We start from the raw sequence: 54986 nt of genomic DNA, 5'->3' as shown, positions 1-54986 counted from the left end.
CGCCTCGGCACCGCGCCCGCCCACCTGCTCAGCGGCGTGCCCGCGCACGTCGACGGCCTGCTCCTGGGCATCGCGGAACGCGCGGGCGCGCGCCTGGTCAACGGCGACCGGATGTGGCACTACACCGAGGGCATCGCCAACTGGAACCCCGTGTGGTCCGCCCACGGCATCCGCATCCTGCCAGGACCCTCCGCGCTGTGGCTCGACGCCACCGGGCAGCGGCTGCCGGTGCCGTTCTTCCCCGGCTTCGACACGCTCGGCACCCTGGAGCACATCCTGCGCACCGGCCACGACCACACCTGGTTCGTCCTCACCCGCAGAATCGTGGAGAAGGAGTTCGCGCTCTCCGGCTCGGAGCAGAACCCGGACCTGACCGGCCGCAGCGTCCGCGACGTGCTCGGCCGGGTCCGCGCGGGCACCCCCGGGCCCGTGCAGGCGTTCCTCGACCACGGCCCCGACTTCGTCGTGGAACGGCGCCTCGACGACCTCGTCCGCGGGATGAACGCCCTCACCGGGCGCGGTCTCGTCGACGCCGGCACGCTGCGCCGGCAGATCGAGGCGCGGGACCGCGACCTCGGCCACCGCTTCGGCAAGGACCTCCAGCTCGCAGCGATCCGCAGGGCCCGCGGCTACCTCGGCGACCGCCTGATCCGGGTGGCGGCCCCGCACCGCCTCCTCGACCCGGCGGCCGGGCCGCTGATCGCCGTCCGGCTGCACGTCCTGACCCGCAAGACGCTGGGCGGCCTCCAGACGGACCTGTCCGGGCGGGTCCTGGCGGCGGACGGGCAGCCCCTGCCGGGTCTCTACGCGGCGGGTGAGGCCGCGGGCTTCGGCGGCGGCGGCATGCACGGCTACCGCTCGCTCGAAGGCACGTTCCTCGGCGGCTGCCTCTTCAGCGGCAGGGCCGCGGGCCGGGCCGCCGCCCGCGCCCTGTGACGGGCGGCCGGGCGGGCGCGGGCGGCGGGGTCAGCGCGGCAGCAGCGGGCCGAGCGGGCCGAGGTCGATGTTGAGGTCCTCGGGTTCGAAGCCGTAGCGCCCGCGCAGCTCGTCCATGCGCTCCGAGAGCAGCATGAGCGTCAGCCCGATCCGTTCCTCCTGCTCCTCGGTCAGGTCGCCCACGTCGACCCGGCGCAGCGCCTGGCGTTCCATCAGCTGGCGCAGCAGCTCGATGATGGTCAGGATCAGCTTCATCAGGTCGCGTTCCACCGAGTCGCGGTCCAGCTCGATCCGAGCCTCGCGTCCCTCCATGTGTCCTCTCCCCTCACCAGGGCGCGGGCCGTGCGGTGCCGCGCCGGGTCAGGCGCCGGCGGTGTCCCTGTGCTCCGTGCCGTGCGTGGTGTGCGTGTCGTGCGTTTCCCGCGGGCCGGGCGCGAGGGCGGGGGCGGTCCCGCCCGCCGTCGCCGCCACCGGCTCGCCGCCCTGGGCGTCGTCGGCGAGCGAGGCGACGGAGGCGATCATCGCCCGCAGGTCGATGCGCACCAGGTCCACGTCGGCGATCCGCAGCGTCAGGTGCCCCGCCAGCACCACGCCGCCCGCGAGCAGCCGGTCGAGCAGGTCGACCAGCGCGATCTCGCGCGAGGCCAGTTCGTCGCTCACCCGGCGCGCTCCGGCTCGCGCTCCGGCGCGAGGTCCGTCACCTGCGCGAACGAGTACGGAGCCCACGGCCCCGTCAGGTTGAGCCGGGGACCGCCCAGTTCACCGGCCAGCCGCCCCGCCAGCTCGCAGAACTCCTCCTCCCGCTCGCGCGGCACCAGGTAGGCGCCGTTGAGCAGGTTGCGCCCTGACTCCCCGGAGAGCCGCGCGTCCTGGGGCGGGTGCAGGCGGGACAGTTCCGCGACCTCGTCGAGCCGTTCGTGCACCGCGCGGGCCGCCGCCTCGGCCCGCTGCCACGCCTCCTCGTCCGTCCGGCGCCGCCTGGCCCGCTGCCGCAGGTAGTCGCGGCCGGTGGCGGGCGCCGCCTCGGTGCGTTCCGGGGCGTCGGCGAACACCTTCACGCCCCACTCGGCGCGGCCGTCCAGGCGCTCGATGGCGTCGAGGAACCGCTCCCGGTTCCCCGCGAGCAGCCGCCGCACCCCGGCCTCGTCCCGGCAGACGGTGGCCAGCCGGAGCGGCAGCACGCAGCCGGGCGCGGCCGTCAGCGCGTCGATCACCCGCTGGTGGCCGCGGGCCGTGGCCTCCAGCCACGCCAGGTCCTCCAGGCGCTGCCGCAGCGGCTCCTCGTCGAAGTCGGCGGCGGCCACGGGACTGGCCACCGCGGTCAGCCCGTCCTGTGCCAGGGTGCGCAGCGGCGCGTCGGCCACGCCGCGCAGGTCTTCGGGCAGCGCCGCCGGGTCCCCGGCCGGGGTGACCGCGTACACGTACCACAGGGGTGCCTGGCCGGTCATGAGGTCTCCTCCTTCCTGCGGGACTCCAGGGCCGCCACGCGGTCGCGCAGCCGCTCGATCTCCTCCGCGGGCTCCCGCGTGCGGGCGCCGGAGGACAGCGAGGGGTCCTGCTCCCACCAGTCGATGCCCATCTCCTTGGCCTTGTCGACGGAGGCGACCAGCAGGCGGATCTTGATCGTGAGCAGTTCGATGTCGAGCAGGTTCACCTGGATGTCCCCGGCGATCACCACGCCCTTGTCCAGAACCCGCTCCAGGATGTCCGCGAGGTTCGCGCTGCCGCCCCCGCCGATCTCCGACAGGCTGCTGCCGCCGCCGTAGGCGCCGCGCGGTGCCGGGGAGGTCATGACCGCGCTTCCCTTTCGGTCTCCTCCTCGGCCGCCTCCGCCTCGTCCGCGATCTCGTCGTCCGCGGAGTCGCGGCGGCCCTTGGCACCGCGTTCGCCGTGCTCCTCGCGCTCGTCGTGCTCGTCCCGCTCGTCGCGCTCATCCGCGACCGCCTCGTCGTGGCCGACCACGACCTCGCCGCGCTCGATCTCGCCGCGCCACTCGCCGGTGGCCTCGCCGCGCAGCATCACGAACCGGCGAAAGTTCTTCAGGTCAAGGCGCGCGCGCCGGCCCTGGGCGCGCCACAGCGCGCCGGTCCGCTCCATCAGGCCCTTCGGGTAGTACTCGATGACCAGCAGGACCCGGGTCAGCGTGTCACCGAGCCGGTGGAAGGTGACGACGCCCTTCGTGGTGCCCTTGCCGCCCTCCGAGGTCCAGGCGATCCGCTCGTCCGGCACCTGCTCGGTGATGTGCGCCTGCCAACTGCGCTTGGCGAACGCCACCTTGGCCCGCCAGTTCGTGGTGGTGTCGTCCACCTGGTCGACGCCCTGCACGCCCTTGGCGAAGTCGCCGAAGTCCTGGAACTGCGTCCACTGGTCGTACGCCTCGCGCACCGGCACGCCGACGTCGATGTCCTCGATGACCGTCAGGAACTTGCCCTTGCCCGCGCTGTCCTTGCTCTCGCTCCGCGGCAGGGACAGGTTCGGCTTGTGCACCTTGGACGCGACCTTGTCCTTCACGCCGACCGCGCCCGAGGCGACCTTCTCCTTCACGCCGACGGCGCCGGACGAGACCTTGTCCTTGACCCCGGCGGCGCCCGCCTCCACGACGGAGCGCAGCGGGCTCTTGCCCTCGGCGGTCTTCTTGCCCGTGGCCATCGCCAGTTTCACTGTCCCCATGCTCCTGCCCTCGGCTATGTCGGTGAGTTTGGCCGTCGCCCGGCCGAGGCCGCGGCTCGTCGCCACGAGCAGCCGCTCGGCCTGGGCCGTCGCGAAGGCCGCGGCTTCCTGCTTCACTCGGTCCCCCGGGGTGCTCGCGGCGTCAGTCATCCTGCTTCCCGCCTCCGGAGGAACGCTTGGCCGCGGACCGGCCGGCCGGGGCCTTGGCAGCGGTCTTGCGCGCCGAGCCGCCCGCCGACTTGGCCGAGCCGCCCGCGGACTTGGCGGCTCCACCGGCCGACTTGGCCGTCCCGCCCGCCGACGTGGCGGCCTTCCCCGCGGTCCCCGCCGCCGACTTCCCGGCCCCGCCTGCCTTGTCCGCCGCCTTGCCGCCGTTCTCGGCGGCCCGCGACGCGGCGTCGTTCAGCCGCTCCTGCACCGCCTCGGTGCGGTCATGCAGCCCGTCGGCGAGCGAGTCCAGCGGCCCGGCGACCAGCGAACGCGCGGTGCCCCGCAGCTGGTTGCCCGCCTCAAGCAGTCTCGGATTGGAGAAGTCGACCTTCCTGGCCACCGCGACCGAGCCGAGCGCGAGCGCCAGTTTCGCCTTCTTCGTGCGGCCGAGCACGTAACCCGTGGTCACGGCGAGGCCGATCACCATTCTGTTCGTCAACGTGTCATCCAATCGTGAGTGGGGTGGAGACGGTCGAGGAGTTCGTCCTCCCGCCGGTCGAACTCCTCCTCGTCGATCGCGCCACTGATCAAGTCCTCTTCGAGGGCCGCCAGTTCGCGCTGCACCACCGCCGGGTCGTAATACGTGCGCTCCGCCTCGGCGACGACCTGCCCCAGCACCCAGCCCGCGCCGCGCGTCGGGGCGAGCGGGAGCAGCAGGACCTCGCGGAGCAGCCCGAACGCCATCAGGCCGCCTCGGCCGGTTCCATCCGCACGAAGCTGTACGGGGGCAGCGGGCCGCTGACCCGCAGGTCGAGCTGCGGGCTCTCCTCGCGCAGCCGGTCGACGGCCGCGAGGAACCCGGCGGCCTCATCGCGCCCCACCAGGTAGGAGACGTTCACCACCCGGCCGGTGCCGTCGGGCCCGGGGCGGCTGTCGCCCGCGTGCGGCCTCAGTGCCTCCTCGACGGCGCGCGCGTCGCTCTCCTCCCGCTCGCGCACCGCGTCGGCCACCAGCTCCCCGAGCCGCAGCCGGTCCTGGTAAGCGGCGCCGCCGGACCTCGTGGCCTCGTTCAGCCGCCGGATCTCCGGGCTCTCCGCGACGACCCGCCGCAGGATCACGTCCTCGTGGTGCGCGGCCTTGACGTTGTACTCGACGCGGTCGGCCACGCTGTCGAGCTGCTGGTGGTGCAGCGCCGCGTGCTCGGTCAGCGCGGCGCGGACCGCCGCGTCGTCCGCCGACACGCTGCCGAAGCGCAGCGGCAGCACCGCGCCGCCGGCCGACACCACGGTCAGGACCCGCTGGTGGGCGAACAGGTCGCGCCGCTTGGGGCGCAGCCCCGGCGGGCAGTCGCTCGCGATGGCCACCAGGCCGCCGGCGCGCAGCGCGCGCACCGGGCGCGGCGGGTCGCCCACGCCGGTCAGCCCGTCGGGGAGGAGGCGCGGGGACCCGGCCCGCGCGATGCCGTACACGTAGGTGCTCATTCCGCGTCCTTCTCACGCCGGGAGGACGTCGAACGCCGGGCGCGGCGCGGCTCCTTCTCGGCCTCCTCGTCGTCGGTGCCGTCCCGGCCCTGCCGGAACGCGTCCGAGATCGTCTCCGCCGCGCCGGCGAGCGCGCCCTTCGTCTTGCCGCGCGCGCCGGACTCCATCATTCCGCCCACGAGCTCCGGAACACCGGGGTCCTTCTTCGGCCCGGCCTCCAGGTCGAGCCGGTTGCACGCCTCGGCGAACCGCAGGTAGGTGTCGACACTGGCGACCACCACCCGGACGTCGACCTTCAGGATCTCGATGCCGACGAGTGAGACGCGGACGAACGCGTCGATCACCAGACCGCGGTCGAGGATGAGTTCGAGCACGTCGTAGAGGGTGCCGGAGCCGCCGCCCGAACTCGTCCTGGGCGCCGCCGGCTGCGTGGTCGCGACTGCTGTGGTCATGATTCCGGTCTCCTGCCCGGCCTTTCACTGGCCTGGTCGTCCGTCGGTGGCGTCGGCCGGCCCGTCCCGGGCCCCGCCGCCACTAGCCGTCCGACCGCCCTCGTTCGTAACGCCGTATGCGCCGGTAGCCCGTGACCTCGCCGTCCGGCCCCACGGTGACTTCGTAGGTGGCCATCAGGCTCATGGTCTCCGGCACGCGGGCCAGTTCGAGAACCTCCGCGTCGAGCACCCAGCCGTCCCCCGACTTCTCCAGCCGGGTGACCGCCTCGGGGCGCAGGCCCGTCAGTTCGGCGAACTCCGCGCCCGCCGCGCGCATGACGTCGAGAACCGGACGAGGTCGGTCGTCGTCCTGTCTCTGTGCTTCCGTGTTTTTCTCTGCCATGGCTCTTGTCGGGTTCCTTCGCACGCGGCTGCCAAACGTGCGTTCTTCGCGGGCCCGGCCGCACGGCGGCGGCGCCCGGGGCGCGCGGCGCGTCGCCGCGGCAGGGGAACGGGGCCGGGCGGCGGCCCTGTTCGCGCTGGTCAGCGGGCAGTCGGGGGGCGCGCGCGGCCGGCGGCAAGGGCGGTGACGGGCCGGGAAGCGGAGGGCGGGAAGCGCCCGGCAGCGTGTCCCGCCGGCCGGCGGAAGGCGGTTGACGACGGCGGGGCCCGCCCGCCGAGAATTGCGTTGCGGCCCGCGGCCCCCGTTCGTAGCGTCGCCGCATGACCGAGGACTGGCTGCGCCACAACCGCGAGAACTGGGACGACCGGGTCGGCGTGCACGCCGCGAGCGACTTCTACGACCTGCCGGGCTTCCGGGCGGGCGAGGACCACCTGCGGCCGTTCGAGCCGGAGGAACTGGGTGACGTCTCAGGGCGCCGCCTGCTGCACCTCCAGTGCCACATGGGCCAGGACACGCTGTGCTGGGCGCGGCGCGGCGCCCGGGTCACCGGGCTCGACTTCTCCGCGCAGGCGGTGCGCACGGCCACCGGGCTCGCGGCCGACACCGGACTCGCGGACCGCGCCAGGTTCGTCGTCTCGGACGTCTACGACGCCGTCGCCGCGCTCGGCGGGGAGCGCTTCGACATCGTCTACACCGGCCTCGGCGCGCTGGCGTGGCTGCCCGACCTGCCGCGCTGGGCCGGCGTCGTCGCCGCGCTGCTGGCCGACGGCGGCACGCTGTACCTGGTGGAGTTCCACCCGTTCACCGAACTCCTCGCCGACGACGGGGCCTCGGTGGTCCGCGACTACTTCGAGCGCCAGGGCCAGGTCTACGACCACCCGTACACCTACACGGACGGGCCGCCGCTGACGCGGACCACGCAGGTGCAGTGGCACCACCCGCTGGGCGAGATCGTCAGCGCGCTCGCCGGGGCGGGCCTGCGCGTCGACTTCCTGCACGAGCACGCCACCACGACGTGGGCGCGCTTCCCCGCCCTCGAACGGGTCTCCGCCCGTGAGTACCGGTACCGGGCGGGCGAGCCGCGCGTGCCGCTGCTGTTCTCGCTGCGCGCGACCCGCCCCGCCTGACCGGCGCGGGGAGTGGCCCGGGGCCCGCCGCTCAGTCGCGAGCGGCGGGCGTCCCGTTGCCGCCTGCCCCGTTGGTGCCCGGGCCCGCGCCCGGCTCCGGGCCGACCTGCACGTCGACGCCGTTCGAACCGGGACCGATCCGCAGCTCGAAGTCGCCGTTGTACTTCTCGTGGCCGGCGATCACGGCCATCTCCACGGCCTCCTCGCCGCGCTCGCCCCGCAGGATGAGCGGGTCGCGCCGCAGGTCGCGCATCAGCGCCGCGCACAGGCCGACCATCACCAGGGTGAACGGCACGGCCGCGAGGATCGTCAGGTTCTGCAAGCCGTCGAGCGCTGTCTCGCCGTCCTCGCTGATCAGCAGCATGATGGCGGCGACGGCCCCGGTCAGGACGCCCCAGAAGACGACCAGGACGCGACCGGGTTCGAGCGCGCCGCGCTGGGAGAGCGTGCCCATGACGATGGACGCCGCGTCGGCGCCGGACACGAAGAAGATGCCGACGAGGACCATCACGAGGAGCGCGGTGACGCCGGCGAGCGGGTACTCGTTCAGCACGGCGAACAGCTGCCCCTCGGGGGTGGCCTCGGCCGTGATGTTCGCGCCGTTCTCCTCCTCGCGCATGCCGGTGCCGCCGAGGATGGCGAACCACAGCAGGCTCACCGTGCTCGGCACCAGGATCACACCGCCGACGAACTGCCTGACGGTGCGCCCCCGGCTGATGCGGGCGATGAACATGCCGACGAACGGCGTCCAGGAGATCCACCACGCCCAGTAGAAGACCGTCCAGCCCGACAGCCACTCCGCGATGCCCTCGCCGCCGCTCGCCTCGGTCCGCGCGGCCATGTCCGGCAGGTCGGAGAGGAACGTGCCGAGCGAGGTCGGGATCAGGTCGAGGATCAGCACCGTGGGGCCGACGACGAACAGGAACAGGGCGAGCACCGCGGCCAGCACCATGTTGATGTTGGAGAGCCACTGGATGCCCTTGGCGATGCCGGAGACGGCCGACAGCACGAAGGCCGTGGTCAGCACGGCGATGATGAGGACCAGCATGCCCGTGCCCACGCTGGACATCCAGTCCAGCTCCTCGATGCCGCTGCCGATCTGGAGGGCGCCGAGGCCGAGGGAGGCGGCCGAGCCGAAGAGGGTGGCGATGATGGCCAGGATGTCGATGGCCTTGCCGACGGCGCCGTTCGCGTGCCGCTCGCCGATGAGCGGCGTGAACACCGCGCTGATCGTCTGCCGCCGCTTGCGCCGGAACGTGCTGTAGGCGATGGCCATGCCGACCACCGCGTAGATCGCCCACGGGTGCAGCGTCCAGTGGAACAGCGAGGTCGCCAGGGCCGTGGCCATCGAGTCGCCGCTGTCCGCGGGCGCGGCGCCGGGCGGCGGGCTCACGTAGTGGCTCAGCGGCTCGTTGACACCGAAGAACATCAGGCCGATGCCCATCCCGGCGCTGAACATCATGGCGATCCAGGACACGGTCCTGAACTCCGGCTCCTCACCCTCCTTGCCCAGGGTGATCCGGCCGTACTTGCTGACGGCCAGCCACAGGGCGAAGACGACGAAACCCGAGGCCGCCAGGACGAACGCCCACCCGGCGTTGTGGATGACGCTGCTGAGCATGTCGCCCGAGACGTCGGCCAGCGATTCGGAGGACGAGGCGCCCCACAGCACGAACGCGAGCGTCACCGCGGCGGCGACCCCGAAGACGACCGGGTCCGTGTGCGGGCCGAGCAACGTTCGTCTCCGACCGCCCAGGACGGTCTCGCCTCTCTTGTCGCCTGGCACCCGTATCAATCCTTCCGTTCAACAACTGTCAGGAGGGCAGCCCGATACGGGGCCGCCCTGCGCATGCGCGGGCGGCTACCCGGTTTCGTCCCGAGCATGCGTACTTTTCTCGCACCTGGCAGCAGCGACACCTGCGGTGAATGGATGGAGTCACACGGTAGTCGCAAGGGTGGGCAAAACGCCCGGCGCCGCGCGTGGAAACGGAAGCGCGCGTTCAATAAATGAAGCCGAATCGTGATGTGTCACGGAGTGGACACGGGGGCGGCGGTCTGCGCGAGACCGGCCGCGAGGCGGCGCAGCAACGCCGCCAGCAACTCGTCGTCCCCGCTGCCCGGCAGCGCCGCCCACGCCGCGCGCGCCCGCCCGTCCAGCTCCTCCCACCGCGCGGTGCCGCGCGGCGTGAGCGCGGCGAGCACGCGCCGCCGGTCCATCGGGTCGACGCGCCGGTGCACCAGCCCGTCGTCGACGAGCTGGTCCATCAGCCGGGTCAGGGTGGGCGGCGGCAGCAGCACGCGGTCGGCGATGGCCGTCATGCCGTGCCCCTCGCCGTCGGCCAGCAGCGACATCACGCGCCAGGCGTCGACGGAGCAGCCGGCCTCGTCCAGGACCTGCCGCAGCCGCCGCACGGCCAGCCGCTCCGCCCGGGTCAGCAGGGCCACCAGTTCAACAGACATCGCCCCTCAGCCCCTCACCTTCCACGCCCGGTGGGCCCCACCCATGGTACGAACCCCCACCGCCGGTCACGGCCGCGGCCGTTGCGCCGGCCCCGGCGACGTGGAGGGCGGCGCGGCGCGCGCGGCATCATGGGGCGGTGACACCCGTCGACCGCCCCCGGCCGCTGAGTGCCTCGGACGACGTGCTCGGGGTGGCGCTCGTCGTGCCCCGGCAGGGCCCCGCGGGGATCTTCGGGCCCGCGTGCGAGCTGTGCGCGCGGCTCGCGGCCGACGAGGTCAACGCGGCCGGCGGCGTGCTCGGTCGCGAACTGCGGCTGGTGACCGTGGACGGCGGGGCGCCGCCGCGGCTGGTCGCCGACGAGGTCGCGGCGCTCGTGGCGGCGGGCATCGTGCGGGGGGTGACCGGCTGGCACATCTCGTCCGTGCGCCAGGCGCTCGCGCCGCGCATCGCGCGGCGGGTGCCCTATGTGTATACGGCGTTGTACGAGGGCGGCGAGGACACCGCGGGCGTCTACCTCACCAGCGAGACGCCCGAGGGGCAGCTGCGGCCGGCGATGCGGCTGCTCGCCGCGGAGCGGCGGGTGCGCCGCTGGTACGTGGTCGGCAACGACTACATCTGGCCCCGGCGCACCGCGCGCGCCGCGCACGCCTACGCGCGCGAGAGCGGGGGCCGGATCTGCGGCGAGAGCTATCTGCCGCTTGGCACCGAGGACTTCGCCGCCGCCCTGCGCGGCGTCGAGCGGCAGGCCGCGGACGCCGTGCTGATGCTGCTCGTCGGCAGTGACGCCGTGCGGTTCAACCGGGCGTTCGCCGCCGCGGGCCTCGACGGGGCCTGCCTGCGGCTGAGCACCCTGATGGACGAGAACATGCTGCTGGCCAGCGGCCCCGACGCCACGCGCGGGCTCAGCGCGACCGCCGGGTTCTTCGGTGCCCTCGCCACCGCCGACACCCTCGACTTCCACGGGCGCTGGGCCGCCAGGTTCGGCCTCGGGGCGCCGGCGCCCAGCGCGCTGGGGGAGTCCTGCTACGAGGGCGTGCTGCTGCTCGCGGCGCTCCTCAACCGCGCGGGGTCCTGGTCGGTGCCCGCGATCGAGGGCGCGGTCGGCGAGGTCGCGTGGGAGGGGGCGCGCGGACTGCTGCGGCTCACCGGCCGGCATGCCAGGCAGCGCATCTACCTCGCGGAGGCCGACGGCCTCGACTTCGCCGTCACCGCCGACCTCGACGGCTGGAGCGGGCCGCCCGAACGCCCGTGATACTTCCGAACGGAAGTATTAATGGCCGTGAAATCCCCGGGAAACAGGCGGCTTTGAAGCTGTGGCGTGCCCACGCCGGGCACCGCGGCCCGGCTCCCCACCCCCCGCAGTCCCGTCCCGCAAGGGGACAAGGAGGACGGACATGCCCAGATCCCGGGGATCCCGCCGCCTGAGAACCGCGCTCGCCCTGTTCGCCGCCGTCCTGCTGACGGCCTGCGGCGCGCGGACCGGCGAGTACACCCCGACCGGCTCCGCCGCCGAGGTCGACACCTCGGGCGACACCGTCAAGGTCGGCCTGCTCAACTCACTCTCCGGAACCATGGCGATCAGCGAGGTCACCGTCCGCGACGCGCTGATGCTCGCCATCGACGAGATCAACGCCGAGGGCGGCGTGCTCGGCAAGCAGATCGAGCCGGTCAGCGAGGACGGCGCGTCCGACTGGCCGACGTTCGCGGAGAAGTCCGAGAAGCTGATCCAGCAGGACGGGGTGGCCGCCGTGTTCGGCTGCTGGACCTCGGCCAGCCGCAAGGCCGTCCTGCCCGTCTTCGAGCGCCACGACGCGCTCCTCTTCTACCCCGTGCAGTACGAGGGCCTTGAGCAGTCGCCGAACATCTTCTACACCGGCGCCACCACCAACCAGCAGATCGTTCCCGCCCTCGACTACCTGCGCGAGGTGGAGGACGTCCAGTCGCTCTACCTGGTCGGCAGCGACTACGTGTTCCCGCGCATCGCCAACCGCGTCATCAGGGCCTACGCCGAGGAGCACGGCATCGAGATCCTCGGTGAGGACTACGCGCCGCTGGGCGCCACCGAGTTCGCCACGATCGCCAACAAGGTCGAGGCGGCGGGCGCCGACGCGGTGTTCAACACCCTCAACGGCGACAGCAACGTCTCCTTCTTCCGCGAGTACCGGGCGTTCGGGCTCACCGCGGAGACGATGCCGGTGCTGTCGGTGTCCATCGCCGAGGAAGAAGTGCGCGGCATCGGAGCCGAGACGCTGGAGGGGCAACTGACGTCCTGGAACTACTACCAGACCACCGAGGGCGCCACCAACGAGCGCTTCGTCGCGGCCTACCAGGAACGCTACGGGTCCGACCGGCCCACATCCGACCCCATGGAGGCCGCCTACACCTCCGTGCACCTGTGGGCCGCGATGGTCGAGAAGGCCGGGTCGTTCGACGTCGCCGACGTCAGGGCCGCCGCCGACGGCATCACGTTCGACGCGCCCGAGGGCACCGTCACCGTCGACGGCGCGACGCAGCACATCCACAAGACCAACCGCATCGGCCGCATCGGCGCCGACGGGCTGATCACGGAGGTGTGGCGCTCGGAGGAGCCCATCCGCCCCGACCCCTTCCTGCGCGCCTACGACTGGGCACGCGGCCTCTCGGCGGGTGAGGCGCCGTGACCGTCATCCTCAGCCAGTCCTTCACGGGCATCAGCATCGGCGCGGTCCTGCTGCTCATCGCGCTCGGCCTGTCGCTGACGTTCGGGCAGATGGGCGTGATCAACATGGCCCACGGCGAGTTCATCATGGCCGGCGCCTACACCGTCTACCTGCTCCAGGGCCCCATCTCCTCGGCCGGCGTCTCGCTGCTGCTCGCCCTGCCGGTGGCGTTCCTCGTGGCCGGCGCCATGGGCGCGCTGCTCGAATGGCTCCTCATCCGGCGGCTGTACGCGAGGCCGCTGGACACCCTGCTGGTCACCTGGGGCATCTCGCTGATGCTCCAGCAACTGGCCCGCGACCTGTTCGGGGCGCCCAACGTCCACGCCGAGGCGCCCGGCTGGCTCTCAGGACGGATCACCCTGTTCGGCGGCGACGACCCGCTGACCCTGCCGCACGCACGGCTGTTCATCCTGGCCCTGGCGCTGTCCGCCGTGGTCGTGCTGACCCTCGTCCTGCGCCGCACCCCGCTGGGCCGCCGCATCAGGGCGGTCGTGCAGCACCGCGACCTCGCCGAGGCGTCCGGGATCGCCACCGCGCGCGTGGACCGGATCACGTTCTTCATCGGCTCGGGCCTCGCCGGGCTGGCCGGCGTCGCCCTCACCCTCGTCGGCCCGATCGGCCCGACGATGGGCACCAACGTGATCATCGACGCGTTCCTCGTCATCGTCGTCGGCGGCATCGGGCAGTTGCGCGGCGCGGTCGTCGCGGCGTTCGCGCTCGGGGTCCTCCAGGCGGTCATGGAGTACTCCACGACCGTCAGCGTCGCCCGCGTGACCGTGCTGATCGCCATCGTCGCGTTCCTGCAATGGCGCCCCCAAGGCATCCACACCCTGCGCACCCGGAGCCTGGCATGACCGACCTCCTCACGCGCCGGCGGGCCCTGATCGGCTACGCCGCCGCCGCGGTGCTGCTGTTCGCGCTCGCGCCGCTCGTCCTCTCCGACTTCCGCCTCGGGCAGTTCTCCCGCTACCTGTGCTTCGCCATCGTCGCCGTGGGCATCTCCCTGGCCTGGGGCCGCGGCGGCATGCTCGTCCTCGGCCAGGGGCTGTTCTTCGGGCTCGGCGGCTACGCCATGGCCATGCACATGAAGCTCGCCGACGCGGGCGACGGCGGCCTGCCCGACTTCATGCTGCTGTACGGAACGGCCGAGGCGCTGCCGTGGTGGTGGGAGCCGTTCCGCTCGCCCGTCGTGGCGCTGGCCGCCGTGCTGCTGCTGCCGATGGGACTGGCCGCGGTCATCGGCTGGTTCGTCTTCAGACGCCGGGTGCGCGGCGCCTACTTCGCCATCCTCAGCCAGGCGCTGGCGGCGGCGTTCGCGATCCTGCTCATCGGCCAGCAGACCACCACGGGCGGCGCCAACGGCCTGACCGACTTCCAGGGGTTCTTCGGCTACTCGCTGCTCGACCCCGCCAACCGGCGCACGGTGTACTTCGTGATCGCCGGCACGCTGCTCGCGCTGATGCTGCTGACCCGGCAGCTGTTCCGCAGCCGCTACGGCGAACTCCTCGTCGCCGTGCGGGACTCCGAGGAACGCGTCCGGTTCCTCGGCTACGACCCCGCCCTGGTCAAACTGGCCGCCTACGTGCTCTCGGCCGGGATGGCGGGCATCGCGGGCGCCCTGTTCGTGCCCGCCGTCGGCATCATCTCCCCGGCGCTGATCGGCATCGTGCCGTCCATCCAGTTCGTCATCGGCGCCGCCATCGGCGGGCGCGCCAGCATCGCGGGCGCCGTCATCGGCGCCGTCGCGGTCGCCTGGGCCCAGACCACCCTGTCCGAGGAGTTCCCCTCCGCCTGGACCTACTTCCAGGGCGGCCTGTTCGTCCTGGTGATCGCCTTCCTGCCGGGCGGCATCGCCTCCCTGTGGCACCTCGCCGCCCGGCGCCGCCCCCGTACCGAGACGGTGATGGCCGCATGACCGCGACTGCCCTGAAGGACCTGGAGATCACCGACCTGCGGGTCTCGTTCGACGGCTTCACGGCCGTGGACGGGGCCGCCCTGCGCGTCGGCCCGGGCGACCTGCGCTTCCTCATCGGGCCCAACGGCGCGGGCAAGACGACCCTCGTGGACGCCGTCACCGGCCTGGCCAAGGCCACGGGCACGGTCCGCTTCGGCCCGCACGACCTGCTCGGCCGCCCCGTGCACCGCATCGCGCGCCTGGGCATCGGGCGCACGTTCCAGACCGCGACCGTCTTCGAGAACCTGAGCGTGCTGGCGAACCTCGACATCGCCGCCGGCGCGGCACGGCGCCCGCACACCCTGCTGCGCCGCCGCCGCGGCGTTCCCGAGGAGATCGAGCACGCGCTGGAGACCACGGGCCTCGCCGCCGCACGCGACCGGCAGGCCGGGGTCCTCTCGCACGGCCAGAAGCAGTGGCTGGAAATCGGCATGCTGCTCGTGCAGAACGTGCAACTCCTGCTGCTGGATGAGCCGGTGGCCGGCATGAGCCACGAGGAACGCGAGCAGACCGGCCAGTTGCTGCGCCGGATCGGACAGGACCGCACGATCGTCGTCATCGAGCACGACATGGACTTCGTGCGCACGTTCGCGACGAGTGTCACCGTGCTGCACGCCGGGCGGGTGCTGAGCGAGGGCACCGTCGCGCAGGTGCGGGCCGACCCGCGCGTGCAGGAGGTCTACCTCGGGGAAACGGGCGCCCCCGTGGGCGCGGACAGGGAGGCGTGATGCTCGCGATCACCGGCCTGGTGGCCGGCTACGGCCGCACCACCGTGCTGCACGGCGTCGACCTGGCCGTGCCGGCCGACGGCGTCGCCACCGTTCTCGGCCACAACGGCGCGGGCAAGTCCACGCTGCTGCGCGCCGCGCTCGGCCTGATCCGGCCGCGCGCCGGCACCGTCACCCTCGACGGCGAGGACGTCACGAAGCTCCCGGCGCACCGGCGGGTGCGGCGCGGCATGGCCTATGTGCCGCAGGGGCAGCAGAGCTTCCCGCAGCTGACCGCGATGGAGAACCTGCGCCTGGTCGCCGACGGCCGCAAGGACGGCAGGGCGGCGCTGGACGAGGCGCTGGACCTGTTCCCCGCGCTGCGCACCGCGGGCGGCAGGGGAGCGGGGCTGCTCTCGGGCGGGCAGCGCCAGCAACTGGCCATCGCCAGGGCCCTGATCACCCGCCCGCGGCTGCTGCTGCTCGACGAGCCGACCGAGGGCATCCAGCCCTCTGTGGTCGCCGGGATCCAGCGGACGATCATGGAACTGAGCCGGCGCGGCGGCCTCTCGGTGCTGCTCGTGGAGCAGCACGTGGGGTTCGCGCTGCGGGCCGCGGAGCGGTACTACGTGCTGGAGGCCGGCCGGGTCACCTCGTCGGGCAGCGGCGACGAGCACGCGGAGGCCGCCGTCCGGCAGGCGCTGAGCGTGTGAGGCGGGCCGCGCCGGGTGCGACGCGGCGGAACGGCGGGCGGCCGAAGGCCGTTCAGTCCCGGTCCGCCGCGTCCGGCAGCGGCGTCAGCACGCGGGTGCCGGTCTGGAGGTAGATCACCGAGCTGCGGAACCCCACCACCTCCCTGCGGGCGCTGAACCGGTCCATCAGGAAGGCGTGCAGCCGTTCGATGTCGGGAACGGCCACGTGCACCACGAAGTCGTCGTCCCCCGAGACGACGAACACCGACAGCACTTCCGGCAGGTGCGTCAGATAGGTCTGGAATCCGCTGATCACCTCCCGGCTCAGCGGGCGCAGCCGCGCGAACACGAGGGCCTGGAGCGACCGGCCGAGCGCGCGCGGCTCGACCGCCGCGTGGTAGCCGGTGATCACCCCCCGGGCGCGCAGCCCGCGCACCCGCTCCAGGCAGGTGGAGGGCGCGATCCCGACCAGCCGGGCCAACTCCCGGTTGGTCAGCCGTGCGTCGCGCTGGAGATGCGTCAGGATCGCCGAATCTATGCCGTCCACGGCCGCCATTGTGCACCCGGGACCGAACGACGTTCGGCGCGGTCCCCGAACGGCCGTTCCGCGGGCTACGTTCAGGAACGCCCTTACGGTGCGAGAGGAGCACATCACCGCGATGACGACTGTGCCCGACCACTACGACCACCTGCTCGCCGAGCACTACACCTGGATGCTGGGCGGTGACGTCCGGGCGCTGGCCGACGCCCAGCGGGAGTTCCTGACGCGCCTGGGGGTCGGCGCCCCAGGCGCGGACGCCCTGGCCGTCGACCTCGGCTGCGGCCCGGGGCACACCGCGCTGGCCCTGGCCGACCTGGGCTTCGACCCGGTGCTCGCCGTCGACCTCAGCCGGCCGCTGCTCGACGAGCTGGCCGCGCACACCGCGGAACGGCCCGCCGTGCGGCCGGTGCGGGCCGACCTGCGGAGCGCGCTGCCCGAGCTGGTGCGGCCCGGCTCGGCCGAACTCGTGGTCTGCCTGGGCGACACCCTCACCCACCTGCCGACGCGCGGTGACGTGGCCGCCCTGCTCAACCAGGTGGCCGACGCCCTCGCCCCCGGCGGCACCGCCGTGCTGGCCTACCGCGACCTGACCGTGCCGCTCACCGGGACCGACCGCTTCCTGCCGGTGCGGGCGACGGCGGACCGGATCATGACCTGCTTCCTCGAATACCCGGCGGACTACGACGGCTACACGGTGCTCGTGCACGACCTGATCCACACCAGGCCGGGCCCCGGCGGCGACTGGAGCCTGCGGAGCGGCAGTTACCGCAAGCTGCGGCTGGCCCACGCCTGGGTGCTCGACCAGTGCCGCGGCTCCGGGCTGCGGGTGGTCGCCGAGCGCGCCGAGCCGGGCGGCATGCACACCGCCGTGCTCCGCAGGCCCGGATGAGGGCCGGGGCCGACGAGATCGACGGGGCCGTGGCCGGGCCGGGCGGGCGACCGGCGCGCGGCGCCGGTCAGTCGCCCGCGGGGCAGACCACCTCGTCGCGCGGCACGTAGTGGGTGCGGAACGTCTCGCGCCCCGTCTCGCGCCCGTCCTCGACGAACACCCGGTCCACCTCGACGTCGAAGCCCTCCAGCGGCGGCTGCGGCACGCACTCCTCGCCCTCGCCCTCGCGGCGCTCCGGCTGGGTGACGTTCTCGCGCGGGCCGGTCTCGGACCTGACCTCGTCGTACCGCTTGGTCCCGAGGAACGTCACGGTCACCGAGCTGTCGGTGGCGCTCGCCAGGATGTACAGGGCGTTCCCCGAGTCGTTGAGGAAGCGCAGGTCGAGGCTGCCCCAGGCGACGGTCGCCTCCCGGCCCTCGGGGTAGCGCTCGATGTAGAACGAATGGGCGCCGTACTCCACCGGGTCGACCCCGGCGAAGAAGATCGCGTTGAACATGGTGGTCGCCACCGCCGAGACGCCGCCGCCCTGGGCGCGCTCGTAGCGGTCGTTCATGATGATGACGCCCTCGACGAAGCCGTTCTCCTCGGTGCGTTCGCCGACCGTGTCGTTGAAACTCCAGGTCTCGCCCGCGGGCACGAGGGAGCCGTTGATGAGTTCCGCGGCGCGGCCGATGTTGGTCGTGCGGTAGGCGGCGGGCTCGAAGTCGACCGTGAACGAGGACATCTCCTCGACGATGCCGAGGTCGCGGTAGTTGTCCGCGCTCAGTCGCGGTTCGACCGTCTCGGTCGCCAGCGTTCCGGTGCGCGCGGCCGTGCCCTGCCCGGTGAGCAGCGGCAGCACGACGTCCCCCAGGCCGTCGGTGACGATCCGGCGGCCGTCGGAGCCGCCCTCCGCCACCACCTGCCCGCCGCTGAGGCGCAGCGTCGCGTCGGTGGGCTCGTCGGCGGCCTCGGCGAACGGCCCTGCCAGCCGTTCGTCGCCCGCGAGCCCCGCGCCGTCCAGCGAAGGGGACAGGCGGCCCGAGTCGTCGGCGGTCATCGCGAGGTGGTCGCCGGTGACCTCGGGCGGTATCGCGATCGTGGCGTCGCCCGCGGTGAGCAGCACGGGCGCGGACATGGCCGGGTCGGCGAACTCCTCGACCGCGCGCGCCACCTCGTCCGCGTCCGTGGCCGGCTCCGCGGCCGTGACGGGGAGCCGCAGCGGCTCGTCGGCCGCCTCAGGATCCGGCAGGAAACCGTCGCGCAGCAGCCCGAGCGAGGCGTCGATGTCGAGGGCCACACCCGGGCGCGGCTCGGTCACCACGACCTCGCCGTCCTCGAAGGCGACGGCGCCCTCCCGCACGGTGGTGTCGGACTCCTCGGCGAGCGCGGTGAGCGCGGCGCGGCCCGCCGCCTCGTCCTGCCGCACCACCGGTTCGAGCGACCCGCCCCCGGAGCCGAGCAGGCGGCCGAGCAGTCCTGGCCGTGCCGCGCGGTCCACGGTCGCGGCGGCGTCGAAGCTGAGCCCCGCCGCGGCCGGGTCCAGCTCGCGGGTCCGCCCCTCGGCCGCCCCTCCGGACTCGTCCGCGGCGATCAGGACCTCGACGGGTGCGGCGGCGTCCGCGGCCAGCTCGCGTTCAAGGCGCTCGCGCGCGGCCTCGGGGGACAGCCCGCCGATGTCGACGCCGCGCACGCTGGTGCCCGAGGCTATGTCCCCGCCGAGCGCGAGGGAGCCGGCCAGGTACAGGCCGCCCATGCCGAGCGCGATGCCGCCGCCGAGCAGGACCTGGCGCGGCACGCGGGACCGGAGCGGCAGGCGCCGCGGGCCGGGAACGCGGGGCGGCCGGGGCGGTGGCGGAGGTATGAAGGCCACGGAACTCCCTCGGGGCGTCGCACGGGGCGGCGGGACGCGAGGAAGCCTAGCAACGGGCGTCAGCCGGCAGGAACGGCACGGTACCCGGAAGCGCCCCAGGCGGGCATACCGCGCCACCTGCCGGAAAGCGGCTGCCGGGAGGCGGGAGGAGCGGGTGCGCGGGACGGCGGCGGACGGGGGCGTGCGCCCGGCGGGCGCGCGGGGGTGCCAGGGTCAGGGGCGTATCTCGGCCCAGACCGTACAGCCCGTCGCGCGGTCCGGGGCGATGACGCCCCACCGGGCCGCGAGCGCGTCGAGCAGCAGCAGGCCGCGCCCGTGCTCCGCGTCGGCGTCGGCGGGGTGCGGGGCGCGCTTGGCCAGTCCTGGGCCCTGGTCGGTGACCTCGATGAGCAGGCGCAGCGCCCCGGTGGCCTCGATCCTGCACCGCACCACGTCACTGTCCGTGTGCACAATGGCATTGGTGAACAGTTCGGAAATGACCAGTTCCGCCGTGTCCTTGATCGTGTCGGGCAGTCCCCAGTGCCCGACGCGCAGGGCGATCCTGCTGCGCGCCGCGGCCACGGAGGCGGCGAGCGCGGGCAGTTCGAAACGTTCGCCGCGCCGGGTGGAGTGCGGCGGCGCCGAAGCGGGAAGCGGTCGGGGGAGCGGCAGCGGTGTCGTGCCGTGAAGTGGGGACACGGTGCTGGTCGCCTTCCGTGGTACCGAAGCCATCGTGAGCCGGGTCACCCGACAACTATGCGCACCCGTACGCGCATTGCGCAAGCGGAGTTCTGCGATTTGCAGAAAGCGAAGCGACGTCTGTCGATGCCACTACCGGGTGTGGCAAACTTCTTCCGTACCAACGCGGCCGTATGTGCGGCCGTATGTACGGCGGATCGAAGTCGGCGCTGGGAGGCGACGTGGCAGAGGCGCGGTCGGGACCGACCGTGGGGCAGATCGTCCTCGGGCTGCGCCTGCGCGACCTGCGGGAGCGGGCCGGGTGCTCGTTCGGTGACGCGGCTGCCGCCCTGAGCGTGAACACCACGACCGTGCGGCGCATGGAGAAGGCCGAGGTCGGTCTCAAGCCGCTGTACGTCAAGGCGCTGCTGGAGCGGTACGACGTGCCCGCGGCCGAGGCCGAATCGTTCCTTCACCTGGTGGAGGAGGCGAACAGGCCCGGCTGGTGGCACCGCTTCCGCGACGTGCTGCCCGACTGGTTCAGCCTCTACGTGAGCCTTGAGGGCGAGGCCAGCCTGATCCGCGCCTACGAGCCGCACTGCGTTCCCGGCCTGTTGCAGACCGAGGACTACGCGCGCGTGCTGCTGCGCACCGGTTTCCCGAACGCCCCGCAGAAGGAGATCGAGCGCCGGGTCGCGCTGCGCATGGAGCGCCAGGAATTGCTCTCCCGCCAACGGGCCCCCTTGCTGTGGGCCGTGGTCGAGGAGCAGGTTCTGCGCCGGCGTGTCGGAGAGCCATCCGTCATGCGCGGGCAGATCGACCGGCTGATCGAGGCGACGGCGCTGCCGAACGTCACGCTTCAGATCATGCCGTTCAGTGCCGGTCCGCATCCCGGCATGTTCGGGCCGTTCCAGCTGTTCCGGTTCGAGATCCCGGAACTGCCCGACATCATCTACGCCGAGAGCCTGACCGGCGCGGTCTACCACGACGAGAGACCCGACACCGTCGCGTACCTCGAAGTGCTCGACCGCTTGGGTGCGCAAGCCGCACCGGTTCACGACACCGAGGCGATTCTCGGTGCGATTCGCAAGGAGCTCTGACCGCATGAGTGACCACAAGCGTCAACCGCCTGCCTCGACGGGGCATATATACAACGGCATGCCCGCCGGTGAGCTGGGGACCGAAGGCTGGCGCAAGCCGTGGAGCGGCCCGAACGGCGGCAACTGCGTGGAGGCGCTGAAGCTGGCCGACGGCCGGGTCGCCCTGCGGCAGTCCACCGACCCGGAGGGCCCGGCGCTGATCTACACGGTGCACGAGATCGAGACGTTCATCAGCGGAGCCAAGCGGGGAGAAGCGGACTTCCTGTTCGCCTGACCGGCGGGGCCGCGCCACCGGCAGGACCGGGGCGGGCGAGCCCTCCACAGCAGTCAATGGCCGCGGAGCAGCGCAGGAGCGCAGCTCGGCGGCCTTTTCGGTACTGCGGGCCGTGATGGTTTAAGCTTCAACTGTAAGTCCGTACCGCAGGAAGGCCAGTCATGAGCAGCGCCGTCAAGCTTGCCGTCATCTACTACTCGTCGACCGGAACGAGTGCCGCCATCGCCAAGGAGATCGCCGACACCGCGGAGAAGGCCGGCGCCGAGGTGCGGCTGCTCAAGGCCGCCGAGCTGGCCCCGGCCGAGGCCATCGCCTCCAACGAGGCGTGGGCCGCGCACGCGGAGGCCAGCGCCGCGGTGCCGGTGGCCACCCCTGACGACGTGGACTGGGCGGACGCCGTGATCTTCGGCACACCGACCCGGTTCGGCAACGTGTCCTCGCAGCTGAAGCAGTTCCTCGACCAGCTCGGCGGGCTGTGGAGCCAGGGCCGCCTCGCGGACAAGGTCTACAGCGGCTTCGTCACCACGGCCACCCGGCACGGCGGGCAGGAGTCCACGCTGCTCGCCCTCTACAACTCCGTGCACCACTTCGGCGGCATCCTCGTCGCCCCCGGTTACACGGACCCGGCCAAGTTCGCCGACGGCAACCCCTACGGCACCTCGCACGTCGACGCCCAGGGCAGCAACCCGGTGGCCGACGAGACGTTCACCGCCGCCCGCGTGCAGGCCGCCCGCGTGGTGAAGGTCGCCGCCGCGCTGAAGGCCGGCGCCGCGGCCTGAGCCCGCCTGCCAGGCAGCGCCCGCGGGGCCGCCCGCGGGCGCTGCTAAGGTAATAGACATGGCACGAGGTATCTGGTCGCAGAAGGTCCGATCCGCCCGCTGACGGCGGCGCCTTCCCCCTTCTGAATTCGCGCTCGCCGTTCCGGTCCCCGCCGGGCGGCCACTTTCCGCTGCCCGGCCCCACTGCGAGCCGCGGAGCATGCGTTGCACACCACCCCGACCTCACCCGCCATGTCCCTGCCCGTCGCCGCGGGCGGCAGCGCGCACGTGCGCGCCGAGAACGTCACCGTCACCCGCGGGTCCCGGCAGATCCTGAAGGATGTCTCGGTCACCGTCTCCGCCCGGTCCAGGATCGCCGTCGTCGGAGAGAACGGCCGCGGCAAGACCACCCTGCTGCACGTGCTCGCCGGCCTCATCGGGCCCGACGAGGGCACCGTGCACCGGGCCGGCACCCTGGGCCTGGCCCGCCAGGAGCTGACCGCGCGGGCCGGCGAGACCGTCGGCACCCTGACGTCCGAGGCGCTGGCCGCCTCGCTCGCGGCCCTCGCCGCGCTCGACGAGGCGACCCTCGCCATGACCGCGGGCGCGGAAGGCGCCGACGACCGCTACGCCGCGGCGCTCGACGCCGCCACCCGGCTCGATGCGTGGGACGCCGAGCGCCGCGTCGATGTCGCGCTCGAAGCCCTGGGCGCCTGCACCGACCGCGACCGCCCCCTCGCCGAACTCTCGGTCGGGCAGCGCTACCGGGTCCGGCTGGCGTGCCTCCTCGGCGCGCGGCACGACGTGCTGCTGCTCGACGAGCCGACCAACCACCTCGACGCCGGCGGCCTCGACTTCCTGACCCGCAGGCTGCGGGAGCACCCGGGCGGCCTCGCCGTCGTCAGCCACGACCGCGCGCTGCTGCGCGATGTCGCGAACCGGTACCTCGACCTCGACCCGACCCGCGACGGCACACCGCGTCTCCACGCGGGCGGCTACGACGCCTGGCAGGACGCGAGGCGCAGGGAGCGCGAGCGCTGGGAGCAGGAGCACGAGGAGCAGCAGGCCGAGCAGCGGCGGCTGAAGGAGGCGGTGTCGCGGGCCCGCGACCGGCTGTCCACCGGGTGGCGGCCCGACAAGGGAACGGGCAAGCACCAGCGGCAGTCCCGCGCGCCCGGCGTCGTGCAGGCCCTGAAGCGGCAGCAGGACGCGCTGGAGGCGCACCGCGTCGACGTGCCCGCGCCGCCGCCCGCGCTGCGCTGGCCGGAACCGGGCATCAGGCCGGGCGCGCCGCAGCTGCGGGCGCGCGGGGTCGCGTTCTCCGGGCGGCTGGCGGGGCCGGTCGACCTCGCCCTCGACGCCGGTGACCGGCTGCTGGTCACGGGGCCCAACGGCGCGGGCAAGTCCACGCTGCTCGCGGTCCTGGCCGGCGCGCTCGCCCCCACGGCGGGGGAGGTCAGGGCGGCGGAGGGCGCGCGCGTCGTCCTGGTGTCCCAGGAGACCGCGGACCGGGACCCCGGTCTTGCCGCCCGCGAGGTGCACGCCCGGCACGTGGGGCGCCTGGTGGCCGCCGGGCGGTTGCGCGAGGCCGACGCCGTTCCGCTCGCGGCGCTCGGTCTGCTGGACGCCGAGGCGATGCGCACGCCGGTCGGGCACATGTCGCAGGGGCAGCTGCGGCGTCTCGACCTGGCGCTCGCGCTGGCGGTGCGGCCCGGTCTCGTCCTGCTCGACGAGCCGACCAACCACCTGTCCTCCGCGCTGGTCGACGAGCTGACCGACGCGCTCGGCGGCACCGGCGCCGCCGTCGTCGTGGCCACGCACGACCGGCAGTTGCTGCGGGACCTCGCGCACTGGCCCCGCCTGCGGCTGGGCGGCCCGCCCGCGCCGGTCGCCGGCGCGGGCGGCTGAGGGGCGGCCGGCCCGGCGGGTGCCGCCCCACCCGCCGGGCCGCGGCCCTGAGGCGTACGGTCACCGCGAACGCACGGTCACAGCGGGGTACGGCGTTCCTCCGCCGGTGGCGTGAGGAGCGCGCGGGTCGCCGCGCGGGCCCGGCCGGGGCGGCTGAGCACGTCGGTGCTGTCGACGAACTGGTCGACCGCGCCGCTCACCGGCAGCGAGGCGATGTGCGGGTCGGTGACGCGGGCGTGCAGGGCCGCCGCGAAGCGTTCGGCGTGCAGGACCCGGAAGGGCCTGCGGTGGTAGGGCCGCGTGGCGGGGTCGACGGGCTCGGTGAGGCCGAGCCGGTTGTGCGCCGCGGCGACGGCCTCGTAGGCGCGGGCCAGGTGGTGCTCGCGGGTGTGCCAGTCGGTGGCGGCGACGGCGGCGGTGAGGACAGGGCCGAGGGCGGGCGCCTGCGGGGTCCGGGCGAAGGCGCTGCCGAGCCATTTGCCGTAGGGCGGGTAGCGGCGGTCCATGAGCAGGCACAGCCGCATCAGGTCGCGCGCCAGGCGGGCGGCGACGACGGCGGAGCCGAGTTCGTCGCCCACCTCGCCGCACCGGCCCACGAACGCCTCCTCCTGGGAGATCCGCCGCCACTGGCAGGCGAGCACGTGGAGCCACAGGTCGTGGGGGTACCAGCGGAGTGCGGCGCGCACCGGTCCGAGTGCGCCGAGCCCGTCGTGGAAGACGGCGCCCGAGGTGACCTCGGCGAGGAGCTGGGTGGGCGCGGCCAGCCAGTCCTCCGGGGCGATGTCCCCGCGCGGGTCGAAGCCCAGCAGCCCGGTCAGCCAGGTGCCCGGGTCCCGCACCTCGACCCGGTGGTGGACCGGCCCCTCGGTGGGCCGCATGACCCGGATGCCCGCCTCACCCGTGGGGGCGAAGTGCGTCGGGTGGCCGAGGAACGTCTTCGGCAGGCGTTCGGAGAGCCAGGCGGTGATCCCCGGGCCGTGGCGCGCGACATCCCGCGGGCGCAGGAAGAGGTGCAGGCGCGGTCCCCACTCGTGGTCGGCGGAACGGGCGGTGTCGAACCCCAGGACTTCAGAGCCGCTGCCCAGGCGGGCGGCCGAGTGCGTGACCCCGGGCGCGCACTCGGCCAGCAGCGGCCGTACGGCTTCGAGGTAGAAGCGTCGGGAGAGTTCGAGCCCTGGGACGAAGGACGGCGTGGTCATGCCGGGCAGGGTGCCGCAGCGGGCCCCGGCCGGTCGAGAGCTTTTCCGCGGTCCCCGCGGCCGGCGTGCCGCCCGCCCCGGCCCTCAGCTCTTGGCCGGTTCGCCGTCCGTGGTGGTGCGCAGCGTCGTCTCCTTGATGAAGACCGTGATCAGCAGGGCGATCAGGGCGCAGGGCGCGGCCACGAGGAAGATGTCGGCGACTCCGTGCCCGTAGGCGCTCTCGATCACCTCGCGCAGCGGTCCCGGCAGCGCGTTCAGGTCAGGGATGGCGCCGTCGCCCGTGGCGCCCCTGGCGGCCTGCGCCTCGGCGCCGCCGAGGCGGGACAGCCCGTCGTCGGTGTAGGCGGCGACGCGGCCGGCGAGGAGGGCGCCGAGCGCCGCGACCCCGATGGCACCGCCGAAGGACCGGAAGAAGGCGACCAGGGAACTGGCGGCGCCCAGGTCCCTCGGGGCGGCCCGGTTCTGGGCGGCGAGCACCAGGTTCTGCATCATCATGCCGATGCCCAGGCCCGTCAGCGCCATGAACGCGGCGATGTGCCAGTACGGGGTGTCGTGCCGCATGGTGCCGAGCAGGCCCATGCCCGCGGTCACCAGCACGCCGCCGGCCACGAGCCAGTACTTCCAACGCCCGGTGCGGGTGATGAGCCGGCCGGAGACCGTCGAGGAGACGAAGAGGCCGGCGATCATCGGGATGGTCAGCACGCCCGACATCGTGGCGCTCTCGGCGCGCGCGAGCTGGAAGAACTGGCTGAAGAAGACGGTGCCGCTGAACATCGCCACCCCGATGAACAGGGAGGCCACCGACGTCAGCGCGATGGTCGGTTCGCGGAACAGGCGCAGCGGGATCACCGGGTCGCTCGCCCGGCGCTCGACCAGCAGGAACAGCCCGCCGAGCGCCAGCGCGCCGCCGACCATCGCGGCCGTCTGCCACGAGGCCCAGGCGTAGCGGTCGCCCGCCAGCGTCACCCATATCAGCAGCAGCGAGACGGCGGCGCTGATCAGGCCGGCTCCCGCCCAGTCGATGCGCACCTCGCGCCGGGTGTGCGGCAGCCGCAACGTGCGCTGGAGCACGACGAGGGCCACGGCGGCGACCGGCACGCCGATCCAGAAGCACCAGCGCCAGCCGAGCCACGAGGTGTCGGTGATCACACCGCCGATCAGCGGGCCGCTGACCGTCGCCACCGCGAACGTGGCGCCCAGGTAGCCGCTGTACCGGCCGCGTTCCCTCGGGGAGATCATCGCGGCGAGGATGACCTGGGAGAGGCCGACGAGGCCGCCCACGCCGAGCCCCTGCACGACGCGCACCGCGATCAGCATGCCGGGGCTCTGCGCCAGTCCGGCGACGACCGACCCGACCGCGTAGATGATCAGCGATATCTGGATCAGCGTCTTCTTGCTGTACAGGTCGGCGAGCTTGCCCCACAGCGGCATGGACGCCGTCATCGCGAGCAGGGTCGCGGTGACCACCCAGGTGTAGGCGGACTGGCCGCCGCCGAGGTCCCCGACGATGCGCGGCAGGGCGTTGGTGACGATCGTCGAGGAGAGGATCGCGGTGAACATCCCCAGCAGCAGGCCGGTGAGGGCCCGCATGATCTCCGGGTGCGTCATCGCGGCCCCGCTCCCGTGGCCCGGGGAAGGGGCCTGCGCGGGTGTCTGCGGTCGTGTGCTCTGCGTGGTCAAACGGTCTCCCTGGCGTGGCTTTCCATTTGCGACGATACGACAAGGTGCTTAATACATGTAACGAATTGGTGAAAGCTTTAAGTCCCGGGTCCAGCGGCGGAACGGCCGTACACGTTGGGTAGCGTGGCCGGATCGTCGGCCGCCTCGGAAGGGACCCACCGGTACATGAGACTCCGCTGGCCCCTTCGCCTGCCAGGGCGCCGCCGCCGTTTCGCCGCGGGCGCCGCCGCCCTCGCGCTGGTCGCGGGCGCGGGCACCTGGGCCGTCACCGCCCGGGACGCGGCACCCGCCGTCGACCGGCACGACCGCGTGGCCGAACTGCCCCTGGCACCGGGCAGCGAGCAGACCGTGCGCGTCGACACCTCCTACTTCACCGCGGGCGGCACCGGCCGCCCCCGGCCCGCCGTGCTCCTCGGCCACGGTTTCGGCGGCAGCAAGGACGACATGCGCCCGGCGGCGGAACGCCTCGCCCGCGAGGGCTACGCCGTGCTCACGTGGTCGGCCCGCGGGTTCGGCGACTCCACCGGCCGGATCGGCCTCAACGACCCGGACGCCGAGGTCGCCGACGTCCGCCACCTCATCGACTGGCTCGCCGGACGCCCCGAGGTGCTCCTGGACGCCGAGGGCGACCCGCGCGTCGGCGTCGCGGGCTCCTCCTACGGCGGCGCCGTCGCGCTGCTGGCCGCCGGGCACGACGAGCGGGTCGACGCCATCGCGCCGCGCGTCACCTACTGGGACCTCTCCGAGGCGCTGTTCCCCGACGGCGTCTTCAAACGCCTGTGGGCGGGCATCCTGTTCACCACGGGATCGACCGAGGGACTCGACCCGGGCGGGCAGGCCGCCGAGGGCGCACGGGACGCGGAAGGCGCCCCGGGCTGCGGCCGGTTCACCGCGGAACTGTGCGACCTGTACGAGCGCGTGGCGGTCGCGGGCGAGCCCGACGAGGACGCGCTGCGGCTGCTGCGCGACCGCAGCCCCGCCGCCGTGGCCGACCGCATCGACGTGCCCACCCTCGTCATCCAGGGCCAGCACGACTCCCTGTTCCCCCTCGGCCACGGCGACGCCATCGCCCGCGCCGTGCGGGACAACGGCGCGCCCGTCGCCGTCGACTGGACCTGGGCCGGGCACGACGGCGGCATCTCCGAGGACGACCGCGTCGAGGAACGCGTCACCGCGTGGTTCGACCACCACCTCAAGGGCGAGACGGACACCGGCACGGGACCCGCCTTCCGCGCGACCCGTATCACCGGCTTCGACTCCACCAACGGCGCCACCCTGCTGCGCGGCGCCGAGGGCGACCGCTACCCGGGCCTGACCGGCGACCAGCGGACGGTGGAACTGGCGGGCGACGCGCAGACGTTCGTCAACCCCGCGGGCGGCTCGCCGCCCGCGATCTCCGCGGTGCCCGGACTCGGCGCCCTCAGCGAGGCCACCGCGCTCGGCTTCGGCGTATCCCTCGACATCCCGGGGCAGTACGCGAGCTTCGAGTCCGAGCCGCTGGACGAAGCGCTCCGCGTCACCGGAACCCCCACCGTCCGCCTCCACGTCCGCTCCGACGCGCCGTCCGCCGTTCTGTTCGCGAAGGTGTACGACATCGCGCCCGACGGTGAGGAACGCACCCTGCCCGCCCAGCTCGTCACGCCCGTCCGCGTCGACGGCGCGGACACCGGCGCGGGCCGCACCGTCGACGTGGCGCTGCCCGCCGTCGACCACCCCTTCGAGGCCGGGCACCGCATGCGGCTCGTGCTGTCCACCACCGACCTCGGATACGCCTCGCCCGCGGCGCCCGCCACGCACACCGTGTCCCTGGCCGGGCCCGGCCTCTCGGTGCCCACCGCCCCCGGCGTCGGCACCGGCGGCACCACGCTGCCCTGGTGGGTCGCGGGACTGCCCCTCGCGGGCGCGGCCGTCGCCGCCGCGCTGCTGCTCACCGGCCGCTCCGCACGCCGCGCCCCGCCGCCCGACCCCGCGCTCGCCGATGTCCCGCTGCGGATCACCGGGCTGTCCAAGCGCTACGCCGGGGCCACCGACCGGTACGCGGTCCGCGACCTGTCCTTCCAGGTCGCCCGCGGCCAGGTGCTCGGGCTGCTCGGCCCGAACGGCGCGGGCAAGACCACCACGCTGCGCATGCTGATGGGCCTCATCACCCCGGACGCCGGGGAGATCCGCCTCTTCGGGCACGCGGTCGCGCCCGGCGCCCCGGTGCTCTCGCGCGTCGGCGCGTTCGTCGAGGGCGCCGGGTTCCTGCCCCACCTCACCGGCCGGGCGAACCTGGAGCTGTACTGGCGCGCCACCGGGCGGCCCGCCGCCGACGCGCACCTGGCCGAGGCCCTGGACATCGCGGGTCTTGGCACCGCCGTGGACCGCGCGGTGCGCACCTACTCCCAGGGCATGCGGCAGCGCCTGGCCATCGCCCAGGCCATGCTGGGGCTGCCCGAGCTGCTGATCCTCGACGAGCCGACGAACGGGCTCGACCCGCCGCAGATCCGCGCCATGCGCGAGGTGATGACCCGGTACGCCGAGGACGGCAGGACCGTCATCGTCTCCAGCCACCTGCTCGCCGAGGTCGAGCAGACCTGCACCCACCTGGTCGTCATGGCCGGCGGCCGGCTCGTGCGGGCCGGGCCGGTGGCCGACATCGTGGGGCACGGCGGGACGCTGTTCGTGGGCACGCAGGGCCCGGTGACCGACGCCCTGGTCGAGCGGGTCGCCGCCCTGCCGGGGGTGGCCGACGCGCGGCCGGCCGAGGGCGGGCTGCTGGTCCGCCTCGACGGCGGCCCGCCCGGCGCGCGGGCGGGGGAGGGCGACGGCGCCCGCGCCGCCGCGCTGCTCGCCGAACTGGTCAGGCTGGGCGTCCCGGTGCACAGCGTGAGCCCGCACCGGCGCCTGGAAGACGCCTTCCTCACCCTCATCGGAGGTGACCGATGACCACGGCCCTGGACGCGGCGCCCGGCTACGCCCCGCGCCGCACCCTGCCGCTGCGGGTCGAAGCCGTCAGGCAGCTGCGCCGCCGGCGCACCCTGGTGGTCGCCGTCCTGCTCGTGGCGCTGCCGTTCGTCGTGGCCGCCGCGTTCGCCCTGGGCGGCGGTCCCGACCGGTCGGGGGAGACGGGCCTGGTGGACCTGGCGACCGCGTCAGGGCCCAACTTCGCCCTCACCTGCCTCTTCCTCGCCACCGGCTTCCTGCTCGTGGTGCCCGTCGCGCTGTTCTGCGGCGACACCGTCGCGGCCGAGGCCAACTGGTCCTCACTGCGCTACCTGCTGGCCGCGCCGGTGCCCCGCGCCCGGCTGCTGACCGCGAAACTGGCCGTCGCCCTGCTGTTCAGCGCCGCCGCGATGGCCGTGCTGCCGCTGGTGGCGCTCGGCGTCGGCACGGCGGTCCACGGCTGGGACCCGCTCGTGCTGCCCGCCGGCGGCTCCCTCGCGCCCGGCGACGCCACGGCACGGATCGCGGTGGCGACCGGCTACGTCTTCGTCAGCCAACTGGTCACCGCGGGCCTGGCGTTCTGGCTCTCCACGGTCACCGACGCGCCGCTCGGCGCGGTCGGCGGGGCCATCGGCCTCACCATCGTCGGCAGCATCCTCGACGCGATCACCGCGCTCGGCTCGTGGCGGGAACTTCTCCCGGCGCACTGGCAGTTCGCCTGGGCGGACGTGTTGCAGCCGCAGCCGGAATGGGGCGGCATGGCCCGCGGGGCGGCGGTCTCCGTGGCCTACGCCCTGGTCCTGTTCGCGCTGGCCTACCGGCACTTCCGCACCAAGGACATCGTCTCCTGAGCCCGCGCCGCCCGGTCCCGCGCCGGCGCGGGACCGGGCGGCGCGGGGCGCGGTCAGACCCTGGCGCGGCGCCGCGCCGTCAGCTCCTCGAACAGCTCGGTCCACTGCCCGCGCACCGTCTCCGGCGAGTACCGTTCCACGGTGGCGAGCGAGGCGTCGCCCATCCGGGCCCGCAGCCCCTCGTCGCCCATCAGCCGCCGCATGGCCGCCGTCAGCGCCGGCACGTCCTCGGGCGGCAGCAGCAGGCCCTCCTTGCCGTCCGTCAGCACGTCGCCAGGCCCGGTCGGGCAGTCGTAGCTCACCACGGGCAGGCCGTGCGACATGGCCTCGATGAGCACCATCGGCAGCCCCTCGTAGCGCGAACTGAGCACGAACACCGAAGCCTTGGCCATCTCCTCGTCCAGCCGCTCGGTGCGGCCCATGAGGAAGACGTGGTTGTACAGGTGGTGTTCGTCGATGAGGGCGCGCAACTGGTCGTACCGGTCACCGGTGCCGTAGATGCGCACCTGCCAGTCGTCGAACTCCTCGACCAGGCCGGCGAACGCGCGGATCAGCAGGTCGAACCCCTTCTGCGGCCTGAGCCTGCCGGCCGCGAGGACGATGTGCGAGGCGCAGGTCGACGGCTTCTGCCTCAGGGAGTGCACCGCGTTCGGGATGCGGGCCACGTGGGTGCCGGGCGCCACGCGCAGGTAGTCCTCCCGGTCGCGGGCGGTCAGCACGGCCACGGCGTCCAGCCTCGGGTAGCTGCGCGTGATGGCCGCGCGCAGATCGGCCTTGTGCGTACCGAAGTTGACGTGCTCCTGGGCCACCCGGATCACGCCGCCGGTCGCGTACTCGGCGGAGAGGATGTTGAGCGCGGGACGGGTGGTGACCACGATGCCGTCCCGCAACTCCGCGAGATACCGGATCACCGCGAGCTCCACCTGCCGGTTGATCGCCCCGCGCCCCGGCTCGCTGAGCGGCACGTGCCGGGGCGGCTTCGCGGCCAGCCCGGCCAGGCGCCTGGCCCGGTACCGGCCGAGCAGCCCGCGCGGGCGGGGCGCGCGGGCGCCCGGCTGCAGATCGGCCAGCGTGGAGAGCCGCACCCGGGAGTCCACGGGGAAGTGCGGGCGGTCCCTGCGCCGCACGACGCTGACCAGTTCGACGTCGTGGCCCGCCGCGGCCATGGCGTTGGCCTGGGTGATCACGGTGCGGATGGTGCCGCCCATGCCGTACGCGTGCAGCAGCAGGTAACGGATCTTCATGACGCGGGTGCCACCTCGACGGAGAGGTTGTCCTTGACGGTGTAGTACGGCTTCACCAGCACCGTGCCGTCGCCCGTGGCGACCGGCTGCCTGGGGAAGACCATGATCTTCTTCTTGTCCTCGATGTCGTCGAGCAGCCGTCCCACGCGCAGCCGGCCCTGGGGCGCGCCGTGCCGCCCGGTGACCTCCTGGGAGAGGTAGAGGTCCCAGACCGCGGGCAGCTCGATGCCGCCGAGCGCGAGGTCGGCCACCGGGAGCGACACGTCGAACGCCGCGCCGGCCAGCGGCGCCGGGTAGGCGAGCACTCGTTCCGCAGCCCGGCGCGCCACGAGCAGCAGCGCCCAGGGCGCCGCGGCGCCGGCCACCGGATCGTGCCCGTGCAGGCTGCCGACCAGCCGCAGCCGCCCGTCCCGCGGCCAGACGCGCGCGAGTTCCGCGTGCGGTCTCACGGCGTCCCCCGCCCCGTGCCCGCCGGACCCGCAGGGTAGCCCCACGCGGCGCACACGGCGTGCAGCGGCGCGGGTACCTCGGCGGGTTCCGGCAGCGGCCGGCCCGGCTGCACGCTGCCGGTGCGGATCTTCTCCCTCCAGTCGCCCAGCCCCTTCTCCGGCTCGGCGGAGTGGTGGCTGCCGTAGTCGAGCATGCCCGGCTCCCAGTCGACGCCGAGGAAGGCGCAGACGCCCTTCAGCGCGAGCGCCGGATCCTCCGTCAGCTCCTCGTAGCGCACCGTGTGCCCGTCCAGGTTGCCGCGGGCCCGCTCGACGGCGTTCATGAAACGCAGCGCGTCGAGCACGGCGTGCTCCGGGCTGCGCCTGACCGGGTCGGCCTCGTGCCAGGACCGCGCGACGGAGGCCGGGTGGCGCAGGAGGAAGACGAAGCGGGCGTCGGGCCAGCAGGCGGCGACGCGTTCGTGGACGAACGCGTTGCCCGGCGTCTTCTCCACCAGCACCTGCTTGCCCGACTTCATCAACTCCCGGTGCAGGAGCCGGTCCCACAGCAGGTGTTCGGCATCACCGAGGCCGAGTCCGAGCGCGTGCAGCGACTTCTCGGCGAGACCGGTGGCGCAGTGCACCTCAAGGCGCCGGAAGTGCGTCTCGTGCGGGGCGTGCAGGAGCGAGTGGCTGCCCAGCATCATGCGCAGCAGGGTGGACCCCGAGCGGACCGGCGCGATGACGAACACCGGGCGGCGCAGCAGCCGGTCCACGCCGGATGCCGCCGGGCGCCGGTAACCGGAGGCGCGCTGTCCCGGCCTGCGGGCGGGCGGGCGCCCCGGCGCCCGGGTGGGCGCTGAGCCGGCACGCTGCCCGCCGGGGGCGCGCGGCACGCGGCGCACCTGGAAACCGGTCGCGGAACCGAGAGCGGCGTTGATTCTCCGTAGCAGTGTCATGGCCTACGAGGCTAAGCACCCGAAACCGGCCGCGGCGTCGCGACAAGCGCGCCCGCGCTCCTACACCGCGACCGCCGCGCCGCGGAAATCCCGTGTCCGCCAGGTGGGTCGCCGCCCTTGCGGCGCTTGGGGGCCCGGCGCGATGCGCACGAGCCCCGCGCGTCAGGCGGAATACGAGAACAGCACACGAAGGAGTGAGTCCCCGGGAGTTTCGCGGCGGACGGCCGGTTCGCGTCGCTTCCGTCCCGGGGCACGCCGTGGTGGTGAGCCGGAGGCGCGTGGAGGTGACCGGCTCCTTGTGCGGCGGTGGGACACATGACGCCGCGCGGGCACGGGCAGCCCTGAGGTGCGCGGTGGTTCCGGCGGGCCGCGGGCGTGCCGCGTACGCAAGGGGGCCGAAGGCCGTGGGGCCTCGCGATCGGAAGGGGCGCGGTGGCGTGATGTCCGGCGAGAGGTATGAGCGCGGCCGTGGGGAAGCGGACAGCCCGGCCGGCGACTTCGCGCACTCCCGGGCCGGTGCCGCCCGCCGCACCGCGAGCGGCGGACACAGGACCGCGCCGCGGCCCGCGTTCTCTTTCTCCCCGCCGCTCGGGTTCAGGTCCGCCGCCCGTCCCCGCCACCGCCCGGCGGTGGGAGCGGTGACCGCGCTTCCGCGCCGATGAGGACGCCGGGACGGGCGGGGCCCGCCCCGGCGTCCGAGCGCGCTCGCGCTCGTTCCGAGCCGGTTGTGCCGGTCGGCTCAGAAGAAGCCGCGGCGCTCGGCGAGTTGCCGCACCCAGCCGTCGGCCTGGGCGGCCCAGTCGGCGCGCCCGGCGTCGTCGTGGCTCACGACGTGGCGGTTGAGCACGTCACCGCCGCCGCCGAGCAGGCCGCCCCGCTTGTCCGCCTCAAGCACGATCTCCATGCCGCCCGGCGAGGCGAGGAACGTCAGCTCGATCTCCTGGATGCTCCCCGCATACCGGTCCGGCGGGGTCAGCTCGATCTCCTGGTAGAACGGCAGCGTCTGCCCGGTGCCCCCGATCCGGCCCAGCTCCAGGTCCGCGGACTTGAAGCCGCACCCGATCTGCGCGAACGCGTCCAGCACCGCCTGCTGCACCGGCAGCGGCCGGACGACCAGCGGGTCGAGGTCGCCCGGGTCGAGCGCGCCGGCCACCGCCAGTTCGGTGCGCACGCCCAGGGTCACGCCGATCGACCGGCCGTACACCTCGTTCACCGGGGTCTCCCACGGCACTTCGAGGCTGAACGGAATCGTGACCTCCTGGCCCTCCGTGAGCTGGAAGGCGCCGCCGACCGCCTGCCGGTGGAAGACCACCGTGCCGTCGGATTCGGCCTCCTCGGACTCGATCTCGACGCGCGCCACGAGGCCGAGCCTGACTTCCGTGATCTCCGCGTCCCTCGAACCGCCGAGCACGAGCACCCGGCCGGTGAGCGCGGAACCCGGTACCACCGCCCCGCCGTCGAGGACCGTGTCCACCGAGGGACCGCCCACCCCCAACGCCCCGAGAAGCTTCTTGAACACCATGCGGCATCCCCTCCCTTGTCGACTGCCGACACGTGGACGCCCGCCGGCACGCGGTCCGCCGGGCGCCGGCGCCCACGCTACCGGTGCGCCCTCGCGGCGGGTCCTGAGCCCCCCTGCCCGCCGGGGAACCGCGGGCGGCGGGGGAGTCCGCGCTCGAACACCGTCCGTTCCGTGCGCGCATCACCGCTGCGTCGGCAGGGGCTGGTGAGTACGATGACGGGCGATGATACGACTGCACAGCGGACAGGGTGGCGGCGCCGGGCGCTCCGCCGTGTCCTGCTGCGTGCTCGCCGTCATCGCCCTGCTGTGCGTGACCGGGCTGTGCACACCCGCGGCGGCGCACGCCGACACCGGGGAGCACCGGCTGCTCGCGGACGTCGAGCCGCCCCCGGACATGGACGAGAAGGACCCGCCCAGCCGGTGCCACGGCGCCCCGGGCACCCCGGCCGACCCGGTGCCCCCGCCGCCCGTTCCGCTGCACGTCCCCGACACCGATCCGGCGCCGCGCGCGACGTTCGCGCGCGCCGCGCCGGGCCCCGGGGGACCGGCGCACGACGGCGTGCCGTCCGTGGACCTGCACCGCCTCCAGATCCAGCGCACGTAGGCCGGGAACGCCCCAACCGCCCCACCGGGCGCGCACCGCCGTGTGCGCCCGCGCACGACGCCCCCCGTTCCCCACCCTTCCGCCGAGGACGTTGCCATGGCTGCCAAGAAGAACAAGAAAAGCGCCGCTGTCGGACGGCGCGCGAAGATCGAGGAGGCCCGCCGCCGCGAGCGGGCCCGCGACCGCCGCAACCGCCTGCTCACCATCGTCGCGAGCGTCGCGATCGTCGTCGCCCTGGTCATCGGCGGCGCCTTCATCGTCGCCTCCTCCGACGACGGCGACAGCGACAACACGGCCCAGCCCGGTGAGCCGGCCGACATCACCGGCGTCGAGACCTGGTCCGACCTCAGCCGCGACCACGTCGAGACCGCGGTCGACTACCCGATGAACCCGCCGGCGGGCGGCGAGCACTCGCAGGTCTGGATGAACTGCGACGCCGACGTCTACGAGGAGGAGATACCGAACGAGAACGCGGTGCACTCCCTCGAACACGGCGCGGTCTGGGTCACGTACAACGAGTCCGCGGCCGAGGCCGACCTGGAGACCCTGAGCGAGCGCGTGTCCTCCACCTCCTACTCGCTGATGAGCCCGAAGAACGACCAGGAGTCGCCGATCACGCTCACCGCGTGGGGCGCCCAGCTTCAGCTCGACACGGCGGACGACCCGCGGGTCGGCGAGTTCTTCGACGCCTACGTGCAGGGCCCGCAGACCCCCGAGCCCGGCGCCGCCTGCACGGGCGGCATGGACCAGTGACCGGCCGCCGGGCGCTGGTGACCGCGAGCGGCCTCACCGGCCTGGTCGCGGCCGTCCTGATCGCGGTCTCCGCACTGGCGCCCTCGTCGTCTTCGGAAGCGCCCGGGGACGACTCGGCCGACGCCGGGTTCGCCCGGGACATGGCCGTCCACCACCAGCAGGCCGTCGAGATGTCGCTCATCGTGCGCGACCGCACCGACGACGAGGAGGTGCGGCTGCTCGCCTACGACATCCTCAACACCCAGGCCAACCAGCGGGGCATGATGCTCGGCTGGCTGGAGATGTGGGATCTGCCCAAGAGCACCAACGAGCCCATGCGGTGGATGGCGGGGCACGGGCACGGGACGGCCGCCGACGCCGGCGGCGGTGCCATGCCCGGCATGGCGAGCGACGAGGACCTGGCCGCGCTGCGTTCCGCGGAGGGGCGCGACGCGGAGATCCGTTACCTGGAGCTGATGACCGTCCACCACCAGGGGGGAGTCGAGATGGCGGAGGCGGCGGTGGCGCAGGCGGACACCGAGGAGATCACGCGCCTGGCGGCCGGCATGGTCGACGCCCAGGAGTCGGAGATCGCGCTCATGGCGGACCTGCTCGACGAGCGCGGCGCGTGAACGTGTCGAATCGCGCGCGCCGGTAACCCGGCCCTCACGGCGCTTCGCGCCCCGGCCCGGATTCCCGGGCCGGGGCACCGGCGCGGCCACGTGAGGAGATCACCATGAGCAGTGCGACGCCCACCGTCCGCGACAACCGGGACGCCTCGCGTTTCGAGGCATGGGTCGACGGCGAGCGGGCGGGCTTCGCCGACTACATGCGCACCGCCGACCTCGCCGTGTACCCGCACACGGAGGTGTCCGGGGCCTACAAGGGCCGCGGCATCGGCAGCGCCCTGGCCAGGGCGGCGCTCGACGACGCGCGCGAGCGCGGCCTGCGGGTGCTGGCGCCCTGCCCGTTCATCTCCGGCTGGCTGGCGCGGCACCCCGAGTACCACGACCTCGCCTACCGCGCCGACAGCAGCGTCACCGACTGACGACGGGCTTTTCCGGACCAACGACTCCCAACGACATGAGGCTTCCGGAACTCCGGGAACGACGGTGTGCCAGTCCTCGTTGATGCTGGTCGGAGAGGGGTGCGGGCCAGTCGGGGACGAGGAGGACCGCGCCCGGGCCGTAGGCGTCTGGACGGTCGCAAGGTGCTGTGCGGGATCCTGTTCGTGCCGTGCACCGGGACCGTTGGGAGTTTCCGCCCCAGGAGTTGGGCTCTCGTAGCAGTCGGGCTCGCGCCTCACATCCGGGATCTCAGCACGTCGACCTCACAGCCCGGCGCGAAGGGGTCGAAACCGTGCTCGACCAGCCAGCGAACTGCCAGCAGGCTTCGCAACGACCACCACGCGCGGATCACGTCGAGGTCGACGTCCGCGCCATAGCCGGCGACGACGTCACCCAGGTGCTCCTCGTGTCCGAGCGTCAGGATGGCGAGGTCGAACAGGGCATCACCCTGGCCCGCCTCGGACCAGTCGATGATGCCCGTGACCTCGTCGCCGTCGACGAACACGTGAGTGATCTGCAAGTCGCCGTGCGTGAACACCGGAGTCCACGGCCGGAGCGCGGCCTCGGCGACCTGGCGGTTGCGGGTGACAAGGTCGGCGGGCAGGACGCCGTTCGCCACGAGCGACTCGCACTCGCCGTCGAGATCCGCCGCCCACTCGTCGGGATTCCGTCGGCGCCGACCGGGCCAGGGCGGCAACGGCGCCTCGTGCACCTTCCGGATGGCGGCACCCGCCGCGGCCCACGCCGCCGGGGACGCGGTCGACGGCTCACCGAGGCGGCCGAGCGCCGTCCCTGGGAGTGCGGCGATCGCGAGCACCGGCGGCTTGCGCCACAGGACCTCCGGGGTCGGGACCGGCACCAGGGCCATCGCCTCGACCTCGACGTCGATGCGCGCCTGATCGGCGTCCACCTTCAGGAACACATCGCCGACGCGCAGAGTCGCGCGCTCGGAATGAGCGACGACGACTTCGACCTCATCCATGGGCGACCAGTATCCCGGGGACGATCGCCGACGGCACCGGATTTATCGCGTGCGATTGCGCGGCTGCCCGCGTCCCGCTGCCCAGCGGCCTCACGCCCGACACCGACCGCTGACCAGGTCGAGTCCACTGAAGTCGAAAGACACGTCTTTTGGAGCCGGAGACGGCATGGCGGAGGTGGTACGGCTCGGAGTCGCTTCCAGGACTGCATCGTTTGTCCCTGCCGACGTCCGGGTGATGGGACCGGCCACGGCACGACACTTTCGACAGCCGCCACACGCTCCACCGGGGCAGGCGGATCGACCGGACATCACGAGTCGCCTCGTCCAACGACACCTGTGCGCTTCTTCACCGTTCGAGGTGCGCGAGGTCTACCGACCAGGCCAGGCAGGGGATACGCGTCTCCCCGGCGTGTCCTCCTGTGGTCCGGTCAACGACTCCGTCACGGCCGGCCGCGCAGCCGTTCCATGTCGCGCCGCTCGCGCTTGGTCGGCCGGCCCGCGCCGCGGTCGCGCACCGGCACCGCCACGGTCAGCTCGCGGGGCGGCGGGGGAGGGCTGTTGTCGACGAAGCACTCGGCGGCGACCGCGGCGCCCACTCGCTTGCGCAGCAGCTTGGACACCACGACGATCCGCTCCCTGCCCGGCTGCCGCACGCGCACCTCGTCGCCCGGCCGCAGGGCCTGCGCCGGCTTGGCGCGCTCGCCGTTGACCCGCACGTGCCCGGCCCGGCACGCCGCGGCGGCGGCGGAACGGGTCTTGGCCAGCCGCACCGCCCAGATCCACGCGTCGACCCGCACGCTCGTCGTGTCCTCACCCATGGCTCCGACTCTAAGCGGTGTTCCCCGACTCCGTCGGGCGAGTACCGGTGGCACCGGTCAGCGGGCGCGTGCGTGCCGGGGAGGAGGGCGACGCCGTCCGGCCCGGGTCCGGTGCCCGCCGACCAGGGGGAACCGCGCTGCGGGGTGCTTCCGAGAGGCACCGCGTGGGGTCGCGTTCGCGGCCGAAGTCCGTCTCTGCCCAACGGAGTTGGCCGACGGGGCCTGGCGGCGAGGCCGTGCCGGGCCGTATCCTGAGCGGGTTCCGTCGCACGGCGGATCGACAACTGCACACGCGTGTGGCCGAGGGAAGCCGGTGGGAATCCGGCACTGACCTGCAACCGTGAACGGCGCCGGGGGCGCCGTGAGTCGGATCGCTCGCGCCGCATGTGAGACCGCCTCCCACTGTCATGGTTCGCAGCGTGGAGCCCTCGGCCAACCGGCCCGTCGGCCCCTGCCGTTCCCTTCACCGAACGCGCCAGGGGTTTTCGCATGCCGGTCCCGGCCGCGCCGGGCGCTCGCGCCGCCGCACCGAAAGGTACGCGATGCCCCGCGCCGGACTGCGAGCCGCCGTTGCCGGCGTGCTGCTCGCCCTTCTCCCCGTGCTGCTGCCCGGCACGGCGCTCGCCGCCAGGCCCGCGGCCGGCACCCCCGGCTTCTGCCCCGGCGACTCGGGCGTCACCGTGGTCGTGGACTTCCGCGAACTCGGCGGCGGCCGGGTCGTGCGCTGCGCGCCCGGCGGCGCGGCGGACGGCCTCGACGCGCTGCGCGGCGCGGGGTTCGAGGTCGCGGGCACCAACCGGTGGGGCGACTCGTTCATCTGCCGCATCAACGACCGTCCGGGGCCGGACGCCGAGCCCTGCGTCGACACCCCGCCCGCCTCCGCCTACTGGTCGTACTGGCACGCGCCCAACGGCGGGGAGTGGACCTACAGCCAGCGCGGCGCGACCTACAGGACGCCGCCCGAGGGCAGTTTCGAGGGCTGGTCGTTCTCCCTGGACCGCGAGGGCGACACGGCGCCGCCACCCGGTGTCCCACCGGTGCGCCCCGCGACGGACGACGACGCCCCCGGCGGCCCGGGTGGTCCCGGCGGCCCGGGTGGTCCCGGCGACCCCGGCGGTCCCGGTGGCCAGGACAGCCCCCGCGCCCCCGGCGGTTCCTCGGGCAACGGCGGTCCCGGGGGCGCGGTGCCGCCGCCCGACGCGCCGCCCGGCCCGGACGCGCCCCGGGCGCCGGACCAGGACCCGGGCCCCGGCCAGGACCTCCGCGCGCCGGACCCGGCCACCCCGCCGGCCGAAGGCACCGGGGAAACGGAACAGCCGGCGGAGGACCGGGAGGCCGAGGACACCGGCCGCCCCGAGGACACCGCGACCACCGAGCCGCCAGGGCCCGCGCCGACCGAGGCGGCCGAATGGTCGGGCCAGGACGAGGAGTTCGCGCGGGACCGGGCCGACGCCCCCGCCTCCTCGGGGCCCTCCGCCTCCACGGTCGCCGCGCTCGGCCTGCTGGCCGCGCTGGTCGCGGCCGGCGGCTTCGCCGCCTGGCGCAGGCGGCGCGCGGCGGCGCCCGGCGGCGAGCGTTGACCGGCGGGCCGCTGCCCCGCGCCCTCCACCCCGGCGCGTGGTGGCTGTGGGCCCTGGGGCTCGCCGTCGCGGCGAGCCGCACCACCAACCCCCTGCTGCTCGCCCTGCTGCTCGCGGTCGCCGGGTACGTCGTCGTGCGGCGCCGCACGGACGCGCCGTGGGCCCTGTCGTTCCGCATGTACCTGGTCTTCGGCGCCGTGATCGTCGTGATGCGCGTGCTGTTCCGCGTCGTCTTCGGCGGCGGCCGGGGCGAGACCATCCTGTTCACGCTGCCGGAGATCCCGCTGCCCGACGCGGCGGCGGGCATCCGCCTGCTCGGCCCCGTCGCCGCCGAGGAGGTGCTCGGCGGCTTCTACGACGGACTCCAACTGGCCACCATGGTCATCTGCCTCGGGGCGGCCAACGCCCTGGCCAACCCGAAGCGCGTGCTCAAGGCCGTGCCCGGCGCGCTGTACGAGGTCGGCACCTCCGTCGTCGTCGCCCTGAGCGTCGCGCCCCAACTCGTCGAGAGCGTCGGGCGGGTGCGCCGCGCCCGCCGGTTGCGCGGGGCCAAGGACAAGGGCCGCCGGGCGCTGCGCGGCATCCTCATCCCGGTGCTGGAGGACGCCCTGAGCCGTTCGCTCGCGCTGGCCGCCGCCATGGCCTCGCGCGGCTACGGCCGCACCGGCGACGCGCCGCCGCGGGCGCGCCTGGTCGTCGGCGTGCTGGTCATCGGCGGCCTGCTCGGCATCGCCGCCGGCCTGTACGGGGTCCTCGACTCCTCCGCGCCGCGCCACCTCGGCCTGCCGCTGCTGCTGGCCGGCACCGGCGCGGCCGTCGCCGGGCTCGTCCTCGGCGGGCGCCGCGTGCGCCGCAGCAGCTACCGCCCCGACCGGTGGCGCGCCGGTGAACTGGTCACCGCGGGCTCGGGACTGGCCGCCGCCGCCCTCATGTACCTCTCCACGCGCGTCGATCCGGCCGACCTCTACCCCTCCCTGACCCCGCTGGCCTGGCCCGAGGTGCCCGCGCTCCCCGTGCTCGCCGTGCTGGCCGGCCTGCTCCCCGCCCATCTCGCCCCGCCACCGCCGCTGCCGCGGCCGAGGGAGGCCGTCGCGTGATCGTCTTCGACCAGGTCGGCTTCACCTACCACGGCGCGCCGCGCCCCGCGTTCTCCGGCGTCTCGCTGCACATCCCCGAGGGCGAGCTGTGCCTGGTCGCCGGCCGCACGGGCGTCGGCAAGTCCACCCTGCTCGGCGCCGTCAACGGCCTGGTGCCCCGCTTCACCGGCGGCCGGCTCTCCGGCCGCGTGACCGTGGCCGGCCACAGCACGCAGAGCCGTTCCCCGCAGGAGTTCGCCCACCTCGTCGGCGTCGTCGGCCAGGACCCGCTCGCCGGCTTCGTCACCGACACGGTCGAGGAGGAACTGGCCTACGGGATGGAGCAGTTGGCCATCGGACCGAAAACGATGCGCAAACGCGTCGAGGAAACGCTCGACCTGCTCGGCATCGCCGACCTCAGGCACCGCGCCCTGCGCACCCTCTCCGGCGGCCAGCAGCAGCGCGTCGCCATCGGCGCCGTGCTCACCGCCCACCCGGCCGTCCTCGTCCTGGACGAGCCCACCTCGGCCCTCGACCCGGCCGCCGCCGAGGACGTCCTGTCCGCCGTGCTGCGCCTGGTGCACGACCTCGGCACGACCGTGCTGATCGCCGAGCACCGCATGGAACGCGTCCTCCAGTACGCCGACCGGCTGCTCCACCTGCCGGGCGACGGCACGGTCAGGAACGGGCCGCCCGCCGACCTGATCGGCGCCTGCGACGTCGCCCCGCCCGTCGTCGAACTCGGCCGGATCGCCGGCTGGCAGCCGCCGCCGCTGTCCGTGCGCGACGCCCGCAGGCACGCGCCCGCGCTGCGCGAGCGGCTGGCGGGCCGCCGGCCGGCCGCGCCGCCGCGCCCCGCGGCCACCGGCGCGCCCGCGCTCGACGCGCGCCGCGTCACCGTCGCCTACGGCGCCGCCGTCGCCGTCCGCGAGGTCGACCTGGCGCTGCGTCCTGGCGAGGTCACCGCGCTCATGGGCCGCAACGGATCGGGCAAGTCCTCGCTGCTGTGGGCGCTCCAGGGCTCGGGCCCGCGCCGCTCGGGAACGGTCGAGGTGGCCGGCAGCGACCCGGGCGACCTTCCGCCGCACGAGGCGCGGGCCCTGGTGGGCCTGGTGCCGCAGTCCGCCGCCGACCTCCTCTACCTCCAGACCGTGGACGCCGAGTGCGCCCAGGCCGATCGCGAGTCAGAGGCCGCGGCGGGCACCTGCCGCGCACTGCTCGACCGGCTCGCGCCGGGCGTGCGCGGCGCACAGCACCCGCGCGATCTGTCCGAGGGACAGCGCCTCGCGCTGGTACTCGCCGTCCAACTCACCGCCGCGCCCCGCGTGATGCTGCTCGACGAGCCGACCCGCGGCCTCGACTACCACGCGAAGCGCGCGTTCGGCCGCATCGTGCGCGACCTCGCGGACGAGGGCGGCTCGGTGCTGATCGCCACGCACGACGTCGAGTTCGTCGCGGCCACCGCCGACCGCGTCGCCGTGCTCGCCGACGGCGACCTCGTCGCGGACGGCCCGACGGCCGAAGTCGTCTGCTCCTCGCCCTCGTTCGCGCCGCAGGTAGCCAAGGTGCTGCGCCCCGAGCCGTGGCTGACGCCGCGGCAGGTCGCGCGCGCCCTCGCGGGAGCGGAGGTGGCACCGTGACCCCGCCCCCCGAACTGCCCCAGCGGACCACCGCGTTGCGGGTCGGGCCGCGGGCCGCCGTCGTGCTCGCGCTGGCCGGGCTGATCGGCCTCGCCATGTTCTGCTGGCCGCTGATCGCCCCGCCGGAACCCGAGGCGACGGCGCACGCGGGCCACGCGCCGCTGCTGTTCGTGCTGCTGCTCCCGGTGGTCCTCGCGCTCGTGCTCGCGGAGATCTCCGAGGGCGGCATCGACCCCAAGACCCTCGCGCTGCTCGGCGTGCTGGCAGCGGTCAACGCCGCCCTGCGCCCGCTCGGCGCCGGAACGGCCGGCATCGAGACCGTCTTCTTCCTGCTGATCCTGGCCGGGCGGGTGTTCGGCCCCGGCTTCGGCTACGCGCTCGGCGCCATCTCCCTGTTCGCCTCCGCGCTGCTGACCGCGGGCGTCGGCCCGTGGCTGCCGTTCCAGATGATGGCCGCCGGCTGGGTCGGCCTCGGCGCCGGGCTGCTGCCGCGCCGGCTCACCGGCCGGGCCGAGATCGCGCTGCTGGCGGCGTACGGGGTCCTCGCCGCCTACGCGTTCGGCTTCGTGATGAACCTGTGGTTCTGGCCCTTCGCGACCGGCCCCGACACCCAGCTGTCCATCGACCCCGAGGCCGGGCCGCTGGAGAACCTGCGCACCTTCGTCCTCTACACCCTGGCCACCTCGACCTTCGGCTGGGACACCGGCAGGGCCGTGACCAACGCCGTCGCGATCTGCGCGCTCGGCCCCGCCGTGCTGATCACCCTGCGCCGCGCCGCCCGCAGGGCCGCCTTCGACGCGCCCGTCACCTTCACCGCCGCGCCCGCGGGCACCGCCCCTGGCCCGGGAACGGACCCGGGACCGGCGGGGCCCGCGTCCGACGCCGGGCCAGGACCCCGCGCCTGCGCCGTCCACGGACCGACCGACGAGGAAAGAGCACTCAGCCCATGACCCTGCGGACGAAGAGACTCCCGCGCCGCGCCGCGGCGTTGATCCCGGTGGCCCTGACCGCCGCCCTGCTCCTCCCCGGTGGCGCCTCCCACGCGGACAACGGCACCGGGTTCGCCGATCCGGCGGCGGCAGCCGCCACCTGGGCCACCACCCAGCTCACCGACGGCACCCATGCCTCGGGCGACCACGGCCTGACCGCCGACATCGTGCTCGGCCTGGCCTCGACCGGCACGGCCGGCGAGGTCTCGGAACGCGCGACGGACTGGCTCGCCGAGCAGGCCGCCGCGTACATCACCCGCGGTGACGAGGGCACCGTCTTCGCCGGCGGCGTCGCCAAACTCGCCCTGGTCGCCTCCGTCCAGCACCGCGACCCCGCCGACTTCGGCGGCGAGGACCTGACCGCCACGCTGCTCGGCACGCTCCAGGAGACCGGCAGGTTCAGCGACGCGGGCCCGGCCGGCGACATGTCCAACCAGTTCACCCAGACCCTCGCCGTCCTCGCGCTCGACCGCACGGGCGACGTGCCGGACAGCGCCGTCGCGTTCCTCTCCTCCACGCGCTGCGCCGACGGCGGCTACCCGCTGTCCCTGCGCCGCAACCCCGACCGCTGCACCTCCGACACCGACAGCACCGGCATGGCCGTGCAGGCCCTGCTCGCCGTGGGCCGCACCGCCGACGCCGAACCCGGCCTCGACTGGCTCGAAGGGCAGCAGCAGGACAACGGCGGCTTCGGCTACAACGCCAGGAGCGCCCCGAACTCCAACTCCACCGCGCTCGCCGTCCAGGCCCTGGCCGCCGGCGGCAGGCAGCAGGCCGCCGCCGAGGGCGTCGACTGGCTGCTCACCATGCAGGCGGGCTGCGACGCGCCCGCGGCGGACCGCGGCGCCGTCGGCTACATGGAACCGGTCGCGGACGGCATGGCACTGCGCGCGACCGCCCAGGCCATCCCCGCCCTCGCGGGTGTGGCGCTGGGCGACGTCGACGGCGCGGACGCCGCGCCCGGCACGGTGGCCACCGACTGCTCCCCGGGCGGCCCCGGCGGCCCCGGCGGCTCCGACGAGGGCGGCCAGGACAACGGCGGGCAGGACAACGGCGGGCAGCAGGGCGGCGGCGACCAGGGCGGCGGCGACCAGGGCGGCGGCGACCAGGGCGGCGACACCGGCGCCGGCGGCGCGCAGGCGGGCGCCGAGGGCACGTCGGACGGCTCCGGCGGCTCGGACGAGGGCGGCTCGGACGAGGGCGGCGCCCTGAGCGGCGGCACGGCGGACGGCACCTCGACCCACGGCTCCGGCGGCACCACCTCCGGCGGCACCACGACCTCGGGCGCGGCATCCGGCACGGACGGCCCCGGCACCGCCACCGGCGGCGCGGCGGCCCAGGGCGGCACCGCGTCCGGCGGGCTCTCGCCCGACGGCAGCCTCGCGGGCACCGGGGCATCCGGCACCCAGCCACTCGTCTGGGCGGCCATCGCCCTCATGTTCAGCGGCGCGGCGGCCTACCTGATCGCCCGCAAGCGCCGCGCGGCGGCCTGACGGCCGTCGGCACCTCCCGCACCTCCACCTCACGCGCACGTCCACCTCAGAAGGGAACGCACCGTGCCCATCACGCCCACGCACGCGCCCCGTCACCCCCGCCGCTCGCCGCTCGCGGGCCCGCCGCGCCGCGCCGCCGTCACCACGGCCGCCGCGCTGGCCGTCCTCGCCGCCGCCGCGCCGGCCACCGCGGCTCCCGCGACGGCCGCGGCGCCGGTGACGGTCAACCTCACCCTCACCGGTCCCAACGGCGTCATCTACGACGACGCGATCAGCACCGACGGCCACATCGTCAGCCCGCTGACCGGCGGCGACCACCTGTGCGACGGCACCAACGGCGGTGCCAACCCCGCGCCGGGCGCCACGCCCACCGCGGCGCTCGACGACGCGGCGGCGGCCGACGGGTTCGACTGGGACGGCGTCTGGTACGCGTCGTTCGACGACTACCTGGTCACCGAGATAGACGGCTACTCCCAGAACGCCGACTTCTTCTACCTGATCACCGTCAACGGTGTCGAGACGCCGGTCGGCGGCTGCCAGTTCCTCCTCGAAGAGGGCGACGACGTCGCGTTCACCTGGACCGAGGTGGGGTGAGGCACGCGGGCGGGCGAACGGCCCTTCCCCGTTCGCCCGCCCGCCGGCGGCGCCCCCCGCCCTGGCCCGCGCCTCGGGTAACGTCCCGCCGGGGCCGACCCATCCGGCGGCGCCCCCGGTTCTTGACCCTCACACCGTGTCAGGCGGTCGGCTCGGAGACACCATGTTCACCATCGGAGACTTCGCCAGGCACGGCCGCGTGTCGGTCCGGATGCTGCGTCACTACGACGCGACCGGTCTGCTGCGCCCGGCCCACGTCGACCCCGCGAGCGGTTACCGCTACTACACCGCCGCGCAGCTCGCCCGCCTCAACCGGATCATCGCGCTCAAGGACCTCGGGTTCACGCTCAGGCAGGTCCGTGACGTCGTGGACGAGAAGGTCGGCGCGGAGGAGCTGCGCGGCATGCTGCGGCTGCGACGGGCCGAGCTGGAAACCGCCATGGCCGCCGCGAGCGCGCGGCTGCTCCAGGTCGAGGCGAGACTCCGAGCGATCGAGAGCGAGGGGCAGATGCCCACCAACGACGTCGTCGTCAAACGCGTTCCCGCCGTCCGCGTGGCGGAACTGACCGCCATCGCACCGAGTTTCGAGCCCGAGGACATCGGCCCGGTCATCGGGCCGCTCTACGACGAGCTGTTCCGGCACCTGGACGCCGCGGGCATCGCGCCGACGGGGCCCGGAATCGCGTACTACGAGGACGCCCCCGAGGGCGGCGGCAGGATCAGAGTCCACGCCGCCGTCCAGGTCTCCGCGCCGCTCCGGGACGGTGCCTTCCGCGTCCTGGACCTCCCGGCCGTCGACCGGGCGGCGACCATCGTGCACCGCGGCTCGATGGACGCCGTGCTCCCCACCGCGCAGGCCCTGGCCCGCTGGATCGACGCGGGCGGGCACCGGCCCGCCGGGTACCCGCGCGAGGTGACCCTGGAGTGCCCCGAGGACCGGGAGGACTGGGTGACGGAGTTGCAGGCCCCGGTGACCATGGCCTGATCCGAGCGGACGGGCCGCCGCGCACCGGGCGGCGTCCCGTCCCGTCCCGGCGGGCAACGGGCCGGGGCGGGCCCTCGTCGCCGGGCACCGGGCGGCGGCCGGGTCTGGGAGAGTGTCCGGCACGCCAGGACAGCCCGGAGGGACCACGAAATGCCCACATCCCCATGGTCGTTGCCCGCCGCGGCCCTGACCGCCCTGCTGGCGGCCACCGGCTGCGGCGCCGAGGGCCCGCCGCCGCCCGACGGCGGCGGGCCGGGGCCGGCACTCGTGCGCGAGGACGCCGTGCCGCCCGCCCCGGAACCGGACGCGGGGTGGACCGAGCCCTCGCCGCGCGAGGGCCTGACCAGGCCGTCGCCGCCGCCCGCGCCGGAGCCCGCGCCCTCGCCGCCTCCGCCCGCCCCCGCGCCCCGCGCGCCCGCCGCCGAGGAGCCGGACGGGCCCGGGGCGGCGCCGACCGCGCCGCCCCTCCCGCGCCCCGGGGACTGCGCGGTCGGCGACGAGACGTGGGACGACTTCCTGAGGCAGATGTGCGAGAGGTACCTGCCGGGCGGCGGGCCGGCGGGCTGAGGGCGGCCGTTCCGCGCCCGTCCACCCCTACGGGCTACGGGCGCATGAGTTCGAGATCCGCGCCCCACGCGTCGAGCACCCCGCCGTGGCCGCCCGCGCGGGCGGCCCGTTCGACATCCGCGAACAGCGCGCGCTGCGTCGCCCGGTCGCCGTCGGCCACCACGCGGCGCAGCCGCGGCAGCAGCCGCTCGCCCTCCCACACGCGCGCGCCCAGCGGGTGGTGGCGCAGCTCCCACTCCAGGTAGGAGTTGTACGGCCGGACCCGCGCGTGCAGGGCGAACAGCGTCTCCAGCAGGAACGGCACGGCCTCGGCCGCGTCGAGGTGCGCCAGGCCGGCCCGGCCCGCGCGGTGGTTCTTCATCGACCGGTAGGTCTGGTTGGCGTAGGCGTCGAGATGGCCGGCCGCGTGAGCGCTCGCCTCCCGCGCGGTCAAGGTCCGCTTCCGGTCCAGGACGCGGCCGATCCCGCCGCCGAGCCGGTCGGTCAGCACGCGCGCGTGCACGAAGGCGTAACGGCTCCAGGACTGCGCGTCGCCCGGCAGCCCGCGCAGGCGGAACTCGGCCAGGCTCAGCACGACCACGTCCAGCCGTGCGGAGCGGAACCCGTGCCACGCGCGGATCGGGGAGTGCGCCCCGTCGGCGGTGACCACCCACAGGTCGTGGTCGGAACGTGCGGTCGCCAGCCCCTCGTGGACGCGGGACCCGGACAGCAGGACGCCGAGGACGGCCGGGTCGGCGTTCGCCCGGTCGAGGAGGGCGTCGAACGAGATGTCGTACGGCATGGTGATGACTCCGCGTCGAAGCGACCGCGGCACCCGGGGCCGCGGTGAAGGTACAGGTCCGACGTCGCGTGGCCGCGCGCGGCGGCCACCGGGAGATCACCTCACGGCGGGCATGCTAGTGCCCGGGGGACGGCGGGGGCACGCCGTTTTCCGTCCCCCGGGACCGCGGGTCAGCCGCGGAGGGTTTCGAGCAGCCGGAGCCAGACCTCGCTGATCGTGGGGAACGCGGGGACCGCGTGCCACAGCCGCTCCACGGGCACTTCGCCGGCCACCGCGATCGTCGCCGCGTGCAGCAGCTCGCCCGCCTGCGGCCCGACGAACGTGGCCCCGATCAGGTGGCCCCGGTCCAGGTCCACCACCATCCTGGCCCGGCCGGTGTACCCGTCGGCGAACAACGAGGCCCCCGCCACGTCGCCCAGGTCGTAGTCCACCACGCGCGTGCGCCGCCCGGCCCGCTCCGCGTCCGCCGCGGTGAGGCCGACCGAGGCCACCTCGGGCTCGGTGAACACCACCTGCGTCACCGCCGCCGTGTCGGCCGTCGCCGCGTGCGGCCCCCAGGCCGCGCCGTCCACCGCGTCGCCCGCCGCGCGCGCCGCGATCACCGCGCCGGCGACGCGCGCCTGGTACTTGCCCTGGTGGGTGAGCAGCGCCCGGTGGTTCGCGTCGCCCACGCAGTACAGCCAGTCGCCCTCGACGCCCCGGACCCGCAGGGCGTCGTCCACATCGAGCCACGAGCCCGGTTCGAGGCCCACGCTCGCGAGGCCGATGTCGTCCGTCAGCGGGCGCCGGCCCGTGGCGAACAGCACCTCGTCCACCTCAAGTGCCGCCTCCCCGCCGGGGTCGAGCGACAGCGTCACGGGCCCCGAGCCGCCGGGCCGCACCAGGCCCGTCACGGACACCCCGGCGCGTACCGTTGCGCCGCGCCGCTCAAGCCCCTCGGTGACGAGTTCGCCGGCGAACGGCTCCATGCGCGGCAGCGCGCGTTCCCCGCGCATGAGCAGCGTGACCCGTGAGCCCAGGGCCGCCCAGGCGGCGGCCATCTCCACGCCCACCACGCCGCCGCCCACCACGGCCAGCCGGTCCGGCACCTCGGTGGCGCTCGTCGCCTCGCGGCTGGTCCACGGGCGCGCCTCCGCGACACCGGGCAGCCGCGGCACGACCGCCGCGCTGCCGGGGGCCAGGACCACGGCGTGGCGCGCGAGGAGCCGGCGGACCCCGCCCCCCGAGGTCTCCACCGCCACCCGGCGCGGGCCGTCGAGGCGGCCGTGCCCGCGGATCAGGTCGATGCCGGCGGACTCAAGCCACGACACCTGCCCCTCGTCGTTCCAGCCGGAGACGAACGTGTCGCGCCTGGCCAGCACCGCCGCCGCGGCCAGTCGGCCGGTGACCGCCTCGCGCGCCCCGGCGACGGCGCGGGCGGCGTCGAGCGCCGCCGACGGGCGCAGCAGGGCCTTGCTGGGAATGCACGCCCAGTACGAGCAGTCGCCGCCGACCAGGTCGCGTTCGACGATGGCGGCCGACAGGCCGGCGGCGCGGGCCCGGTCGGCCACGTTCTCGCCGGTCGGACCTGCGCCGATGACGATGACGTCGTACTCGGTGGTGTCGCTCATGAAGGCGCTCCTTCGGGGAACCGTGGACTGGCCTTGACCGTTTTCCCACCGTAGGCCGGTCGAGCCGTCGCGCCCGCGCGGCGTGCCGTCGCCCCCGCCCGATGAGCTTTCGCGTGAACTGGCGCGGACACGTGGCGGGATCGCGGCCGTGGCAGTAGCTTCTGGGCATCGGGCCGGGCGGGCAAAGGGGCGGATCGTGGGGCAGCGAGGCAAGCGTTCCACCGGAGTCACGACCGCGCTCGGCGCGGCGTTCATCGGCGGCACCGCGGCGGTCGTCGCGGCGTTCATCGGCGGCGCGTTCACCGCCTCGGGCGACGAGGACGGCGGGCCGGGGCACGAGGCGCCGCCCGCGTCCTCGCCGCCGCCCGAGGCCACCGCCGAGCCGTCGGGGACGCCCACCGCGCTGTCGGGGCACGTTCCCGGGGCCGACGTGGTGGGGACGACGCCGGACGGCGTCGCCGGCGCCGTCCCCACGGGCCTCGGCGCGGCCGGCTGACGCCGGCGCCGCGCCCAGCACGCCTCCCAACGGGCCCGCTGCCCTGGCCGCCTTCCGGCGGCCGGGGGGCCGGGCGTGCGCGGTGGGCCGGACGCCGCGGGTACCGGGTGGCGGATCGCGGCGAACGCGGACGGGCGGGAGGCGCTGTCCGACTGAGCCCGAGTGAGCCCCGAGGCGGGGGACGCGTTCGGGTCAGAGCCGACGCAAAGAGCGGACGACGTACGTCATGTGCTGGATGTACCCGGCCCGCAGCCAGTGGGGGGCCTGGCCCGTGCCGACCTTGGATGTGGCGGGGCCCTCGGCGCAGTCCCGCAACCAGGTCTCCCCGGCGCTGGCGACCGCACCCCGGAACTCGGGCATCTCGCGGATCCGGAGCGCCGCCGCACGGATTCCCGCCGCGCGGTCGGGCCCCCTGTTCCACACCTTGCACAGCACGAACCAACTGTCGATGGTGTAGCGCAGGACTCCCCAGGGCGGGCTTCCGCCGGCCGGCTGCTGGGCGAGCGCGGTGACGGGTCGCACGCCGTAGTCGCCGTAGGCGAGCAGCGGCGCGTAGCCACGGTCGCCCGCCCTCGTTTCCTGCCACACCTGCCAGTCGGTGCGCGGCTCCTCGTGGAGTACGCCCAACTGCGGTACCTCGTTCGTGACCTGCGGGAAGCCTCCGCCGAGAACGGCGGCTGTCCGCCAGTCCGCCAAGGGCCACAGGGCGTCGAGGGCGCGCAGGGCCTCCTTGGCGGCGTCGGGGCGGCCGGGGAGGACAGCGCCCAGATCGAGCAGCAGATCGACGGGCACATCGGGCTCTGCGTGCGCGAGGAGGCGGTCGACGTCCTCGGCCGTACCACCGTTCCACTCACCCGGGACGCGCACGCGGACGCCCACCCCGCAGCCGTGGCGACGAGCCGCTTCCAGGGCGGCGGACCGCTGGGCCGCGCTCCGCTCCGGCCCGGTCACCGGACGGAGCAGTCCGGAGAGTGCCGTGCACTCGGACAGGATCTCCGACAGCGCCGGTATCTGCGCCTCCTCGGCGAACGGGGCGTCGACCCATCCGGGATGGCGGCGGTGCGCTCCCCGGACCCGGTCCAGTTCCTTGCGCCAAGGGGCGCCGCTCAGCTCCCCCGGGGGCACACCGGGGCACGGCGGCAGGTTCCACAGCGGGGCCATCGCGGCATGGAGGTCCGGCCGGACATCCAGGTAGGCCAGTCGCGCGTGCTGCCGGACGGGAAGGACGGGGACGTAGAGCGGTACGGACATCGCGGCCCCCTCGGACGACCCGTCTGCTTCCCTGCTTTGTCAGGATCTGCGCCTGGCGGGTCGCCGGAAAGGGCGTGTTTCCGGCCCGCATGGCCGAAGTGCCTCGATGCCATGGGTGCGACCGGCGCGCTCGACGGCGGCGGTGAACCGCGGGCCGGCTGACGCCGGGGGTTCCGGCCGCGCCCTCGGGGCCACCGGCTCGCGGTGGGTGGCGTGCTCCCGCGCGCCCGGCCGGGCGCGGCCACGGCCGCGCGCGGGTAGTCCCCTGGCAGGCGCACCGACCGTCCCGCGCCTCGGCCGACCGAAGGGGTACCCACCATGACAAGTCACCCGGCGGCACTCGACGACCTCGACCGCAAGATCGTCGCCGCGCTCGTCGCGAACGCGCGCACCAGTTTCGCGGAGATCGGCGCCGCCATCGGGCTCTCGGCCCCGGCCGTCAAGCGCCGCGTGGACCGCCTGCGGGAGGCCGAGGTGATCACGGGTTTCACCACCCTGGTCTCGCCCAGCGCGCTCGGCTGGCGCACCGAGGCGTACGTGGAGGTCTACTGCGACAGCGCCGCCCCGCCGAGACGGCTGGCCGAGGTGGTCCGCGACCACCCGGAGATCACGGCGGCGATGACGGTGACCGGCGGCGCGGACGCCCTGCTGCACATCAGGGCCGAGGACATCCAGCACTTCGAGGAGGTGCTCGAACGCATCAGGGCCGAGCCGTTCATCGACAAGACGATCAGCTACATCGTGCTCTCCCACCTGCTCTCCGACAGCGCGGAGGCCGGCGCGAGCCCCGCCACTCCGGCGGACGAAACGAATCGCCGCTGAGCGGCCCGAGCACGCAACACTTCCGCGTGTACGCGCAACCGTGGTTTCTTGTCGGCCACCGTGCTCCGTTTCTACCGTGGGTGACATGCCAGCCACGCGCCTGCGGCGCCCCCGGCGCTACCTGACCTGCGAACCCCGGTTCTTCGACGTGCGGTACACCATCAATCCCTGGATGCGCGAGGACGCGCCGGTGGACACCGCCCTGGCCCTGCGGCAATGGCACACCCTGGTGGACGCCTACCGCGCCCACGGCCACACCGTGGACACCGTCCCCCCGGTGCCCGGCCTGCCCGACATGGTGTTCGCCGCCAACGCGGCGCTCGTCCTGGACGGACGCGTCCTCGGCTCCCGCTTCCTCGCCCCGCAGCGGCAGCCGGAGAGCGCCGCCTACGAGCTGTGGTTCAAGTCCGCCGGCTTCGACGTGCACGCGCCGCGGGCCGTCTGCGAGGGCGAGGGCGACCTCGTGCCCGTGGGCGGCCTGCTGCTCGCGGGCACCGGCTTCAGAACGGCGCCGGCCGCGCACGCCGAGGCCCAGGAGCTGTTCGGCGTGCCCACGGTCGGGCTGCGCCTGACCGACCCGCTGTTCTACCACCTGGACACCGCGCTGTTCGCGCTGGACGACGAGAACGTCGCGTACTACCCCGGCGCGTTCTCCGCGGGCAGCCGCGCGGTGCTGGCCCGGCTGTTCCCCGACGCGGTGCTCGCCACCGAGGCCGACGCCATGGCGTTCGGCCTGAACTCCGTCTCCGACGGCCGGCACGTCTTCATCGACCCGCACGCGGACGGCCTCGTCGCCGAACTCGGCCGCCGCGGCTACGTTCCCGTCCCCGTCGACCTGTCGGAACTGCGCAAGGCCGGCGGGGGCATCAAGTGCTGCACCCAGGAGGTCCGGTCATGACCGCAGCGCCCGCCCGCGCCCGCCCGCGCTCGTCGGCCGAGCTGATCCGCGCCGAGTCCACCGCGCTGGCCCGCAACTACCACCCGCTGCCCGTGGTCGTCTCCCACGCAGAAGGCGTGTGGGTACGGGACGTTGAGGGCCGGCGCTACCTCGACATGCTGGCCGGCTACTCGGCGCTGAACTTCGGCCACCGGCACCCGGCCCTCGTCGAGGCCGCCCACCGCCAGCTCGACCAGCTCACGCTGACCTCGCGGGCCTTCCACAACGACCGCCTCGCCGGCTTCGCCGAGAACCTGGCCGCGCTGACCGGCTTCGCCATGACGCTGCCGATGAACACCGGCGTCGAGGCCGTGGAGAGCGGCATCAAGGTCGCCCGCAAGTGGGCCTACGACGTCAAGGGCGTCGCGCCCGACCGGGCGACGATCGTGGTGGCGGCGGACAACTTCCACGGCCGCACCACGACCGTCGTCGGCTTCTCCACCGACCCGGTGGCCCGCGAGGGCTTCGGCCCGTTCGCGCCCGGTTTCCGCGTCGTGCCCTACAACGACCTGCCGGCCCTGCGGGAAGCGGTCGACGAGACCACGGCGGCCGTCCTGCTCGAACCCGTGCAGGGCGAGGCCGGCGTGATCATCCCCGACGAGGGCTACCTCGCCGGGGTGCGCGCGGTGACGCGGGACGCGGGCGCGCTGTTCATCGCGGACGAGATCCAGTCGGGACTCGGGCGCACCGGCACCACCCTGGCCGTCGAGCACGAGCGGGTCGTGCCCGACATGGTGCTGCTCGGCAAGGCCCTGGGCGGCGGGATCGTCCCCGTCTCCGCCGTCGTGGCGGGGCGCGATGTGCTCGGCGTGCTCGGGCCAGGACAGCACGGCTCCACCTTCGGCGGCAACCCGCTGGCCGCCGCCGTGGGCACGGCGGTCACCGAGCTGCTGCGCACCGGCGAGTTCCAGCGCCGGGCCGCGGATCTCGGCCGCGTGCTCGACGCCGGGCTGACGGCGCTCACCGGGCGCGGTGTCCTGGCCCACCGGTGCCGCGGCCTGTGGGCGGGGGTCGACATCGACCCGGCGCTCGGCACCGGCCGGGAGATCAGCGAACGCCTCATGTCCGAGGGGGTCCTGGTCAAGGACACCCACGGTTCGACGATCCGGCTGGCGCCGCCGTTGACCATCACCCGCGACGAACTCGTCTGGGCCCTGGACCGCCTCGCCGCCGTGCTGTCCGCCTGACCGCCCGAGCGCCGCGGGCGCCCTCGCGCCGGGCCGCCGGCGCGGGGGCTCAGCCCGCCAACTCCCGTACCGCGCGCACCAGGCGCCGCACGTGCTCCTCGGGGGTCCCGGCGCCGAAGCTCACGCGCACCGCCTGCGACGGCCCCCCGCAGCCGTCGGGCCCGGCGTTCCCGGCCGTCCCGTCCTCGCCCGCCTCGCCGAGCAGCAGCCGCGCCAGCGGCTGCGCGCAGAACAGCCCCGCGCGCACCCCGATGCCGTAACGCTCCGACAGCGCCCG

Annotated in this window: 57 protein-coding genes and 1 pseudogene (2 of these 58 running past the window's edge); 31 read left to right on the top strand and 27 right to left on the bottom strand. The window is 74.5% G+C overall.

All coding sequences use genetic code 11. From position 1 onward, the window contains the following. Window positions 1-936 carry the 3' portion of an FAD-binding dehydrogenase gene (locus LC193_RS03145; RefSeq protein WP_226071253.1) on the top strand. 717 nt of this gene lie to the left of the window's left edge, so the window shows 936 of its 1653 coding nt (coding positions 718-1653); the start codon falls outside the window, past its left edge; the stop codon is at window positions 934-936. A gap of 30 nt (window positions 937-966) precedes the next feature. Here the strand turns inward: LC193_RS03145 and LC193_RS03140 are convergent, their stop codons facing one another. The 10 genes from LC193_RS03140 to gvpO form a co-directional block, all read right to left on the bottom strand. Continuing rightward, a complete protein-coding gene (locus LC193_RS03140) occupies window positions 967-1248 on the bottom strand; it encodes a gas vesicle protein K (protein WP_226071251.1) in 282 nt (93 codons plus the stop codon). Between the two features lie 48 nt (window positions 1249-1296). After that, on the bottom strand, window positions 1297-1596 hold the full coding sequence (locus tag LC193_RS03135) for a gas vesicle protein (protein ID WP_226071250.1): 300 nt from the start codon (window positions 1594-1596) through the stop codon (window positions 1297-1299). Then, a complete protein-coding gene (locus tag LC193_RS03130) occupies window positions 1593-2384 on the bottom strand; it encodes a GvpL/GvpF family gas vesicle protein (RefSeq protein ID WP_226071248.1) in 792 nt (263 codons plus the stop codon). The genes LC193_RS03135 and LC193_RS03130 overlap by 4 nt, the downstream gene beginning before the upstream one ends. After that, on the bottom strand, window positions 2381-2728 hold the full coding sequence (locus LC193_RS03125) for a gas vesicle protein (protein ID WP_226071246.1): 348 nt from the start codon (window positions 2726-2728) through the stop codon (window positions 2381-2383). Before LC193_RS03125 ends, LC193_RS03130 begins: the two co-directional genes overlap by 4 nt. Beyond that, window positions 2725-3756, bottom strand: a complete 1032-nt coding sequence (locus tag LC193_RS03120) for an SRPBCC family protein (protein ID WP_226071244.1) — start codon at window positions 3754-3756, stop codon at window positions 2725-2727. The genes LC193_RS03125 and LC193_RS03120 overlap by 4 nt, the downstream gene beginning before the upstream one ends. Then, on the bottom strand, window positions 3749-4255 hold the full coding sequence (locus LC193_RS03115) for a hypothetical protein (protein WP_226071242.1): 507 nt from the start codon (window positions 4253-4255) through the stop codon (window positions 3749-3751). Before LC193_RS03115 ends, LC193_RS03120 begins: the two co-directional genes overlap by 8 nt. Beyond that, complete coding sequence (locus LC193_RS03110; protein ID WP_226071240.1) at window positions 4252-4500, bottom strand: gas vesicle protein GvpG; 249 nt, start codon at window positions 4498-4500, stop codon at window positions 4252-4254. The genes LC193_RS03115 and LC193_RS03110 overlap by 4 nt, the downstream gene beginning before the upstream one ends. Continuing rightward, the gene (locus LC193_RS03105; protein ID WP_226071238.1) at window positions 4500-5237 is read right to left on the bottom strand and encodes a GvpL/GvpF family gas vesicle protein; all 738 of its coding nucleotides are present in this window, start codon (window positions 5235-5237) and stop codon (window positions 4500-4502) included. The genes LC193_RS03110 and LC193_RS03105 overlap by 1 nt, the downstream gene beginning before the upstream one ends. Then, window positions 5234-5689, bottom strand: a complete 456-nt coding sequence (gene gvpJ / locus LC193_RS03100) for a gas vesicle protein GvpJ (protein WP_226071237.1) — start codon at window positions 5687-5689, stop codon at window positions 5234-5236. The genes LC193_RS03105 and gvpJ overlap by 4 nt, the downstream gene beginning before the upstream one ends. An 82-nt stretch (window positions 5690-5771) precedes the next feature. Then, complete coding sequence (gvpO, locus tag LC193_RS03095) at window positions 5772-6071, bottom strand: gas vesicle protein GvpO (RefSeq protein WP_226071235.1); 300 nt, start codon at window positions 6069-6071, stop codon at window positions 5772-5774. A 320-nt stretch (window positions 6072-6391) separates the two neighbouring features. Between gvpO and LC193_RS03090 the strand changes: the two genes are divergently transcribed. Then, on the top strand, window positions 6392-7198 hold the full coding sequence (locus LC193_RS03090; protein ID WP_226071233.1) for a class I SAM-dependent methyltransferase: 807 nt from the start codon (window positions 6392-6394) through the stop codon (window positions 7196-7198). 31 nt (window positions 7199-7229) lie between these two features. Here the strand turns inward: LC193_RS03090 and LC193_RS03085 are convergent, their stop codons facing one another. Together LC193_RS03085 and LC193_RS03080 are read right to left on the bottom strand one after the other, a co-directional pair. Next, complete coding sequence (locus LC193_RS03085; protein ID WP_226071231.1) at window positions 7230-8984, bottom strand: BCCT family transporter; 1755 nt, start codon at window positions 8982-8984, stop codon at window positions 7230-7232. A gap of 242 nt (window positions 8985-9226) precedes the next feature. Continuing rightward, a complete protein-coding gene (locus tag LC193_RS03080; RefSeq protein ID WP_226071228.1) occupies window positions 9227-9658 on the bottom strand; it encodes a MarR family winged helix-turn-helix transcriptional regulator in 432 nt (143 codons plus the stop codon). Window positions 9659-9795: 137 nt separating this feature from the next. Between LC193_RS03080 and LC193_RS03075 the strand changes: the two genes are divergently transcribed. From LC193_RS03075 to urtE, 6 genes are all read left to right on the top strand, one after another. Next, complete coding sequence (locus LC193_RS03075) at window positions 9796-10911, top strand: substrate-binding domain-containing protein (protein ID WP_226071226.1); 1116 nt, start codon at window positions 9796-9798, stop codon at window positions 10909-10911. A gap of 142 nt (window positions 10912-11053) precedes the next feature. Then, window positions 11054-12319 (top strand): urea ABC transporter substrate-binding protein, encoded by a 1266-nt coding sequence (gene urtA / locus LC193_RS03070; RefSeq protein ID WP_226071225.1) that lies wholly within the window; start codon window positions 11054-11056, stop codon window positions 12317-12319. Next, entirely contained in the window at window positions 12316-13212 is an 897-nt protein-coding gene (gene urtB, locus LC193_RS03065) for an urea ABC transporter permease subunit UrtB (RefSeq protein WP_226071223.1), read from the top strand. Before urtA ends, urtB begins: the two co-directional genes overlap by 4 nt. Continuing rightward, the gene (urtC, locus tag LC193_RS03060; protein WP_226071221.1) at window positions 13209-14273 is read left to right on the top strand and encodes an urea ABC transporter permease subunit UrtC; all 1065 of its coding nucleotides are present in this window, start codon (window positions 13209-13211) and stop codon (window positions 14271-14273) included. The genes urtB and urtC overlap by 4 nt, the downstream gene beginning before the upstream one ends. Continuing rightward, window positions 14270-15040, top strand: coding sequence for an urea ABC transporter ATP-binding protein UrtD (urtD, locus tag LC193_RS03055; protein WP_226071219.1), 771 nt, complete (start codon window positions 14270-14272; stop codon window positions 15038-15040). The genes urtC and urtD overlap by 4 nt, the downstream gene beginning before the upstream one ends. After that, window positions 15040-15732, top strand: coding sequence for an urea ABC transporter ATP-binding subunit UrtE (gene urtE, locus LC193_RS03050; RefSeq protein ID WP_226071217.1), 693 nt, complete (start codon window positions 15040-15042; stop codon window positions 15730-15732). Before urtD ends, urtE begins: the two co-directional genes overlap by 1 nt. Window positions 15733-15784: 52 nt before the next feature. Here urtE and LC193_RS03045 read toward each other — a convergent pair whose 3' ends face one another. Next, complete coding sequence (locus LC193_RS03045) at window positions 15785-16267, bottom strand: Lrp/AsnC family transcriptional regulator (protein WP_404819337.1); 483 nt, start codon at window positions 16265-16267, stop codon at window positions 15785-15787. Window positions 16268-16370: 103 nt separating this feature from the next. On the opposite strand from LC193_RS03045, the gene LC193_RS03040 reads away from it, so the two are divergent. Beyond that, on the top strand, window positions 16371-17141 hold the full coding sequence (locus tag LC193_RS03040) for a class I SAM-dependent methyltransferase (protein ID WP_226071213.1): 771 nt from the start codon (window positions 16371-16373) through the stop codon (window positions 17139-17141). A 67-nt stretch (window positions 17142-17208) separates the two neighbouring features. On the opposite strand, the gene LC193_RS03035 is transcribed toward LC193_RS03040, so the two are convergent. Then, window positions 17209-18993, bottom strand: a complete 1785-nt coding sequence (locus LC193_RS03035; protein WP_318842124.1) for a VanW family protein — start codon at window positions 18991-18993, stop codon at window positions 17209-17211. 213 nt (window positions 18994-19206) lie between these two features. Further along, window positions 19207-19671 (bottom strand): ATP-binding protein, encoded by a 465-nt coding sequence (locus tag LC193_RS03030; protein ID WP_226071211.1) that lies wholly within the window; start codon window positions 19669-19671, stop codon window positions 19207-19209. A gap of 221 nt (window positions 19672-19892) precedes the next feature. Here LC193_RS03030 and LC193_RS03025 point away from each other — a divergent pair, with 221 nt between their 5' ends. From LC193_RS03025 to LC193_RS03010, 4 genes are all read left to right on the top strand, one after another. Further along, window positions 19893-20750 carry a helix-turn-helix domain-containing protein gene (locus LC193_RS03025; RefSeq protein WP_226071209.1) on the top strand — a complete coding sequence of 286 codons (858 nt, stop codon included), beginning with the start codon at window positions 19893-19895 and terminating at the stop codon, window positions 20748-20750. Between the two features lie 4 nt (window positions 20751-20754). Next, window positions 20755-21024 (top strand): DUF397 domain-containing protein, encoded by a 270-nt coding sequence (locus LC193_RS03020; RefSeq protein ID WP_226071207.1) that lies wholly within the window; start codon window positions 20755-20757, stop codon window positions 21022-21024. A 161-nt stretch (window positions 21025-21185) separates the two neighbouring features. Continuing rightward, complete coding sequence (gene wrbA, locus LC193_RS03015) at window positions 21186-21803, top strand: NAD(P)H:quinone oxidoreductase (RefSeq protein WP_226071205.1); 618 nt, start codon at window positions 21186-21188, stop codon at window positions 21801-21803. A 204-nt stretch (window positions 21804-22007) separates the two neighbouring features. After that, on the top strand, window positions 22008-23690 hold the full coding sequence (locus LC193_RS03010) for an ATP-binding cassette domain-containing protein (RefSeq protein WP_226071203.1): 1683 nt from the start codon (window positions 22008-22010) through the stop codon (window positions 23688-23690). A 77-nt stretch (window positions 23691-23767) separates the two neighbouring features. Here LC193_RS03010 and LC193_RS03005 read toward each other — a convergent pair whose 3' ends face one another. Together LC193_RS03005 and LC193_RS03000 are read right to left on the bottom strand one after the other, a co-directional pair. Continuing rightward, the gene (locus LC193_RS03005) at window positions 23768-24889 is read right to left on the bottom strand and encodes a DUF4037 domain-containing protein (RefSeq protein ID WP_226071201.1); all 1122 of its coding nucleotides are present in this window, start codon (window positions 24887-24889) and stop codon (window positions 23768-23770) included. 84 nt (window positions 24890-24973) lie between these two features. After that, window positions 24974-26497 (bottom strand): MDR family MFS transporter, encoded by a 1524-nt coding sequence (locus LC193_RS03000; protein WP_226071199.1) that lies wholly within the window; start codon window positions 26495-26497, stop codon window positions 24974-24976. 237 nt (window positions 26498-26734) lie between these two features. On the opposite strand from LC193_RS03000, the gene LC193_RS02995 reads away from it, so the two are divergent. Then, window positions 26735-29497, top strand: a complete 2763-nt coding sequence (locus LC193_RS02995; protein ID WP_226071197.1) for an alpha/beta fold hydrolase — start codon at window positions 26735-26737, stop codon at window positions 29495-29497. Continuing rightward, a complete protein-coding gene (locus tag LC193_RS02990; RefSeq protein ID WP_226071195.1) occupies window positions 29494-30345 on the top strand; it encodes an ABC transporter permease in 852 nt (283 codons plus the stop codon). The genes LC193_RS02995 and LC193_RS02990 overlap by 4 nt, the downstream gene beginning before the upstream one ends. 53 nt (window positions 30346-30398) lie before the next feature. Here LC193_RS02990 and LC193_RS02985 read toward each other — a convergent pair whose 3' ends face one another. From LC193_RS02985 to LC193_RS02970, 4 genes and pseudogenes are all read right to left on the bottom strand, one after another. Next, window positions 30399-31589 (bottom strand): glycosyltransferase family 4 protein, encoded by a 1191-nt coding sequence (locus tag LC193_RS02985; RefSeq protein WP_226071193.1) that lies wholly within the window; start codon window positions 31587-31589, stop codon window positions 30399-30401. Beyond that, a complete protein-coding gene (locus LC193_RS02980; RefSeq protein WP_226071191.1) occupies window positions 31586-32038 on the bottom strand; it encodes a hypothetical protein in 453 nt (150 codons plus the stop codon). The genes LC193_RS02985 and LC193_RS02980 overlap by 4 nt, the downstream gene beginning before the upstream one ends. After that, window positions 32035-32976, bottom strand: a complete 942-nt coding sequence (locus LC193_RS02975; RefSeq protein WP_226071189.1) for a sulfotransferase family protein — start codon at window positions 32974-32976, stop codon at window positions 32035-32037. Before LC193_RS02975 ends, LC193_RS02980 begins: the two co-directional genes overlap by 4 nt. 742 nt (window positions 32977-33718) lie before the next feature. Then, a pseudogene (locus LC193_RS02970) lies at window positions 33719-34498 on the bottom strand (sporulation protein); the annotation flags it as partial. A 223-nt stretch (window positions 34499-34721) separates the two neighbouring features. On the opposite strand from LC193_RS02970, the gene LC193_RS02965 reads away from it, so the two are divergent. From LC193_RS02965 to LC193_RS02950, 4 genes are all read left to right on the top strand, one after another. Further along, window positions 34722-35102 (top strand): hypothetical protein, encoded by a 381-nt coding sequence (locus tag LC193_RS02965; protein WP_226071187.1) that lies wholly within the window; start codon window positions 34722-34724, stop codon window positions 35100-35102. Window positions 35103-35198: 96 nt separating this feature from the next. Further along, complete coding sequence (locus LC193_RS02960; RefSeq protein ID WP_226071180.1) at window positions 35199-35855, top strand: DUF3105 domain-containing protein; 657 nt, start codon at window positions 35199-35201, stop codon at window positions 35853-35855. Next, window positions 35852-36466, top strand: a complete 615-nt coding sequence (locus LC193_RS02955) for a DUF305 domain-containing protein (RefSeq protein WP_226071178.1) — start codon at window positions 35852-35854, stop codon at window positions 36464-36466. The genes LC193_RS02960 and LC193_RS02955 overlap by 4 nt, the downstream gene beginning before the upstream one ends. A gap of 104 nt (window positions 36467-36570) precedes the next feature. Then, window positions 36571-36882: a GNAT family N-acetyltransferase gene (locus tag LC193_RS02950; protein ID WP_226071170.1), complete on the top strand. Its 312-nt coding sequence runs from the start codon at window positions 36571-36573 to the stop codon at window positions 36880-36882. A gap of 254 nt (window positions 36883-37136) precedes the next feature. On the opposite strand, the gene LC193_RS02945 is transcribed toward LC193_RS02950, so the two are convergent. Continuing rightward, entirely contained in the window at window positions 37137-37883 is a 747-nt protein-coding gene (locus LC193_RS02945) for a phosphotransferase family protein (protein ID WP_226071168.1), read from the bottom strand. A 440-nt stretch (window positions 37884-38323) separates the two neighbouring features. Beyond that, window positions 38324-38701 carry an RNA-binding S4 domain-containing protein gene (locus tag LC193_RS02940; protein WP_226071165.1) on the bottom strand — a complete coding sequence of 126 codons (378 nt, stop codon included), beginning with the start codon at window positions 38699-38701 and terminating at the stop codon, window positions 38324-38326. Between the two features lie 542 nt (window positions 38702-39243). On the opposite strand from LC193_RS02940, the gene LC193_RS02935 reads away from it, so the two are divergent. The 8 genes from LC193_RS02935 (at window position 39244) to LC193_RS28905 (ending at window position 47625) form a co-directional block, all read left to right on the top strand. Then, window positions 39244-40281: a hypothetical protein gene (locus LC193_RS02935; protein WP_226071163.1), complete on the top strand. Its 1038-nt coding sequence runs from the start codon at window positions 39244-39246 to the stop codon at window positions 40279-40281. Beyond that, the gene (locus LC193_RS02930; protein ID WP_226071161.1) at window positions 40278-41378 is read left to right on the top strand and encodes a CbiQ family ECF transporter T component; all 1101 of its coding nucleotides are present in this window, start codon (window positions 40278-40280) and stop codon (window positions 41376-41378) included. The genes LC193_RS02935 and LC193_RS02930 overlap by 4 nt, the downstream gene beginning before the upstream one ends. Then, complete coding sequence (locus LC193_RS02925; protein ID WP_318842123.1) at window positions 41375-42997, top strand: ABC transporter ATP-binding protein; 1623 nt, start codon at window positions 41375-41377, stop codon at window positions 42995-42997. Before LC193_RS02930 ends, LC193_RS02925 begins: the two co-directional genes overlap by 4 nt. After that, window positions 42994-43947: an ECF transporter S component gene (locus LC193_RS02920; protein WP_226071159.1), complete on the top strand. Its 954-nt coding sequence runs from the start codon at window positions 42994-42996 to the stop codon at window positions 43945-43947. Before LC193_RS02925 ends, LC193_RS02920 begins: the two co-directional genes overlap by 4 nt. Then, window positions 43944-45479 (top strand): prenyltransferase/squalene oxidase repeat-containing protein, encoded by a 1536-nt coding sequence (locus tag LC193_RS02915; RefSeq protein ID WP_226071157.1) that lies wholly within the window; start codon window positions 43944-43946, stop codon window positions 45477-45479. The genes LC193_RS02920 and LC193_RS02915 overlap by 4 nt, the downstream gene beginning before the upstream one ends. 69 nt (window positions 45480-45548) lie before the next feature. Further along, entirely contained in the window at window positions 45549-46073 is a 525-nt protein-coding gene (locus tag LC193_RS02910; protein WP_226078459.1) for a DUF4430 domain-containing protein, read from the top strand. A 163-nt stretch (window positions 46074-46236) separates the two neighbouring features. After that, complete coding sequence (locus tag LC193_RS02905; RefSeq protein WP_226071156.1) at window positions 46237-47058, top strand: MerR family transcriptional regulator; 822 nt, start codon at window positions 46237-46239, stop codon at window positions 47056-47058. Window positions 47059-47208: 150 nt separating this feature from the next. Further along, window positions 47209-47625, top strand: coding sequence for a hypothetical protein (locus tag LC193_RS28905; RefSeq protein WP_264086252.1), 417 nt, complete (start codon window positions 47209-47211; stop codon window positions 47623-47625). 34 nt (window positions 47626-47659) lie between these two features. On the opposite strand, the gene LC193_RS02895 is transcribed toward LC193_RS28905, so the two are convergent. Together LC193_RS02895 and LC193_RS02890 are read right to left on the bottom strand one after the other, a co-directional pair. Next, complete coding sequence (locus tag LC193_RS02895; protein ID WP_226071153.1) at window positions 47660-48406, bottom strand: hypothetical protein; 747 nt, start codon at window positions 48404-48406, stop codon at window positions 47660-47662. A 170-nt stretch (window positions 48407-48576) separates the two neighbouring features. Beyond that, window positions 48577-50016: a dihydrolipoyl dehydrogenase family protein gene (locus tag LC193_RS02890; RefSeq protein ID WP_226071144.1), complete on the bottom strand. Its 1440-nt coding sequence runs from the start codon at window positions 50014-50016 to the stop codon at window positions 48577-48579. Between the two features lie 196 nt (window positions 50017-50212). Between LC193_RS02890 and LC193_RS02885 the strand changes: the two genes are divergently transcribed. Further along, window positions 50213-50512 carry a hypothetical protein gene (locus LC193_RS02885; RefSeq protein ID WP_226071142.1) on the top strand — a complete coding sequence of 100 codons (300 nt, stop codon included), beginning with the start codon at window positions 50213-50215 and terminating at the stop codon, window positions 50510-50512. 192 nt (window positions 50513-50704) lie between these two features. Here LC193_RS02885 and LC193_RS02880 read toward each other — a convergent pair whose 3' ends face one another. Continuing rightward, complete coding sequence (locus LC193_RS02880) at window positions 50705-51763, bottom strand: beta family protein (protein WP_226071140.1); 1059 nt, start codon at window positions 51761-51763, stop codon at window positions 50705-50707. Between the two features lie 318 nt (window positions 51764-52081). Between LC193_RS02880 and LC193_RS02875 the strand changes: the two genes are divergently transcribed. From LC193_RS02875 to rocD, 3 genes are all read left to right on the top strand, one after another. Then, a complete protein-coding gene (locus LC193_RS02875; protein ID WP_226071138.1) occupies window positions 52082-52585 on the top strand; it encodes an Lrp/AsnC family transcriptional regulator in 504 nt (167 codons plus the stop codon). 85 nt (window positions 52586-52670) lie between these two features. Beyond that, complete coding sequence (gene ddaH, locus LC193_RS02870; RefSeq protein WP_226071136.1) at window positions 52671-53483, top strand: dimethylargininase; 813 nt, start codon at window positions 52671-52673, stop codon at window positions 53481-53483. Then, the gene (rocD, locus tag LC193_RS02865; protein ID WP_226071135.1) at window positions 53480-54709 is read left to right on the top strand and encodes an ornithine--oxo-acid transaminase; all 1230 of its coding nucleotides are present in this window, start codon (window positions 53480-53482) and stop codon (window positions 54707-54709) included. The genes ddaH and rocD overlap by 4 nt, the downstream gene beginning before the upstream one ends. A gap of 49 nt (window positions 54710-54758) precedes the next feature. Here the strand turns inward: rocD and LC193_RS02860 are convergent, their stop codons facing one another. Further along, window positions 54759-54986 carry the 3' end of an aminotransferase class V-fold PLP-dependent enzyme gene (locus tag LC193_RS02860; RefSeq protein WP_226071132.1) on the bottom strand. It continues 1098 nt past the right edge of the window, so the window shows 228 of its 1326 coding nt (coding positions 1099-1326); its start codon lies beyond the right edge, outside the window; it ends in the stop codon at window positions 54759-54761.

This window comes from Streptomyces marincola, assembly GCF_020410765.1.
Lineage (GTDB): Bacteria > Actinomycetota > Actinomycetes > Streptomycetales > Streptomycetaceae > Streptomyces > Streptomyces marincola.
Note: the sequence above shows the minus strand (reverse complement) of the source record. Positions and strands in the feature narration are given on the sequence as shown.

Bases quoted from the DNA above. Each gene is read 5' to 3' on its own strand.
- LC193_RS03140 (WP_226071251.1), bottom strand. From the start codon at position 1,248: ATGGAGGGACGCGAGGCTCGGATCGAGCTGGACCGCGACTCGGTGGAA.
- LC193_RS03020 (WP_226071207.1), top strand. From the start codon at position 20,755: ATGAGTGACCACAAGCGTCAACCGCCTGCCTCGACGGGGCATATATAC.
- LC193_RS03045 (WP_404819337.1), bottom strand. From the start codon at position 16,267: ATGGCGGCCGTGGACGGCATAGATTCGGCGATCCTGACGCATCTCCAG.
- LC193_RS03040 (WP_226071213.1), top strand. From the start codon at position 16,371: ATGACGACTGTGCCCGACCACTACGACCACCTGCTCGCCGAGCACTAC.
- LC193_RS02895 (WP_226071153.1), bottom strand. From the start codon at position 48,406: ATGCCGTACGACATCTCGTTCGACGCCCTCCTCGACCGGGCGAACGCC.
- LC193_RS03125 (WP_226071246.1), bottom strand. From the start codon at position 2,728: ATGACCTCCCCGGCACCGCGCGGCGCCTACGGCGGCGGCAGCAGCCTG.
- LC193_RS02945 (WP_226071168.1), bottom strand. From the start codon at position 37,883: ATGGATGAGGTCGAAGTCGTCGTCGCTCATTCCGAGCGCGCGACTCTG.
- LC193_RS02950 (WP_226071170.1), top strand. From the start codon at position 36,571: ATGAGCAGTGCGACGCCCACCGTCCGCGACAACCGGGACGCCTCGCGT.
- gvpJ (WP_226071237.1), bottom strand. From the start codon at position 5,689: ATGACCACAGCAGTCGCGACCACGCAGCCGGCGGCGCCCAGGACGAGT.
- LC193_RS02975 (WP_226071189.1), bottom strand. From the start codon at position 32,976: ATGACACTGCTACGGAGAATCAACGCCGCTCTCGGTTCCGCGACCGGT.
- LC193_RS02940 (WP_226071165.1), bottom strand. From the start codon at position 38,701: ATGGGTGAGGACACGACGAGCGTGCGGGTCGACGCGTGGATCTGGGCG.
- urtA (WP_226071225.1), top strand. From the start codon at position 11,054: ATGCCCAGATCCCGGGGATCCCGCCGCCTGAGAACCGCGCTCGCCCTG.
- LC193_RS02985 (WP_226071193.1), bottom strand. From the start codon at position 31,589: ATGAAGATCCGTTACCTGCTGCTGCACGCGTACGGCATGGGCGGCACC.
- LC193_RS28905 (WP_264086252.1), top strand. From the start codon at position 47,209: ATGCCCACATCCCCATGGTCGTTGCCCGCCGCGGCCCTGACCGCCCTG.
- LC193_RS03080 (WP_226071228.1), bottom strand. From the start codon at position 9,658: ATGTCTGTTGAACTGGTGGCCCTGCTGACCCGGGCGGAGCGGCTGGCC.
- LC193_RS03005 (WP_226071201.1), bottom strand. From the start codon at position 24,889: ATGACCACGCCGTCCTTCGTCCCAGGGCTCGAACTCTCCCGACGCTTC.
- LC193_RS02890 (WP_226071144.1), bottom strand. From the start codon at position 50,016: ATGAGCGACACCACCGAGTACGACGTCATCGTCATCGGCGCAGGTCCG.
- LC193_RS03110 (WP_226071240.1), bottom strand. From the start codon at position 4,500: ATGGCGTTCGGGCTGCTCCGCGAGGTCCTGCTGCTCCCGCTCGCCCCG.
- urtD (WP_226071219.1), top strand. From the start codon at position 14,270: ATGACCGCGACTGCCCTGAAGGACCTGGAGATCACCGACCTGCGGGTC.
- LC193_RS02875 (WP_226071138.1), top strand. From the start codon at position 52,082: ATGACAAGTCACCCGGCGGCACTCGACGACCTCGACCGCAAGATCGTC.
- LC193_RS03090 (WP_226071233.1), top strand. From the start codon at position 6,392: ATGACCGAGGACTGGCTGCGCCACAACCGCGAGAACTGGGACGACCGG.
- LC193_RS03120 (WP_226071244.1), bottom strand. From the start codon at position 3,756: ATGACTGACGCCGCGAGCACCCCGGGGGACCGAGTGAAGCAGGAAGCC.
- LC193_RS02995 (WP_226071197.1), top strand. From the start codon at position 26,735: ATGAGACTCCGCTGGCCCCTTCGCCTGCCAGGGCGCCGCCGCCGTTTC.
- gvpO (WP_226071235.1), bottom strand. From the start codon at position 6,071: ATGGCAGAGAAAAACACGGAAGCACAGAGACAGGACGACGACCGACCT.
- urtE (WP_226071217.1), top strand. From the start codon at position 15,040: ATGCTCGCGATCACCGGCCTGGTGGCCGGCTACGGCCGCACCACCGTG.
- wrbA (WP_226071205.1), top strand. From the start codon at position 21,186: ATGAGCAGCGCCGTCAAGCTTGCCGTCATCTACTACTCGTCGACCGGA.
- LC193_RS02935 (WP_226071163.1), top strand. From the start codon at position 39,244: ATGCCCCGCGCCGGACTGCGAGCCGCCGTTGCCGGCGTGCTGCTCGCC.
- rocD (WP_226071135.1), top strand. From the start codon at position 53,480: ATGACCGCAGCGCCCGCCCGCGCCCGCCCGCGCTCGTCGGCCGAGCTG.
- LC193_RS02990 (WP_226071195.1), top strand. From the start codon at position 29,494: ATGACCACGGCCCTGGACGCGGCGCCCGGCTACGCCCCGCGCCGCACC.
- ddaH (WP_226071136.1), top strand. From the start codon at position 52,671: ATGCCAGCCACGCGCCTGCGGCGCCCCCGGCGCTACCTGACCTGCGAA.
- LC193_RS02915 (WP_226071157.1), top strand. From the start codon at position 43,944: ATGACCCTGCGGACGAAGAGACTCCCGCGCCGCGCCGCGGCGTTGATC.
- LC193_RS02965 (WP_226071187.1), top strand. From the start codon at position 34,722: ATGATACGACTGCACAGCGGACAGGGTGGCGGCGCCGGGCGCTCCGCC.
- LC193_RS03105 (WP_226071238.1), bottom strand. From the start codon at position 5,237: ATGAGCACCTACGTGTACGGCATCGCGCGGGCCGGGTCCCCGCGCCTC.
- urtC (WP_226071221.1), top strand. From the start codon at position 13,209: ATGACCGACCTCCTCACGCGCCGGCGGGCCCTGATCGGCTACGCCGCC.
- LC193_RS03130 (WP_226071248.1), bottom strand. From the start codon at position 2,384: ATGACCGGCCAGGCACCCCTGTGGTACGTGTACGCGGTCACCCCGGCC.
- LC193_RS02960 (WP_226071180.1), top strand. From the start codon at position 35,199: ATGGCTGCCAAGAAGAACAAGAAAAGCGCCGCTGTCGGACGGCGCGCG.
- LC193_RS03000 (WP_226071199.1), bottom strand. From the start codon at position 26,497: ATGACGCACCCGGAGATCATGCGGGCCCTCACCGGCCTGCTGCTGGGG.
- LC193_RS02905 (WP_226071156.1), top strand. From the start codon at position 46,237: ATGTTCACCATCGGAGACTTCGCCAGGCACGGCCGCGTGTCGGTCCGG.
- LC193_RS02880 (WP_226071140.1), bottom strand. From the start codon at position 51,763: ATGTCCGTACCGCTCTACGTCCCCGTCCTTCCCGTCCGGCAGCACGCG.